General features: G+C 67.3%; 53 protein-coding genes. 22 read left to right on the top strand and 31 right to left on the bottom strand.

Annotated features, from left to right (window positions below; all coding sequences use genetic code 11):
- Window positions 1-124 precede the first annotated feature (124 nt).
- The 3 genes from D0901_RS14650 to D0901_RS14640 all read left to right on the top strand — a co-directional run bounded on the left by D0901_RS14650 (window position 125) and on the right by D0901_RS14640 (window position 3,287).
- Window positions 125-682 (top strand): TRAP transporter small permease subunit, encoded by a 558-nt coding sequence (locus D0901_RS14650; protein WP_129141050.1) that lies wholly within the window; start codon window positions 125-127, stop codon window positions 680-682.
- Complete coding sequence (locus D0901_RS14645) at window positions 682-2,088, top strand: TRAP transporter large permease (RefSeq protein ID WP_129141049.1); 1,407 nt, start codon at window positions 682-684, stop codon at window positions 2,086-2,088. Before D0901_RS14650 ends, D0901_RS14645 begins: the two co-directional genes overlap by 1 nt.
- A gap of 155 nt (window positions 2,089-2,243) precedes the next feature.
- A complete protein-coding gene (locus D0901_RS14640) occupies window positions 2,244-3,287 on the top strand; it encodes a TRAP transporter substrate-binding protein (protein WP_233440436.1) in 1,044 nt (347 codons plus the stop codon).
- Window positions 3,288-3,379: 92 nt separating this feature from the next.
- On the opposite strand, the gene nuoN is transcribed toward D0901_RS14640, so the two are convergent.
- The 14 genes from nuoN to D0901_RS14570 form a co-directional block, all read right to left on the bottom strand.
- Window positions 3,380-4,834, bottom strand: a complete 1,455-nt coding sequence (gene nuoN, locus D0901_RS14635; RefSeq protein WP_129141047.1) for an NADH-quinone oxidoreductase subunit NuoN — start codon at window positions 4,832-4,834, stop codon at window positions 3,380-3,382.
- Window positions 4,831-6,375: an NADH-quinone oxidoreductase subunit M gene (nuoM, locus tag D0901_RS14630; RefSeq protein WP_129141046.1), complete on the bottom strand. Its 1,545-nt coding sequence runs from the start codon at window positions 6,373-6,375 to the stop codon at window positions 4,831-4,833. The genes nuoN and nuoM overlap by 4 nt, the downstream gene beginning before the upstream one ends.
- 69 nt (window positions 6,376-6,444) lie before the next feature.
- The gene (nuoL, locus tag D0901_RS14625; protein WP_129141045.1) at window positions 6,445-8,304 is read right to left on the bottom strand and encodes an NADH-quinone oxidoreductase subunit L; all 1,860 of its coding nucleotides are present in this window, start codon (window positions 8,302-8,304) and stop codon (window positions 6,445-6,447) included.
- Between the two features lie 10 nt (window positions 8,305-8,314).
- Entirely contained in the window at window positions 8,315-8,623 is a 309-nt protein-coding gene (nuoK, locus tag D0901_RS14620; protein WP_129141044.1) for an NADH-quinone oxidoreductase subunit NuoK, read from the bottom strand.
- On the bottom strand, window positions 8,620-9,165 hold the full coding sequence (gene nuoJ, locus D0901_RS14615; RefSeq protein ID WP_129141043.1) for an NADH-quinone oxidoreductase subunit J: 546 nt from the start codon (window positions 9,163-9,165) through the stop codon (window positions 8,620-8,622). Before nuoJ ends, nuoK begins: the two co-directional genes overlap by 4 nt.
- Before the next feature lie 17 nt (window positions 9,166-9,182).
- Entirely contained in the window at window positions 9,183-9,722 is a 540-nt protein-coding gene (gene nuoI / locus D0901_RS14610) for an NADH-quinone oxidoreductase subunit NuoI (protein WP_129141042.1), read from the bottom strand.
- Between the two features lie 16 nt (window positions 9,723-9,738).
- Entirely contained in the window at window positions 9,739-10,719 is a 981-nt protein-coding gene (nuoH, locus tag D0901_RS14605) for an NADH-quinone oxidoreductase subunit NuoH (protein ID WP_129141041.1), read from the bottom strand.
- Window positions 10,716-13,517: an NADH-quinone oxidoreductase subunit NuoG gene (gene nuoG, locus D0901_RS14600; protein WP_129141040.1), complete on the bottom strand. Its 2,802-nt coding sequence runs from the start codon at window positions 13,515-13,517 to the stop codon at window positions 10,716-10,718. Before nuoG ends, nuoH begins: the two co-directional genes overlap by 4 nt.
- Before the next feature lie 32 nt (window positions 13,518-13,549).
- Window positions 13,550-14,908 (bottom strand): NADH-quinone oxidoreductase subunit NuoF, encoded by a 1,359-nt coding sequence (nuoF, locus tag D0901_RS14595; RefSeq protein ID WP_129141039.1) that lies wholly within the window; start codon window positions 14,906-14,908, stop codon window positions 13,550-13,552.
- Window positions 14,905-15,408 (bottom strand): NADH-quinone oxidoreductase subunit NuoE, encoded by a 504-nt coding sequence (gene nuoE, locus D0901_RS14590; RefSeq protein ID WP_129141038.1) that lies wholly within the window; start codon window positions 15,406-15,408, stop codon window positions 14,905-14,907. The genes nuoF and nuoE overlap by 4 nt, the downstream gene beginning before the upstream one ends.
- Before the next feature lie 2 nt (window positions 15,409-15,410).
- Window positions 15,411-17,195 (bottom strand): NADH-quinone oxidoreductase subunit C/D, encoded by a 1,785-nt coding sequence (nuoC, locus tag D0901_RS14585; protein WP_129141037.1) that lies wholly within the window; start codon window positions 17,193-17,195, stop codon window positions 15,411-15,413.
- 38 nt (window positions 17,196-17,233) lie between these two features.
- The gene (locus D0901_RS14580) at window positions 17,234-17,914 is read right to left on the bottom strand and encodes a NuoB/complex I 20 kDa subunit family protein (protein ID WP_129141036.1); all 681 of its coding nucleotides are present in this window, start codon (window positions 17,912-17,914) and stop codon (window positions 17,234-17,236) included.
- A 64-nt stretch (window positions 17,915-17,978) separates the two neighbouring features.
- Window positions 17,979-18,389, bottom strand: coding sequence for an NADH-quinone oxidoreductase subunit A (locus D0901_RS14575; RefSeq protein WP_129141035.1), 411 nt, complete (start codon window positions 18,387-18,389; stop codon window positions 17,979-17,981).
- A gap of 229 nt (window positions 18,390-18,618) precedes the next feature.
- Entirely contained in the window at window positions 18,619-19,047 is a 429-nt protein-coding gene (locus D0901_RS14570) for a YqaA family protein (protein WP_129141034.1), read from the bottom strand.
- A 63-nt stretch (window positions 19,048-19,110) separates the two neighbouring features.
- On the opposite strand from D0901_RS14570, the gene thiD reads away from it, so the two are divergent.
- The 3 genes from thiD (at window position 19,111) to dtd (ending at window position 21,449) form a co-directional block, all read left to right on the top strand.
- Window positions 19,111-19,923 carry a bifunctional hydroxymethylpyrimidine kinase/phosphomethylpyrimidine kinase gene (thiD, locus tag D0901_RS14565; protein WP_129141033.1) on the top strand — a complete coding sequence of 271 codons (813 nt, stop codon included), beginning with the start codon at window positions 19,111-19,113 and terminating at the stop codon, window positions 19,921-19,923.
- Window positions 19,924-20,093: 170 nt separating this feature from the next.
- Entirely contained in the window at window positions 20,094-20,939 is an 846-nt protein-coding gene (locus tag D0901_RS14560) for a universal stress protein (protein ID WP_129141032.1), read from the top strand.
- A 72-nt stretch (window positions 20,940-21,011) separates the two neighbouring features.
- Window positions 21,012-21,449, top strand: a complete 438-nt coding sequence (gene dtd, locus D0901_RS14555) for a D-aminoacyl-tRNA deacylase (protein ID WP_129141031.1) — start codon at window positions 21,012-21,014, stop codon at window positions 21,447-21,449.
- Between the two features lie 45 nt (window positions 21,450-21,494).
- Here the strand turns inward: dtd and D0901_RS14550 are convergent, their stop codons facing one another.
- Window positions 21,495-23,417: an ABC-F family ATP-binding cassette domain-containing protein gene (locus tag D0901_RS14550; RefSeq protein WP_129141030.1), complete on the bottom strand. Its 1,923-nt coding sequence runs from the start codon at window positions 23,415-23,417 to the stop codon at window positions 21,495-21,497.
- Between the two features lie 46 nt (window positions 23,418-23,463).
- On the opposite strand from D0901_RS14550, the gene D0901_RS14545 reads away from it, so the two are divergent.
- The 3 genes from D0901_RS14545 (at window position 23,464) to D0901_RS14535 (ending at window position 26,283) form a co-directional block, all read left to right on the top strand.
- On the top strand, window positions 23,464-24,012 hold the full coding sequence (locus D0901_RS14545) for a TIGR02444 family protein (protein WP_162500880.1): 549 nt from the start codon (window positions 23,464-23,466) through the stop codon (window positions 24,010-24,012).
- A gap of 319 nt (window positions 24,013-24,331) precedes the next feature.
- On the top strand, window positions 24,332-24,955 hold the full coding sequence (locus D0901_RS14540; protein WP_129141028.1) for a TRAP transporter small permease: 624 nt from the start codon (window positions 24,332-24,334) through the stop codon (window positions 24,953-24,955).
- Window positions 24,956-24,999: 44 nt separating this feature from the next.
- Entirely contained in the window at window positions 25,000-26,283 is a 1,284-nt protein-coding gene (locus D0901_RS14535; RefSeq protein WP_129141027.1) for a TRAP transporter large permease, read from the top strand.
- Window positions 26,284-26,662: 379 nt separating this feature from the next.
- On the opposite strand, the gene dctP is transcribed toward D0901_RS14535, so the two are convergent.
- The gene (gene dctP / locus D0901_RS14525; protein WP_325051847.1) at window positions 26,663-27,691 is read right to left on the bottom strand and encodes a TRAP transporter substrate-binding protein DctP; all 1,029 of its coding nucleotides are present in this window, start codon (window positions 27,689-27,691) and stop codon (window positions 26,663-26,665) included.
- Between the two features lie 196 nt (window positions 27,692-27,887).
- Between dctP and bamJ the strand changes: the two genes are divergently transcribed.
- Complete coding sequence (gene bamJ / locus D0901_RS14520; RefSeq protein WP_129141024.1) at window positions 27,888-28,661, top strand: BamJ family beta-barrel-assembly machinery protein; 774 nt, start codon at window positions 27,888-27,890, stop codon at window positions 28,659-28,661.
- Window positions 28,662-28,751: 90 nt separating this feature from the next.
- Here the strand turns inward: bamJ and D0901_RS14515 are convergent, their stop codons facing one another.
- On the bottom strand, window positions 28,752-29,252 hold the full coding sequence (locus tag D0901_RS14515) for a hypothetical protein (RefSeq protein WP_129141023.1): 501 nt from the start codon (window positions 29,250-29,252) through the stop codon (window positions 28,752-28,754).
- A 135-nt stretch (window positions 29,253-29,387) separates the two neighbouring features.
- Between D0901_RS14515 and D0901_RS14510 the strand changes: the two genes are divergently transcribed.
- A complete protein-coding gene (locus tag D0901_RS14510) occupies window positions 29,388-30,302 on the top strand; it encodes an AEC family transporter (protein WP_129141022.1) in 915 nt (304 codons plus the stop codon).
- A gap of 453 nt (window positions 30,303-30,755) precedes the next feature.
- Here the strand turns inward: D0901_RS14510 and trmB are convergent, their stop codons facing one another.
- From trmB to D0901_RS14490, 4 genes are all read right to left on the bottom strand, one after another.
- Window positions 30,756-31,514: a tRNA (guanosine(46)-N7)-methyltransferase TrmB gene (gene trmB, locus D0901_RS14505; protein ID WP_129141021.1), complete on the bottom strand. Its 759-nt coding sequence runs from the start codon at window positions 31,512-31,514 to the stop codon at window positions 30,756-30,758.
- 15 nt (window positions 31,515-31,529) lie between these two features.
- Entirely contained in the window at window positions 31,530-32,327 is a 798-nt protein-coding gene (locus D0901_RS14500) for a thiazole synthase (protein WP_129141020.1), read from the bottom strand.
- Between the two features lie 99 nt (window positions 32,328-32,426).
- The gene (gene thiS, locus D0901_RS14495; protein ID WP_129141019.1) at window positions 32,427-32,627 is read right to left on the bottom strand and encodes a sulfur carrier protein ThiS; all 201 of its coding nucleotides are present in this window, start codon (window positions 32,625-32,627) and stop codon (window positions 32,427-32,429) included.
- 81 nt (window positions 32,628-32,708) lie between these two features.
- Window positions 32,709-34,190 (bottom strand): alanine/glycine:cation symporter family protein, encoded by a 1,482-nt coding sequence (locus D0901_RS14490; protein ID WP_129141018.1) that lies wholly within the window; start codon window positions 34,188-34,190, stop codon window positions 32,709-32,711.
- 324 nt (window positions 34,191-34,514) lie between these two features.
- On the opposite strand from D0901_RS14490, the gene D0901_RS14485 reads away from it, so the two are divergent.
- Window positions 34,515-34,907 carry a DUF423 domain-containing protein gene (locus tag D0901_RS14485; protein ID WP_129141017.1) on the top strand — a complete coding sequence of 131 codons (393 nt, stop codon included), beginning with the start codon at window positions 34,515-34,517 and terminating at the stop codon, window positions 34,905-34,907.
- Window positions 34,908-34,926: 19 nt separating this feature from the next.
- Here the strand turns inward: D0901_RS14485 and D0901_RS14480 are convergent, their stop codons facing one another.
- Complete coding sequence (locus D0901_RS14480) at window positions 34,927-35,352, bottom strand: PaaI family thioesterase (RefSeq protein ID WP_129141016.1); 426 nt, start codon at window positions 35,350-35,352, stop codon at window positions 34,927-34,929.
- Between the two features lie 248 nt (window positions 35,353-35,600).
- The gene (locus D0901_RS14475; protein WP_129141015.1) at window positions 35,601-37,787 is read right to left on the bottom strand and encodes a malate synthase G; all 2,187 of its coding nucleotides are present in this window, start codon (window positions 37,785-37,787) and stop codon (window positions 35,601-35,603) included.
- A 466-nt stretch (window positions 37,788-38,253) separates the two neighbouring features.
- On the opposite strand from D0901_RS14475, the gene D0901_RS14470 reads away from it, so the two are divergent.
- The 3 genes from D0901_RS14470 (at window position 38,254) to D0901_RS14460 (ending at window position 40,922) form a co-directional block, all read left to right on the top strand.
- Window positions 38,254-39,234, top strand: a complete 981-nt coding sequence (locus tag D0901_RS14470) for an alpha/beta hydrolase (protein WP_129141014.1) — start codon at window positions 38,254-38,256, stop codon at window positions 39,232-39,234.
- Window positions 39,231-39,722: a hypothetical protein gene (locus tag D0901_RS14465; RefSeq protein ID WP_129141013.1), complete on the top strand. Its 492-nt coding sequence runs from the start codon at window positions 39,231-39,233 to the stop codon at window positions 39,720-39,722. Before D0901_RS14470 ends, D0901_RS14465 begins: the two co-directional genes overlap by 4 nt.
- Window positions 39,723-39,818: 96 nt before the next feature.
- A complete protein-coding gene (locus D0901_RS14460) occupies window positions 39,819-40,922 on the top strand; it encodes an aminotransferase class I/II-fold pyridoxal phosphate-dependent enzyme (RefSeq protein ID WP_129141012.1) in 1,104 nt (367 codons plus the stop codon).
- A 4-nt stretch (window positions 40,923-40,926) separates the two neighbouring features.
- On the opposite strand, the gene D0901_RS14455 is transcribed toward D0901_RS14460, so the two are convergent.
- From D0901_RS14455 to D0901_RS14445, 3 genes are all read right to left on the bottom strand, one after another.
- Window positions 40,927-41,979: a sodium:calcium antiporter gene (locus D0901_RS14455; protein ID WP_129141011.1), complete on the bottom strand. Its 1,053-nt coding sequence runs from the start codon at window positions 41,977-41,979 to the stop codon at window positions 40,927-40,929.
- 106 nt (window positions 41,980-42,085) lie between these two features.
- Window positions 42,086-43,609, bottom strand: coding sequence for a YifB family Mg chelatase-like AAA ATPase (locus D0901_RS14450; protein WP_129141010.1), 1,524 nt, complete (start codon window positions 43,607-43,609; stop codon window positions 42,086-42,088).
- A gap of 74 nt (window positions 43,610-43,683) precedes the next feature.
- Window positions 43,684-44,052, bottom strand: a complete 369-nt coding sequence (locus D0901_RS14445; protein ID WP_129141009.1) for an accessory factor UbiK family protein — start codon at window positions 44,050-44,052, stop codon at window positions 43,684-43,686.
- Window positions 44,053-44,311: 259 nt separating this feature from the next.
- On the opposite strand from D0901_RS14445, the gene D0901_RS14440 reads away from it, so the two are divergent.
- The 3 genes from D0901_RS14440 (at window position 44,312) to D0901_RS14430 (ending at window position 46,434) form a co-directional block, all read left to right on the top strand.
- Window positions 44,312-44,650: a P-II family nitrogen regulator gene (locus D0901_RS14440; RefSeq protein WP_129141008.1), complete on the top strand. Its 339-nt coding sequence runs from the start codon at window positions 44,312-44,314 to the stop codon at window positions 44,648-44,650.
- 24 nt (window positions 44,651-44,674) lie between these two features.
- On the top strand, window positions 44,675-45,928 hold the full coding sequence (locus D0901_RS14435; protein WP_129141007.1) for an ammonium transporter: 1,254 nt from the start codon (window positions 44,675-44,677) through the stop codon (window positions 45,926-45,928).
- A 167-nt stretch (window positions 45,929-46,095) separates the two neighbouring features.
- The gene (locus tag D0901_RS14430; RefSeq protein ID WP_129141006.1) at window positions 46,096-46,434 is read left to right on the top strand and encodes a P-II family nitrogen regulator; all 339 of its coding nucleotides are present in this window, start codon (window positions 46,096-46,098) and stop codon (window positions 46,432-46,434) included.
- Window positions 46,435-46,742: 308 nt separating this feature from the next.
- Here the strand turns inward: D0901_RS14430 and D0901_RS14425 are convergent, their stop codons facing one another.
- Complete coding sequence (locus D0901_RS14425) at window positions 46,743-47,519, bottom strand: ferredoxin--NADP reductase (protein ID WP_129141005.1); 777 nt, start codon at window positions 47,517-47,519, stop codon at window positions 46,743-46,745.
- A 149-nt stretch (window positions 47,520-47,668) separates the two neighbouring features.
- Between D0901_RS14425 and D0901_RS14420 the strand changes: the two genes are divergently transcribed.
- From D0901_RS14420 to D0901_RS14410, 3 genes are all read left to right on the top strand, one after another.
- Entirely contained in the window at window positions 47,669-48,595 is a 927-nt protein-coding gene (locus tag D0901_RS14420) for a LysR family transcriptional regulator (protein WP_129141004.1), read from the top strand.
- Between the two features lie 226 nt (window positions 48,596-48,821).
- Window positions 48,822-50,141, top strand: a complete 1,320-nt coding sequence (locus D0901_RS14415) for a sensor domain-containing diguanylate cyclase (protein ID WP_224418588.1) — start codon at window positions 48,822-48,824, stop codon at window positions 50,139-50,141.
- Between the two features lie 55 nt (window positions 50,142-50,196).
- On the top strand, window positions 50,197-51,969 hold the full coding sequence (locus D0901_RS14410) for a putative bifunctional diguanylate cyclase/phosphodiesterase (protein ID WP_129141003.1): 1,773 nt from the start codon (window positions 50,197-50,199) through the stop codon (window positions 51,967-51,969).
- 4 nt (window positions 51,970-51,973) lie between these two features.
- On the opposite strand, the gene D0901_RS14405 is transcribed toward D0901_RS14410, so the two are convergent.
- Window positions 51,974-52,912: a metallophosphoesterase gene (locus D0901_RS14405; protein WP_129141002.1), complete on the bottom strand. Its 939-nt coding sequence runs from the start codon at window positions 52,910-52,912 to the stop codon at window positions 51,974-51,976.
- A gap of 290 nt (window positions 52,913-53,202) precedes the next feature.
- Here D0901_RS14405 and D0901_RS14400 point away from each other — a divergent pair, with 290 nt between their 5' ends.
- The gene (locus tag D0901_RS14400) at window positions 53,203-53,532 is read left to right on the top strand and encodes a helix-turn-helix domain-containing protein (RefSeq protein ID WP_129141001.1); all 330 of its coding nucleotides are present in this window, start codon (window positions 53,203-53,205) and stop codon (window positions 53,530-53,532) included.
- A gap of 15 nt (window positions 53,533-53,547) precedes the next feature.
- Here D0901_RS14400 and D0901_RS14395 read toward each other — a convergent pair whose 3' ends face one another.
- The 3 genes from D0901_RS14395 to D0901_RS14385 are packed head-to-tail and all read right to left on the bottom strand — an operon-like array spanning window position 53,548 to window position 56,025.
- Window positions 53,548-54,609: a protein-glutamate methylesterase/protein-glutamine glutaminase gene (locus D0901_RS14395; RefSeq protein ID WP_129141000.1), complete on the bottom strand. Its 1,062-nt coding sequence runs from the start codon at window positions 54,607-54,609 to the stop codon at window positions 53,548-53,550.
- Window positions 54,610-54,625: 16 nt separating this feature from the next.
- Window positions 54,626-55,477 (bottom strand): CheR family methyltransferase, encoded by an 852-nt coding sequence (locus tag D0901_RS14390; protein WP_129140999.1) that lies wholly within the window; start codon window positions 55,475-55,477, stop codon window positions 54,626-54,628.
- Window positions 55,474-56,025 carry a chemotaxis protein CheW gene (locus tag D0901_RS14385; protein WP_129140998.1) on the bottom strand — a complete coding sequence of 184 codons (552 nt, stop codon included), beginning with the start codon at window positions 56,023-56,025 and terminating at the stop codon, window positions 55,474-55,476. The genes D0901_RS14390 and D0901_RS14385 overlap by 4 nt, the downstream gene beginning before the upstream one ends.
- Window positions 56,026-56,125: the final 100 nt, after the last annotated feature.

The following is a 56,125-nucleotide window of genomic DNA, read 5'->3' as shown; positions in this document are numbered from 1 at the left end:
CCCCGCCACACGGCAACCTGACGCCATTCCGGCGTGGCTTCGTCACGCGTCGCCGTTAAAGCCGGCGGCCGCCGTGACGATACGAAGAAAACTCGGCAACAACGCCACGTAAAGCGAGGGTTCCATGAATCGAGGTTCGCACCTGCCAGCCCCCCTGGCCTGGATCGACGCCATCACCGAACGGCTGGGCAAGGCGCTCGCCTGGCTGGTCATGGCGATGATGCTGATCCAGTTCCTGGTGGTCGTGCTGCGCTATGTCTTCAACTTCAACAGCATCCCCGTGCAGGAATCGGTGATGTACATGCACGCCGTGCTGTTCATGCTCGCCGCGTCCTTCACGCTCAAGCATGACGGCCACGTGCGCGTGGACATCTTCTATCGCAACTTCTCGCCACGAAAGCAGGCCTGGATCGACCTGCTCGGCACCCTGCTGCTGCTGATTCCCTTCATGAGTTTCGTGATCCTCACCAGCCTGGGTTACGTCGGCAAGTCCTGGTCGATCCTCGAGGGCTCGCCGGACACCGGCGGCATCCCCGCGGTCTTCCTGCTCAAGACGCTGATCCCGCTGTTCGCCGGGTTGATGATCGTCCAGGGCATCGCCGAGATCATCCGCAAGGCGCTGGTCATCGCCGGGCGCATCCCGCCGCAACCCGAGCACGACCATACCGAGGAGCGCGTCTGATGCTGGAGTTCATGCCGCTGGTGCTCTTCGCACTGATCTGCGCCGTGCTGATGCTCGGCTATCCGGTGGCGCTGACGCTCGCCGGTACCTCGCTGGCCTTCGCCGGCCTCGGGATGGGCCTCGAGTCGCTGGGTATCGATGCCAACTTCGATGCCAGTTTCCTGTCGGCCTTCCCCAACCGCCTCTACGGCATCATGACCAACCAGACGCTGCTGGCGGTACCGCTGTTCGTGCTGATGGGCGTGCTGCTGGAAAAGTCCAAGGTCGCCGAGACCCTGCTCGACGCCATGGCGCTGCTGTTCGGCTCGCTGCGCGGCGGGCTGGGCATATCGGTGACCATCGTCGGCATGCTGCTGGCCGCCTCGACCGGCATCGTCGGCGCCACCGTGGTGACCATGGGACTGTTGTCGCTGCCGACCATGCTCAAGCGCGGCTACAGCCAGTCGCTGGCCACCGGCACGATCTGCGCCACCGGCACCCTGGGCCAGATCATCCCGCCGTCGATCGCCCTGGTGCTGCTGGGCGACGTGCTTTCCTCGGCCTACCAGCAGGCCCAGCTGTCGATGGGTATCTGGAGCCCCAAGACCGTCTCGGTGGGCGATCTGTTCATCGGCGCCCTGGTGCCGGGGATGATCCTGGTGGTGCTGTACATCGCCTACGTGGCGTTCATCGCCTGGCTGAAACCCGAGTCCGCGCCGCCGGCCGATCGCCGCGAACTGATGGACGAACTCGGCCATCAGGGCGGGCTGACCACGCTGCTGCTCAAGGGGCTGGTGCCCCCGCTGGCGCTGATCGTCGCCGTGCTCGGTTCGATTCTCGGCGGCTTCGCCACGCCCACCGAGGCCTCGGCGGTCGGTGCCTTCGGCGCCCTGGTGCTGGCCATCGCCTACCGCAAGCTGGATCTCGCCACCCTCACCGACGTGGTGCGCTCGACCACCCACGTCACCACCATGGTGTTCCTGATCCTGATCGGTGCGGCGCTGTTCTCGCTGGTGTTCCGCGCCTACGGCGGCGAGGAGCTGGTCAAGGACCTGTTCGACCACATGCCCGGCGGCGTGGTCGGCGCGACGATCATCGTCATGCTGGTGATCTTCTTCCTGGGCTTCATCCTCGACTTCATCGAGATCACCTTCGTGGTGGTGCCCATCGTCGGGCCGGTACTGCTGGCCATGGGGCTCGACCCGGTGTGGCTGGGGATCATGATCGCCATCAACCTGCAGACCTCCTTCCTGACCCCGCCGTTCGGCTTCGCCCTGTTCTACCTGCGCGGCGTGGCGCCGGCGTCGGTGCCCACCACCGCCATCTATCGCGGAGTGGTGCCTTTCATCGTGCTGCAGCTCGCCATGCTCGTCGCCCTGTCCTTCATCCCCGAACTGGCCACCTGGTTGCCCGACCAGTTCAAGTAGGAGTCACGATTCATCGGTGTTTTCCGGACGGGCGACCCCCGTCCGCCACAAACCGCGCGCCCCCCGGCGCGCACGCAACAACAAAGGGGAACGACACCATGCAACGTAACGCGCTAGTCTCCGCCGTGGCCCTGGCGGCCGCCGTCACCGGGCTGATGAGCCTCACCGGTACCGCCCAGGCCCAGGACAGCTATCACTGGAAGATGGTCACCTCGTGGCCCAAGAACTTCCCCGGCGTGGGGCAGGGGCCGGAACGTCTCGCCAAGCTGGTCGACGAGATGTCCGACGGCCGCCTGACCATCGACGTCTACGGCGCCGGCCAGCTGGTGCCGGGCTTCGAGGTCTTCGACGCGGTTTCCGAGGGTACCGCCGAAATGGGCCACTCGGCCTCCTACTACTGGAAAGGCAAGGTGCCGGCGGCGCAGTTCTTCGCCGCGGTGCCGTTCGGCATGAATGCCCAGGAAATGAACGCCTGGTTGCAGTACGGCGGCGGCATGGATCTCTGGAACGAGGTCTACGAGCCGTTCGGCGTGGAGGTCATGGTCGCCGGCGCGTCCGGCGTGCAGATGGGCGGCTGGTACAACAAGGAGATCAATTCGGTCGCCGACCTCGAGGGCCTCAAGATGCGCATGCCGGGGCTCGGCGGCGAGGTGATGAACCGCATGGGCGTGGCGATCGTCAACATGCCCGGCGGCGAGATCTTCACCTCCCTGCAATCCGGCGCCATCGATGCCACCGAGTGGATCGGGCCCTACAACGACCTGGCCTTCGGCCTCTACCAGGCGGCGGATTACTACTACTATCCGGGCTGGCACGAGCCCACGGTGATGTTCGAGGCGATCGTCAATCAGCAGGCCATGGAATCGCTGCCCGCCGACCTGCAGGCGATCCTGCGCAGTGCCGTCGCCGACGTCAACCAGTCGGTGCTCGACGAGTACACCGCTCGCAACAACGACGCGCTCAAGACGCTGGTCGAGGAGCACGACGTGGTGCTCAAGCGTTTCCCGGACGACGTGCTCGCCAAGGCCAAGGAACTCTCGGCACAGGTGGTCTCGGAACTCGCCGCCTCCGATCCCATGGCCAAGAAGATCTACGACTCCTACAGCACCTTCCAGGACAAGGTGGAGAACTACCACGCGATTTCCGAACAGGCCTACTACAACGCCCGCAACCCCGAGGGCGACACCACGCAGGACTGACCGGCAACCACAAAACACCCCGCGCCCATGGGACGCGGGGTGTTTTGTTCAGGCTATCTCTCGCGGCACGCTTGCCACACCACCGGCGATACTCAGCCCACCCCGAGCATCGCCGAACTCATCACGCGCACCCAGTCGATCATCGGCGCCGGGTAGATCCCCAGCAGGATCACCAGCACCGCCGCGCCAAGCACCATCACGCCGCCGGCCTGGATCGCCCAGTTTTCGGGCGCATCGCGGCGCTGCATGCCGGCTTCCGCCAGGTACAGGGTGACCATCACGCGCAGGTAGTAGTAGAGCCCGATGGCGCTGCCGACGATCACCGCGCCGACCAGCCACCAGCGCCCCGCCTCGACGCCCAGGGCGATGATGTAGAACTTGCCGATGAAGCCGGCGGTGAAGGGAATGCCCGCCATCGACAGCATGGTGATCGTCAGCACCGCCGTCAGGTAGGGGCGCCGCCAGAACAGCCCACGGTAGTGGTGCAGCGCGGCAGCATCCTCACCGCTGTAGGGACTCGAGATCAGCGTGACCACCCCGAAGGCGCCCAGCGTGGTGAGCATGTAGGTGACCAGGTAGACCCCGGTCGCCTCGATGGACAGTCCTTCACCGATCACCAGCGCGGTGAGCAGATAGCCGAAGTGAGCGATCGATGAATAGCCCAGCAGGCGCTTGAGGTTGGACTGGGTCACCGCCAGCAGGTTGCCGACCAGCATGGTGACGACCGCCAGCACCGCCAGCACGCCGTGCAGCCAGTCGCTCTGGAAGGCCGGGGCGCTCATCACCAGACGCAACAGTACCGCGAACACCGCCACCTTGCTGGCCGAGGCCAGGAAGGTGGTCGCCGGCCCGGGGCCGCCCTCGTAGACGTCGGGCGTCCACAGGTGGAAAGGCACCACCGAGAGCTTGAAGCCCAGCCCCACGATCACCAGCGCCGCCCCCGCCAGGCCCCAGGCACCGATACCGCCGGCGGCGCTGTCGACCAGGCCGGCGATGTCCAGGTGGCCGGTCTCGGCGTAGAGCAGCGCCATGCCGAACAGCAGGAAGGTGGTCGCCGCCGCCGACAGCACCAGGTACTTGATCCCCGCCTCCAGCGAGCGGCGCGCCCGGTAGGTGTAGGCGAGCATCCCGTAGAGCGGCATCGAGACCAACTCCAGACCGAAGAACAGCGTCGCCAGATGGGTGCTCGCCGACAGCACCAGACCGCCCGCCGTGGAACACAGCAGCAGCAGGTAGAACTCCTCGCGCTGGTCGTCGAACTGCTCCAGGTAGGCGTGCGCCAGTGTCGCGCAGGCCAGCGCGGCGATCAGGATCAGCGCCGCGGCGAGGATCGCCAGACCGTCGATCGCCAGCATCGGCGTCTCGAGCGGGGCCAGTTGCCATACGCCAAACAACGAAAGCAACGCCAGGTTGAGCCCCACCACGGTGACGATGGCGCTTCCGGTGTGGTGACGCCGCCAGGCGATACCCAGCATCACCACGATGGCCGTGGCGCAGACCAGAATCAGCGGCGCAAGCGCCAGCAAATGCGTCGCGGTCAAGGTCATGGTGCCCCCGTCAGCAGAGTGGACGACTGTGATACCGCCGTGAACAGACGCTCGACTTCACCCATGGCCGCGCTGGTGGTGTCCAGCAGTGGCTGGGGATAGAGCCCGAAGAGCAGCACCAGCCCCAGCAGCGACAGCATCATCAGGTACTCGCGGCGGTCGAGATCGGCGAACAGCCCCTCTGCCTTCGGCGGGCCGAAATACACGCGCTGCATCAACAGCAGGGCATAGACCGCCGCCAGCAGGAAGCCGAAGCTGGCGATCGCCACGGTCCAGGGCGCCACCGGGAAGCTGCCGAACAGGATCAGGAACTCGCCGAGGAAGTTGGCGGTGCCCGGCATGCCCAGCGAGGCGGCGACGAAGCACAGCGAGAAACCGGGCAGGCTGCCCGTGCGCCCCCACAGGCCGCCCATCTCGCGCATGTCGCGGGTGAACAGGCGTTCGTAGAGCTGGCCGCTGAGAATGAACAGCCCGGCCGCCGAGAAGGCGTGCGCCACCATCATCAGCACCACGCCCTGCAGTGCCAATTCGGTACCGGCGTAGATGCCGATCAGCACGAAACCCATGTGGGCAATGCTGGTATAGGCGATCAGCCGCTTGACGTCCTGCTGACCGCAGGCCAGCACCGCGCCGTAGAAGATGCCGATCAACCCCAGGGTCATCGCCACCGGGGCGAACGCCTGGGATGCCTCGGGAAACAGCGGCAGCGCGAAGCGCAGCATGCCGTAGGCCGCGGTCTTGAGCAGGATCCCCGCCAGATCGACGCTGCCCGCGGTGGGCGCCTGGGCGTGGGCATCGGGCAGCCAGCCATGCACCGGCACCACCGGCAGCTTGACGGCGAAGGCGACGAAGAAGCCCAGCATCAGCCACATCGCCACGTTGTCGGACAGCGGCGTCTGCATCAGTGTCGCGTATTCGAAGGAATACTCGCCGGTGTTGGCGTGATGAGCGAACACCAGCCCCAGGATCGACACCAGCATCAACAGGCCGCTGGCCTGGGTGTAGATGAAGAACTTGGTGGCCGCGCGGATGCGGGTGCGCCCTTCCGAGCCGCTGTGCCCCCACAGCGCGATCAGGAAGTACATCGGCACCAGCATCATTTCCCAGAAGAAGAAGAACAGGAACAGGTCGATCGACAGGAAAACCCCGACCACGCCGCCGAGAATCCACAGCAGGTTGAGGTGGAAGAAGCCGACGCGCTTGACGATCTCGTTCCAGGAGCAGAGTACCGCCAGCATGCCCAGGAAGCCGGTCAGCGCGATCAGCACCAGCGACAGGCCGTCGAGCGCCAGATGGACGCTGATGCCGAAGCGCGGAATCCACGGCACCTGCCATTCCATCGACCAGCGCACCGCGTCGCTGGCGGTCCCGGCGCCGGGCAGGTGGTACTCGCCCTGGAACCACAGCCCCAGCGTGATCAGCAGCTCGATCAGCATGGTCGCCAGCGCGATCCAGCGCGGCGCCATGCCCCCGTAGCGTTCGCCCTGCCAGCACAGCAGGCCCCCGATGAAGGGGATCAGGATCAGCCAGAGCAGCGTCATAAGCGGAGCATTCCCTGTCGTTTAACCCTTGGCGGCAGACCGCCCGTTTGTCGTTTGCGTGTCATCGTCTCAGCCCCCCAGTACCAGCACGATCAGGATCAGCGTCGCCCCGGCGGCCATGGTGCCGGCGTAAAGGCGCAACTTGCCGGTCTGGGTCCGGCTCAGGCCACGATGCAGGCCCCAGGCAAGCCAGGCCGGCAGCAGCAGGATGCGATCGATGATGTCGCGCCGCAGCAGCCTCGTCAGGCCGCGATAGGGGCGCACGAACAGCCAGTCGTAGGCGATGTCGAAGCCCCAGGCCTGGTTCCAGAACCACCACAGGCGCGCTTCCCAGCCGCTCTGGACCCGCTCGGCGAGCCAGTCCCAGCGCTTGAAGAACAGCCACAGGGCGATCAGGATCCCGGCGACCGAGGTCGCCGAGGCGACGATGGCCACCACGGTATGGGCCATGCCGTGGTCGCCGGCGCCGGCCCCCTGCGGCAACACGCCTTCCAGCGGCGGATGGATCCAGGCGCCGAGGAAGGTCGCCAGCACCGACAGCACCACCAGCGGCAGACCATGCACCAGGCCGCGCCCCGGTTCGGCGTGGCGCGCATTGTCGCTCTTCATCTCGCCGTGGAAGGTGCCGATGATCAGCCGCAGGGTGTACAGCGAGGTCAGCAGGGCCCCCACCAGGCCGGCCAGCAGCAGCCCGTTGTCGCCGGCGGCCAGTTCCTGCCAGAGGATCTCGTCCTTGCTGTAGTAGCCGGCGGTCACCAGGGGCAGTGCCGACAGCGCCGCCCCGCCGACCACGAAACCGATGTAGGCCAGCGGCAATCGGCGCCACAGGCCGCCCAGCCGGCGCATGTCCTGCTCGTGATGGCAGCTGACGATCACCGACCCGGCGGACAGGAACAGCAGCGCCTTGAAGAAGGCGTGGGTCATCAGGTGGAAGATCGCCGCATGGTAGGCCCCGGCGCCCAGCGCCAGGAACATGTAGCCGATCTGGCTCATCGTCGAGTAGGCCAGCACGCGCTTGATGTCGGTCTGGGCCAGTGCGGCGAACCCGGCCATCAGCAGCGTCAGCGCCCCGATCACCCCGACCAGATAGAGCACGTTCGGCGCCAGCTCGAAGATGCCGTGCATCCGCGCGACCAGATAGACCCCGGCGGTGACCATGGTCGCCGCGTGGATCAGCGCCGAAACCGGAGTGGGGCCGGCCATGGCGTCGGCCAGCCAGGTGTGCAGCGGCAACTGGGCCGACTTGCCCAGCGCCCCGCCGAGAATCAGCAGCGCCGCCACCTGTGCCTGCCAGGCGCCCTCGCTCCAGACCTCCGGCGCCCTGGCGAGGAGCTCGACGATATTCAGCGTGCCCAGTTCCCGGAACATCATGAACAGCCCGATGGCCAGGAAGACGTCGCCCAGCCGGGTGATGATGAATGCCTTGAAGGCCGCCCAGCCGTTGGCCGCGGTCTCGTAGTAGTAGCCGATCAGCAGATAGCTGCACAGGCCGACGCCTTCCCAGCCCAGGTAGAGCAAGAGCATGTTGTCGCCGAGCACCAGCAGCATCATGCTGAACACGAACAGGTTCATGTAGGCGTAGAATCGCGTCACCCCGGCCTCGCCCTGCATGTACCAGGCGGCGAACAAGTGGATCAAGAACCCCACGCCGGTGATGATGCCGGTCATGGTCAGCGACAGGCCGTCGAGACGCAGGCCGATGGTGGGCTGGAAATCGCCGACCGCGACCCAGGTCCACAGCGTCATGTCGACCGCCTCGCGGCCACCGGCGAGGAACTGCCAGATGACCCAGGCCGCGACCAGCGCCGCCAGGCCCACGCTGGTCACCCCGACCACCGCGCCGGCCCGCGGGCTGAGACGCCCGCGCGACAGCGAGATGATCAGGGTTCCGGCGAGCGGAAACAGGAATGTCAGGGGCAACAACGACATCGGCAGGTCCTCATCCTTGCATGCGACTGGCCGCGTCCACGTCCAGCGTCTTGAAGCGGTGGTGGAGCTGGATCAACAGCGCCAGGCCGATGCTCGCCTCGGCCGCCGCCAGGGTGATCACCAGCAGGAACATCCCCTGCCCTTCGGGCTGCCCCCAGGCCGTGCCGGCGACGATGAACGCCAGTGCCGCCGAGTTGAGCATGATCTCCAGGCTCATCAGCACGAACACCATGTTGCGCCGGCAGATCAGGCCGGCGAGGCCCAGCGTGAAGAGAATGGCGGCCAGGATCAGACCGTGCTCCATGGGAATACCGCTCATGAGGCCTCCTTGCGGGCTCCGGATTCACGACTCACCGGCGGCTTGGCCGGTGCCGGCAGCCGCCCCACGTGGGACGCGGTGACCAGCGCCGCCAGCAGCAGCATGGCGGCCAGCTCGACGATCAGCAGCCAGGGGCCGAACAGCAGCGTGCCCACGGCCTTGGCGGTGAGCAGATCGCCCGTGATCCGCTGGCTGCCATCGCCGCTCCACAGCGTGGCGACCAGGGTCAGCAGCAGGATGCCGGACAGCACCGCCGGGCCCAGCCAGACCCGCGGCTTGAGCCAGGCCCGCTCCTGGGCGACCACCGCATCGCCCAGGTTGAGCATCATCACCACGAACACGAACAGCACCATGATCGCCCCGGCGTAGACGATCACCTCGAGCGCCCCGGCGAAGGGCGCCCCCAGCGAGAAGAACACCAGCGCCACGCTGATCAGCGAGACGATCAGATAGAGCAGCGCATGCACCGGATTGGTGTTGGTGATCACGCCCAGGGTCGCGAGTACCGCGACCAGTCCACTCAGATAGAAGGCGATTTCCATGTCGTTCGTTACCCCGGTCAGGGAAGCAGTGTCTTGACGTCGATCGGCTCGGCCTCGTTGCGGGCCTTGCCCTTGTCCTTGCCGGCGATCGCCAGCCCCGCCACCTTGTAGAAGTGGTAGTCGTGATCCTTGCCGGGCCCATCGATCAGCAGGTCCTGCTTCTCGTAGACGAGTTCCTGGCGGCGGTACTCGCCCAACTCGAAATCGGGGGTGAGCTGGATCGCCGAGGTCGGGCAGGCCTCCTCGCACATGCCGCAGAAGATGCAGCGCGAGAAGTTGATACGGAAGAACTCCGGATACCAGCGGCCGTCCTCCCGCTCGCTCTTCTGCAGCGAGATGCAGGCCACCGGGCAGGCCACCGCACACAGGTTGCAGGCCACGCAGCGCTCTTCGCCGTCGGGATCGCGGGTGAGCACGATGCGCCCGCGATAGCGCGGCGGCAGATACACCGACTCTTCGGGATAATTCAGCGTCTCCCGCTTGCGGAAACTGTGCATGAAGACCATGCCGATCGTGCGCAGCTGGGAAACGGTACCTTTGAGCACGTTCATCAACATCGCGGTCGCTCCTCGGTCACGACGGGTCGGCGAGCAGAATCACCGCCCCGGTCACCAGTAGATTGATCAGGGTCAGCGGCAGGCAGAACTTCCAGCCGAAGCTCATCACCCGGTCGTAGCGCGGTCGCGGCAGGGAAGCGCGCAGCAGCACGAAGAACACCAGGAAGGCGCCGGTCTTGAGCGCGAACCAGACGATCGGCGGCAGCCAGGGGCCGTGCCAGCCGCCGAAGAACAGCGTGACGATCAGCGCCGAGATCAGCACCATGCCGACGTATTCGCCGATGAAGAACATCCCGAACTTCATGCTCGAATACTCGATGTGGTAGCCGTCGGCGAGCTCCTGCTCGGCTTCGGGCTGGTCGAACGGGTGGCGGTGGGTCACCGCGATGCCGGCGATCAGGAAGGTGCAGAAGCCGAAGAACTGCGGGACCACGTACCACAAGCCCTCCTGGGCGTTGACGATCTCGCGCATGTTGAACGTCCCGGCCATCGCCACCACGCCCATCAGCGCCAGGCCCATGAACACTTCGTAGGAGAGGGTCTGCGCCGAGGCGCGCATGGCGCCGATCAGGGCGTACTTGTTGCCGCTCGACCAGCCGCCGAACAACACCGCGTAGACGTTGATGCCGGCCATGGCGAGAAAGAACAGCAGGCCGATGTTGAAGTCGGCCACGCCCCAGCCCGGAGTGATGGGGATGATGATGAACGACAGCAGCAGCGAGGCCATGGCGATCGCCGGCGCCAGCACGAACATCGGCCGGTCGGCGAACGGCGGGATCCAGTCCTCCTTGAAGAAGATCTTGATCATGTCGGCGATCAACTGCAGCGAGCCGAAGGGCCCCACCCGGTTGGGCCCGTAGCGGTCCTGCCACAGCCCCAGCAGGCGGCGCTCGACCACGGTCATCACCGCCCCCAGCAGTACCGCACCCAGCAGGATCACCACCGCCTGGATCATGGCGATCAGGCTGGCGGCGATCGTCGGCGACAACCAGCTCATGAGCGATCCCCCCGGTCGGCGTGCGAGTCGGCCCCTCCGGCGCGGGGTGGCGGCGCCTCCCCAGCGGCGCTACGTGCCGCTGCCGCCACGGCGAGCCGCGCCCGCCCCCCGGCGACCAGCGACGGGTCGAGCCCCGCCGGCACGCCGATCATCCCGGCCGGGAAGGCCGGATCGAGGCGCACCGGCACGGTCAGGCTGCCGGCATCGCTGGACATCTCGACCAGCGCGCCGTCGGCGCAGCCCAGCCGCCCGGCGTCATCGGCGGAGAGCGTCAGCGCGGTGGGCGCCGCGCGCTCGATGATCGGCGCGGCCCGCGACGAGGTCTCGTCGCCGCCGAACAGCCGCGGCAGCACCACCACCTGCCATTCGCCGTCACGGGGCCGGAAGCCCTCGGGGATCGCCGTGGCGTAGCGATAGTCGCCGGGGCGCGGCGCCAGCAGGCGCACGCCCGGGTCGCCGGCGCGCAGATGGCCGCCGACCTCGTCGGTGAACTTGTTCCAGGCCTGCGGCGAGTTCCACCCCGGCGCCCAGGCGAAGGCCACCTCCTCGCGCGGGCGGTCGTAGCCATTGTAGCCCTCCATCGAGAAGGTGAACGGCGAATCGGGGTCCTGGGGCGCGCGCGGCTCGCTGACGTCGATGTGCGCGCGCATCGCGGTACGCCCGCTGTAGCGGTGCGGCTCGCGAGCCAGCTTGAGGCCGCGGACGCGGTAATCGGCCCCCGGCGCGGCGCCGATGATGCCGGCCAGCTCGGGATAGCGGCGGGCACAGTCGTGGGTCACGGCATCCAGGGCGATGTCGCCGACATCGTGGCGCAGCACGTCGGCACGCAGCGCATGCAGCCAGCGCCAGCTCTCGCGGATGCGGGTTTCGGGGCGGATATAGGCCGGATCGAAGACCTGGAAGAAGCGCTGGGCGCGGCCCTCGAGACTGACCAGGGTGCCGTCGGCTTCGGTGAAGGCGGCCGCCGGCAGGCCCAGGTGGGCATGTTCCCAGGTCGCCGTGCGCTGATGATCGAGCACCACCACGGTCGCCGCGGCATCCAGGGCGCGATCGACACGCGGCCCGGGCAGGCGTCGGTGGAGATCGTTCTCGAGGATCACCACGGCATCGGCGCGCTCGCTGTCGAGCTCGTCGAGGGCCCATTCCAGCGGCTCGCCGCCCATCATCGCCAGACCGGTGCTGTTGGCCTCGCGGCGTACCAGCAGCAGGCTGCCGTGACAGGCACGCCGCGCCAGGGCCCGCGCCACGTTGCCGGCGGCCTGGAGAATCGCTTCCGAGCCCAGCGAACCGCCGCTGATCACCAGCGGGCGCTTGGCGGCCGTCAGCCGGGCCGCGATGTCGCGGGCCGCGGCGCGGGTGGCCTCGTCGAGATCCGCGACCGCCGGGGCGTCGGCGTCGATCTCGTGGGCCACGGCGAAGCCCAGCCGGGCGATGTCGTCCGGCGCCAGGGCCCAGTTGGCGGCACACACGTCGTCCAGCTCGGTGGTCGTCGGGTAGGCGATGAACACCGGATGATAGTCGTCCTGGCCGAGGGTGCGCACGGCGGCGTCGTTCCAGGCGGGGATGCTGCGCTCGGCGGCCAGCGACTCGCGCCGCGCATAGGCCGCCTGGCGTACCGCCAGGCCGATGCGCGCCGCGCTCTGGATCAGGTCCTCGCCGAGCACCAGTACCGCGTCGTGGTCCTCGACGTCACGGATCGTCGGCGTGGGCAGCCCGCAACTGCGGCCGAGCTCGTGCATCAGCGACAGGCAACGCTGCTCGGCGGCGACGATGCCGGTCGAGAAGTTGCCCTCGCCGACCAGTTCGCGCAGTTGGTGGTTGCTCTCCAGGCTGGCCCGCGGCGAGCCGATGCCGATCACCCGGCGGGCGCTGCGCAGGCGGTCGGCGCCGCGGTCCAGGGCGGCATCGACCTCGAGCGTGACCCGCCCTTCGTCGCGTTCGCTGCGCCATTCGGGCAGACGCGGGCGGTCATCGCGATTGACGTAGCCGTAGCCGAAGCGTCCGCGGTCGCAGAGGAAGTAGCGATTGACCTCGCCGTGGTAGCGGTTCTCGATGCGCCGGATGTCGCCGTAGCGCTCGCCGGGGCTGATGTTGCAGCCCACCGCGCACTGATGGCAGACACTCGGCGAGAACTGCAGGTCCCACTTGCGGGTGTAGCGCTCGGAGTGGGTCTGGTCGGTGAACACCCCGGTCGGGCACACCTCGGTCAGGTTGCCGGAGAAGGGGCTCTCCAGCACGCCGTCCTGATGGCGGCCGAAATAGACGTTGCTGTTGGCCCCGAAGGCCCCCAGATCGGTACCGCCGGCGTAGTCGCGATAGAAGCGCACGCAGCGGTAGCAGGTGATGCAGCGGTTCATCTCGTGGGCGATGAAGGGCCCCAGGTACTGGTTGCGGTGGGTCCGCTTGCGGAAGCGATAGCGCCGGCGGTCATGGCCGGTCATCACCGTCATGTCCTGGAGGTGGCAGTGGCCGCCCTCCTCGCACACCGGACAGTCGTGGGGGTGGTTGGTCATCAGCCACTCGATGACGCTGGCGCGGAACTCGCGGGCCTCGTCGTCGTCGATCGAGATCCAGGTGCCGTCGGATGCCGGCGTCATGCACGACATCACCAGCTTGCCCTGGGTATCGTCGGCGTCCTTGTACTGCTTGACCGCGCACTGGCGACAGGCGCCCACGCTGCCCATCGCCGGGTGCCAGCAGAAATAGGGGACATCGAGGCCCAGCGAGAGGCAGGCGTCGAGCAGGTTGTCCGCCCCGTCCACGTCGTAGCGCTGACCGTCCACGTGAATCGTCGCCATGCCTTACCTCGCCTCCTGATGAATGAAACGGCTCATACCTCGCCCACCGGAATCGGATCGGCATGGGCCACGCCCGTGGGGTGCGCGACGCCGCGCTCGAACTCCTCACGGAAGTACTTGAGGGCCGACTGCAGCGGCATCGCCGCCCCCGGGGCATGGGCGCAGAAGGTCTTGCCCGGGCCCAGGTCGTCGGCCAGCTTGTCGAGCATCTCGATGTCGCCGCGCTCGCCCTCGCCGGCCTCCAGCGCCTGGAGCAGCTTGACCGACCAGGGCAGGCCGTCGCGGCACGGCGTGCACCAGCCGCAGGATTCACGGGCGAAGAACTGCTCGAGGTTGCGCACCAGAGAGAGCACGCTCTGGTCCTCGTTGATCACCGTCAGCAGCCCCGTGCCCAGGCGGCTGCCCAGCTTGCCGATGGTGTCGAAATCGAGCGCCGAGTCGAGATGCTCGGGCAGCAGGAAGCCGGTACTGCCGCCGCCGGGCAGCCAGGTCTTGAGCGCCTTGCCGTCGCGCATGCCGCCGGCGCGTTCGAGCAGTTCGCTCGCCGGGGTGCCGATCGGCAGCTCCCACAGGCCGGTGCGCTCGACCTTGCCCGAGACACCGAACAGCTTGGTGCCGCCGTCGTTGCTCAGGTCGCCGGAGAGATCCTGGTACCACTTGGCACCGTGGTACATCACCCCGGGCGCGTTGCAGAAGGTCTCGACGTTGTTGACCACGGTGGGCTTGCCCCAGGCCCCGGACTGCCCGGGGAAGGGTGGCTTGGCCCGCGGGTTGGCGCGCTTGCCCTCCAGCGAGCTGATCAGCGCGGTCTCCTCGCCGCAGATGTAGCGGCCGGCCCCGGTATGCAGGGCGATGTCGAAGTCGAAGCCGCTGCCGGCGATGTCGTTGCCCAGCCAGCCGGCGGCCCGCGCCTCGTCGAGCGCCTGTTGCACGGCGCGGGCCGCCTCGACGTACTCGCCGCGCAGGAAGATGTAGCCGAAGCGCGAGTGGTTGGCGTAGGCACCGAGGATCATGCCCTCGATCAGCAGGTGCGGCTGCTGTTCGAGCAGCAGGCGATCCTTGAAGGTGCCGGGCTCCATCTCGTCGGCGTTGCAGACCAGGTAACCGCGCGGGATCCCCGGCCCCTTCATGGTCAGGCTCCACTTCATGCCCGCCGAGAAGCCGGCACCGCCGCGCCCGCGGACATTGGCCTCCTTCATGGTCGCGATGACGTCGTCGGCGGTGCGCTGGTTGAGGACCTCGCGAACCGCGGCATAGCCCTGCTTCTCGACGTATTCGTCGAGGCCCACCCGGGCCCCGTCCTCGCGCAGCCGCCAGGTCAGCGGATGCGTCTCGGCGCGGCGCTCGGCGGCGCTCTGGCGCAGCTGGCTGTGATATCGCCTCACGCTCATGCGTAGCCCTCCAGCAGGTCGGCCAGCTCGTCGGGAGCGACGGGGCCGTAGGTCTGGTCGTCGATCATCAGTGCCGGCCCGCGGTCGCAGGCCCCCAGGCAGCACACCGGCAGCAGCGTGAAGCGGCCGTCGGCGGTGGTCTGGCCGTAACCGATGCCGAGCCGCTCGGACAGGGCGTCGCGCAGCTGCTCGTAGTCGTTGAGAAAGCACGAGCTGCTGTCGCAGAGCAGGATGACGTGGCGCCCCACCGGCTGGCGGAAGATCAGGCTGTAGAAGGTCGCCACGCCCTCGACGTCGGCGGGGCCCACGCCCAGGACGTCGGCGATCGCCGGAATGGCGGCGTCGGGCACCCAGCCGTGCCGACGCTGGACGATCTTGAGCGCCTCGATGCAGGCCGCCTGGGGCTGCTCGTAGTGGTCGCGCTCGTGCTCGATGGCGCGGCGGTCCTCGGCCTCGAGGACGAAACCGTCGCTGGCGATTGTGCGTGCGGTGTCGGTCATGGTCAGCGGTCCACGTCGGCCATCACGAAATCGATACTCCCCAGGTGCGCGATCAGGTCGGGTACGAAGCCGCCGCGCATCACCGCCGGAATCTGCTGCAGATGCGGGAAGCTCGGCGTGCGGATGCGCGTGCGATAGCTCATGGTGTTGCCGTCACTGGTCAGGTAGTAGCTGTTGATGCCCTTGGTCGCCTCGGCCATCTGGAACGACTCGTTGGGCTTGAGCACCGGCCCCCACGACACCTGCAGGAAGTGGGTGATCAGCGTCTCGATGTGCTGCAGCATCTTCTCGCGCGGCGGCGGCGTGGTCAGTGGATGATCGGCCTTGTAATCGCCGGCGGGCATGTTGTCGACGCACTGGCGAATGATCCGCAGACTCTGGCGCATCTCCTCGATGCGCAGCTGGCCGCGGTCGAAGACGTCGCCGTTGCTGCCCAGCGGCACCTCGAAGTCGAAGTTCTCGTAGCCGCCGTAGGGGCGTTTCTTGCGCAGGTCGAAGTCGCAGCCGGTGGCCCGCAGGTTGGGCCCGGTGACCCCCCAGGCCAGCGCTTCGCGGGTGGTGAAGGCGGCGACGTGGCGGGTACGCTCGCGGACGATGGCGTTCTCCATCATCGCCCGCTCGTACTCGACCAGGCGCTTGGGCATCCAGTCGAGGAAGCCCTTGACCAGGGTGTCCCAGCCCTTGGGCAGGTCCATCGCCACCCCGCCGATGCGGAACCACGCCGGGTGCATGCGGAAGCCGGTGATCGCCTCGATCACCTCGTAGGCCTTCTGCCGATCGGTGAAGGTGAAGAACACCGGGGTCATCGCCCCCAGGTCCTGCAGGTAGGTGCCCAGGAACAGCAGGTGGCTGTTGATGCGGAACATCTCCGCCATCATGATGCGGATGGTCTTGACGCGGTCGGGCACCTCGATGCCGGCGAGTTTCTCCACCGCCAGCACGTAGGGGAAGTTGTTCATCACCCCGCCGGTATAGTCGATTCGGTCGGTGTAGGGGATGAAGCTGTGCCAGGACTGCCGCTCGCCCATCTTCTCGGCGCCACGGTGGTGGTAGCCGATGTCCGGCACGCAGTCGACGATCTCCTCGCCGTCGAGCTGCAGCACGATGCGAAACGCGCCGTGCGCCGAGGGGTGGTTGGGACCGAGGTTGAGGAACATGAACTCGGTGTCGGCGTTCTCGCGGCGCATGCCCCACTCCTCGGGCTTGAACTGCAGCGCCTTCTGCTCGACGTCCTGGCCTTCCACGGTGAGCGTGTAGGGATCGAACTCGGTGGCCCGGGCGCCGTGGTCCTTGCGCAGCGGATGGCCGTTCCAGGTCGGCGGCATGAGAATCCGGGTGAGGTGCGGATGGCCGGCGAAATCGATGCCGAACATGTCCCACACCTCGCGCTCGTACCAGTTGGCGTTGGGATAGCGCGAGACCACGCTGGGGAGCTTCAGATCGCTCTCGGCGAGCGCCACCTTGAGCATCACGTCGCGATTCCGCGAGATCGACATCAGGTGGTAGAAGACCGTGAAATCGGACGCCGGCAGGCCGCGGCGATTGGCGCGCAGGCGTTCGTCGATCGCCGAGAGATCGAAGAGCAGCTCGAACGGCTCGGGCATGTCGCGCAGGAAGCCGAGCGCCTCGGTGAGCGCCTCGCGAGCGATCCACAGCACCGGCATTCCGGTCAGCGTGGCCTGTTCGAGGATGGCGTGATCGCCGAAGCGCTGCTTGAGCGCGGCGACGACCGGATCGTCGGTGATCCCGGCGGCCGTGTGATCGGTTGTCGGTGTGTCAGCGCTCATGGACGTCGGCAGGCTCCTCGACTGAAAGTGGACACGGCTCAGATGCTGTCGGGCGTACGCAGTTCGGTGGCCTGGATACGCCGATCCCGGTGCTTCTCGCGCTGCGACGGCATCTCGGCGCGATAGACACCCTGGTCGCCGACCACCCAGGACAGCGGCCGGCGCTCCTCCTGGATCGAGTCCTGCAACAGCTGCAGACCCTGGAGGAAGGCTTCGGGGCGCGGCGGGCAGCCCGGCACGTAGACGTCCACCGGCAGGAACTTGTCGACACCCTGAACCACCGAATAGATGTCGTACATGCCGCCGGAATTGGCGCAGGAGCCCATCGAGATCACCCACTTGGGCTCGAGCATCTGGTCATAGAGTTGCTGGATGACCGGCGCCATCTTGATGAAGCAGGTGCCGGCGATGACCATGAAGTCGGCCTGACGCGGGGAGGCGCGAATCACCTCGGAGCCGAAACGGGCGACGTCGTGCGGCGCGGTGAAGGCGGTGGTCATCTCCACGTAACAGCACGACAGGCCGAAATTGTAGGGCCACAGGGAGTTCTTGCGCCCCCAGTTGACCGCCGAATTGAGCACCTCTTCCAGCTTGCCGGTGAAGACGTTGCGATGCACCTGCTGCTTCATCGGGTCTTCCTCGACCCGCTGCCGCTCTCCGAGCGGGTAACGCTCGTCCGCTGCCACAGCATCTTCGGCACGCGTCAGGGTATAAGGCATGCGACTCCTCCAGCGAACTCTAGTCGTCTGTTGTCATGGGGCCCGGGCCCCGACCGGTTGGGTGTCAGGCCCCCGGCTCGCGCATCTTGCGCTTCGGCGCCCATTCCAGGGCACCGACCCGGCTGTCGTAGACCAGGCCGGCCAGCAGGATGAAGATGAACACCGCTGCGCCGATGAAGCCGGCCCAGCCCACCTCGCGGACCGACACGGCCCAGGCGAACAGGAACACGGCCTCGATATCGAAGATCACGAACAGCATCGCGACCAGGTAGAACTTGACGGAAAAACGTTGGCGTGCACTGCCGGCGCCGATCACGCCGGATTCGAAAGGCAGGGATTTGCTACGCCCCTTGCTGCGCCCGCCCAGCAGAGCGGCAGCGCCGATCATGAACGCGCAGAGACCGACGACGGCGATGACGAAGAGCCCCACGGCCCAATGCTGCGCGATGATCGAAGTGGCGTCGTGCTGGTTCATACACTCCCTCGTTCAAACCCTATCACGGAACGAACGCGAATCCGTGGCCGCCTGCGACGACAACGACCCTCACCGGACGCGCTCGAACAGTATACGTTAAGCATAGGAGATCATTAGAGAATTGTCAGAGACAAGCCGTACTTTTGGAGTAGCGTGACTAAGTGAGAATCGTTTACCGCAGTGCAGCAAGCGACCGCTCACCCGCCAGACCCTGAGGACCATGTCCGCCTCAGCACATCACGCTTAGCCAACGCTCGGCCAGCCACAGCACCACGGCATAGCGCAATCCCTTGGCAACCCCGATCAGCAGCGCGGCACGCCAGACGGACAGACGCATCACCCCGGCGGCGACCGTCAGGGCATCGCCGACCAGCGGCACCCAGGACAGCAGCAGGCTCCAGGCGCCCGCCCGGGCGTACCACGCCTCGCCGCGGGCCAGCGCCCGGGGCCCCGCTGGGAACCAGCGACGGTTCTCGAAGTGACGGGCATAGCGCCCCAGCGCGACGTTGATCAACCCGCCCAGGGTGTTGCCCAGCGTCGCCACCAGCCACAACGCGGCGGCCGGCTGTCCCGCGCACCACTGCCGTGCCAGCCAGACCTCGGAGCCGCCCGGCAGCAACGTGGCGCTGGCCAGCGCCACCAGAAACAGGCTCAGCATGGCCGGACCGCCGCCCCATGGGCTAGGCTATAGCCCCCCACAGCGCATGAAATGGGTTCGTCGATGTCCGAGACTCCCCGTATCGCCAATGTCCTGACCATCGCCGGCTCCGATCCGTCGGGCGGGGCCGGCATTCAGGCCGATCTCAAGACCTTCTCGGCCCAGGGTACCTATGGCACCAGCGTGATCACCGCGCTCACCGCCCAGAATACCCGGGGAGTGGCGGGCGTTCATCCGGTGCCGGTGGACTTCATCGCCGCTCAGCTCGATACCCTGTTCGACGATGTCGCGATCGATGCCGTGAAGATCGGCATGGTCGCCAGCCGCGAGGTCGCCGAGACGATTCGCGAGCGGCTCGAACGCCGCCGCCCGCGCTGGATCATGCTCGATCCGGTGATGGTCGCCAAGAGCGGCGATCTGCTGGTCGACGATGCCGGCATTCGGGCCGTGCGCGACGTGCTGGTGCCGCTCGCCGATCTGATCACTCCCAACCTGCCCGAGGCCGCGGTGCTGCTGGATAGCCCCGCCGTCGACTCGCCGCAAGCGATGGAAGCCCTGCTGCCGGCCCTCCAGGCGCTGGGGGCACCGCACGTGCTGCTCAAGGGCGGGCACCTCGAGGGCGAGCGCTGCCCGGACCTGCTGAGTTCGCCGGAAGGCGCCAGCTGGCTGGAGGCCGAGCGGGTCGCCACGCCCAACCTGCACGGTACCGGCTGCTCGCTGTCATCGGCCATCGCCGCCCGGCTGGCCCGTGGCGATAGCCTGGTGGGCGCCGTCCAGCACGCCAAGGTCTGGCTCAGCCAGGCACTGCACGAGAGCCACCGTCTGTCGGTGGGGCGAGGGTGTGGGCCGGTCCACCATTTCCACGCCTGGTGGTAGGGCGCCCACCGTCTGCAGATAGGGCCACGACGGGTGAGTGGCCGGCGTCGATAACGGGTTTCCCTTGCAGGGGCGCGCCCCGCGCACCATGCTGGAAGCACGCCGCTCGTTCACCCCGGCGGGACGACCTGCCGGCCATCGCAGGAACGCTCTCGTGGAGGATGCCGACCATGCCCCAGACGCTGCTGTTCGCCTGTGACCTGTCCGCCGAGAACCGCGCCGGCTTCGCCCGGGCGATCCGCATGGCCGTGGAGGGCGGCGCCCGGCTCGACGTCCTTCACGTGCTCGACCCGTACCTGCCGCACCGGGCACTGCACGATCTCGAAAGCGCCGTGGTCGACGAGATGGAACGCACGCTGACCGACCTGCGCGAGGACTATGCCCTGGCCGCACCCGAGACGCTGATCCAGACGGTCGCCGGCGCGCCCTATGCCGAGATCATTCGCGAGGCCCACGAGCGCGAGGCCGATCTGATACTGCTCGGTGCCCACCGCAAGCGCGGCCAGCCGGAGCTGGTCAGCGGCACCACCCTGGCCCGGGTAATGCGCAGCGCGCCCTGCCCGGTCTTCACGATCAGCCATCCCGCCAACCAGGAGTGGCACGACATCCTGGTGCCCATCGACTTCTCGCTGCCCTGCCGGCACACCCTGCGCGAGGTCATCACCCGCTTCCCGGAGGCCCGCCTGACCCTGCTGCACGCCTGGTGCATTCCCGGCGAAAGCGAGCTGGCCTCGAACGGTGACTACGCCCGCTGGCGCGACCGCGAGGTGAGGCGCTTGAGAAGCCGGCTCGAAGAAGAGGTCGAGCGGTTGATGAGCGAGGTGGGCGAGGTACCCGAGCTCGAACTGGTCCTCGAACAGGGCGAGCCGCTGGAGGTGCTGATGGGCCGCCTGCGGCGCCAGCCGCCCGACCTGCTGGCGCTGAGCAGCCAGTCCCGCGTCGGCCGTCAGAGCGCGTTGACCGAGCGGCTGCTGGCCGAGCCTCACTGCGACCTGATGGTCTGCCGGGCCTGGTGACCACCCGCGCTTGCGTCAGGCCGGCACCTGGGGCAGCGTAGCGCTCTGCCACCCCCCGACCACGAGGCGAGCATGCGGGCACTCATCCAGCGCGTCAGCCGCGCCAGCGTCACCGTCGACGACCGCACGGTGGGCGCCATCGACCAGGGTCTGCTGGCGCTGATCGGCGTCGAGCGCGACGACGACGAGGACAAGGCCGACCGGCTACTTCACAAGCTGCTTCACTACCGGGTCTTCGCCGACGACACCGGGCGCATGAACCGTAACCTGCAGCAGGCCGGCGGCGGGCTGCTGCTGGTCTCGCAGTTCACCCTGGCCGCCGATACCCGCAAGGGGCTGCGTCCCGGCTTCTCGAGCGCCGCCCCGCCGGCCGAGGGCGACCGGCTGTTCCACTACCTGCTCGGCGCCGCCCGCGAGGCCTGGCCGCAGGTCGCCAGCGGCGAGTTCGGCGCCAACATGCAGGTCAGCCTGATCAACGACGGCCCGGTGACCTTCCTGCTGGAAACCTGACCCGCGCCCCTCTCCACGCCGGACCGGGGCCGGCGTGGTTCCACGTCAGGCGCCTTCCGAGACCAGCTCATTCTCGAGTTGCTCGAGGGCTTCCTCGGCCTCGAGCCAGGCCTCCTCGAGCGATTCGACCTCGCCCTTGAGTTCGCCCTGGCGGGCCAGCAGATCGGTGAGTTCGGCCTTGCGGGCGGCGTCGGTATAGAGGTCGGGATCGCCCAGTGCCTCTTCCAGCGTCACCAGCCGCGACTGGGCCTCGGTCATGCGCTTCTCGGCCCGGTCGCGCTGACGCTTGAGCGGGCGCAGCTTCTCGCGCAGCGCGGCGGCGGCGCGGCGGGCCGCCTTGCGGTCGGCCGGCGGCGCCTCGCCGTCCGATGCATCGCCCTGCGCCTCGCGGCGGGCTTCCTCGAGGCGGTTCTTGAGCCACACCCGATAGTCATCGAGGTCACCGTCGAACGGCGCCACCGTGCCATCGGCGACCCGCCAGAACTCGTCCACCGTGGCCCGCAGCAGGTGACGGTCGTGGGAGACCACGATCACCGTGCCCTCGAAACTGGCCAGCGCCTCGGTGAGCGCCTCGCGCATTTCCAGGTCGAGGTGGTTGGTGGGCTCGTCGAGCAGCAGCAGGTTGGGCTTCTGCCAGGCGACCAGGGCCAGCGCCAGCCGCGCCTTCTCGCCGCCGGAGAAACGCGCCACCTCGCCGAACACGTCGTCGCCGCGAAAGCCGAAACCGCCCAGGAAGTTGCGGATCGCCTGTTCGCTGGCCGTCGGCGAGAGCCGCTGCACGTGCAGGAACGGCGTTGCCTTGAGATCGAGCCCCTCGAGCTGGTGCTGGGCAAAATAGCCGATCGCCAGATGCTCGCCGGGGACGCGCTGGCCGGCGAGCAGCGGCAGTGCGCCGGTCAGCGACTTGATCAGCGTCGACTTGCCGGCGCCGTTGGGGCCCAGCAGGCCGATGCGCTGCCCCGGCAGCAGCGTCAGCTTGACGTCGCGCAGCAGCGGCGTGGCGTAGCCCAGCTGGGCGTCGTCGAGGACCAACAAGGGATGCGAGGTCTTGTCGGCGGACGGCAGGGTGAAGTGGAACGGCGAATCGACGTGGGCGACGGCGATGGTCTCCATGCGTTCGAGCATCTTCAGCCGGCTCTGGGCCTGGCGCGCCTTGGTGGCCTTGGCGCGAAAGCGCGCCACGAAGCGCTCGATCTCCTCGCGCCGCGCCTGCTGCTTGGCCGCCTCGGCCTGCTGCTGGGCGAGTTTCTCGGCCCGGGTACGTTCGAAGGTGGTGTAGTTGCCGCTGTACAGCGTCAACCGGCGCTGATCGACGTGGATGATCTGATCGCAGACCGCATCGAGGAAGTCGCGGTCGTGGGAGATCAACAACAGGGTGCCGGGGTAACGCGCCAACCACTGTTCGAGCCACAGCAGCGCATCGAGATCGAGGTGGTTGGTGGGCTCGTCGAGCAGCAGCAGATCGGAGGGCATGAACAGCGTCTGGGCCAGGTTGACGCGCATCCGCCAGCCGCCGGAGAACGCCGACAGCGGCCGGTCGAGATCGGCCTGGGTGAAGCCCAGCCCGACCAGCAGCCGCGCCGCCCGCGACGGCGCGCTGTAGCCGTCGAGCGCCTCGAGCCGGCCGTGCAGCTCGGCTTCGCGGTGCGCCTCGCCGCTGTCACGCGCCGCGTCGAGCGCCGCCTGGGTGGCGCGCAGCTCGTGGTCACCGTCGAGCACGTAGTCGAGAATCGAGCGTTCGAGGGACTCGACCTCCTGGGCCATGTGGGCGATACGCAGGCCACCGGAAAGGCTGACCTCGCCCCGGTCGGGACCCAGTTCGCCGAGCAGCAGCTTGAACAGACTCGACTTGCCGGTGCCGTTGGCGCCGACGATGCCGGCCTTCTGACCATGGTGCAGCGTCAGCTCCGCCTCCTCGAAGAGCGGTTGCTTGCCGCGTTGCAGGGCCAGTTGGCGCAGTGCGATCATGCCTTTCTCCCTTCGACTCAGTCTGCATCATAAGGACGCGCGGATCATGGCCGCCCATTCTACCCGATCCCCCTTCGCCTTGACCGCCCCGGATGCGCTGTGGCGCTATGCCTGCGACCGTTACGCCGACCCCGATGTGGCCGCCGCCTGCCTCGCGCTGCAGGACCGCGCCGATGCCGACGTCTGCGAACTGCTGTGGCTGGGTTGGCTGTACCACCTCGGCCTGGCGGCGGATGCCGATGTCGGCGAGGCGCTGGCCCCGGTGCGCGATCACCAGGCGCGCACGACCCGCCCGTTGCGGGCCCGGCGCCGCGCCCTCAAGCCCCTGGCGCGCCCCGGCTCGCCGCTGGCCGAGTGGCGGGAGCAGCTCAAGCGCGACGAGCTCCAGGCCGAGCGCGAGGCCCTGGAAGGCTTGCAGGCACTGACCCGACGGGGCGACGGCATACGCCGCCGAGGTCCCGCCGACGGGGACCTGTACACCACGCTCCTGCGCCATCTCGGCCACCTCGATCCTCGACTGACATGCCCGTTGCGCGCGCTGGCCCAAGGCCTGGCAACCACGAAACCGGCGGGCCGCGAACCGCATGGCGAGTAGCACTGACGCGGCAAAGCTTGTAAGTTCAAGGAGACATGCTGCGCCTTCGCCCGGCGGCAACGCCGTCGTCGAGCTCAGGGCGAGATCCGTCATGTCGGTGGGCGTCACTCGGGTGAGGCGGTCGTCAGCAAAAAACGCGGGGAGATCGCCCGCGCGGGTTTTCCGGATTCCCGCCACACTTCGCCTGGGGGAGCCGGCATCGCGACGGGTAGCCCGTCAATGCCGCATGGGCGGGGCGCAGACATTCTCAGGAACGACGGCGGCCCGAGGTCTGCCGTCGGCGGCTCGCCATCCCTGACACAACAAGGAAAGCTGCGACATGACCCAACCATCCACCTCCTCCGGCGATAGCGCGAAGCGCCCGCGCGGCCTGATGCGCGCCCTGGGCGTTCTCGACCGCGGACTGGGCGTCATCGAACGCATCATCGTGGCCGGCAGCGTCCTGATCATGGCCGCCCTGATGAGCGCCCACGTGGTCGGCAACATCCTCTTCGGCAGCGGTATCGCCGGCACCTACGAAGTCACCGAGATGCTGATCGTGGTGATCACCTTCGTCGGTGTCGGCTACGCCGCCCGCCACGCCCGCCACATCAGCATGTCGGCCATCTACGACCAGCTCAGCGGCCGCCTGCGCAAGGCCTTGCTGATTCTCATCTGTCTCGGCACCGCCGTGCTGATGTTCTACTTCGCCTACAAGTCCGTCGAGTACGTCGTCACCCTCTACGGACGCGGGCGGACCAGTGCCTCGCTGCACGTCCCCATGTGGATCGTTTATCTCTCCCTGCCCATCGGCTTCGTGCTCGCCGGCACTCAGTACCTGCTGACCGCCGCGCGAAACCTCGTGAGCGAGGATATCTACCGCTCGTTCAACGAGAAGGAGAGCTACGCCGAGGTCCCCGACGAGGAAGCGCCTCAGAACGGGGACGCGTCGCGCGATGCGTGAGCCCCACACAAGCCCCGAACAATGACAGACGCGAGGACTTTTGCATGCTGACTTGGCTAGGCGTGATCATGCTCGTGCTCTTGCTGCTGGGATTCCCGATGATGGTCCCGCTCGCCGCAGGCACGCTTTTCATGATGTTCACCGGCATGACGTTCTTCGGCCCCGATCAGGCCGTCAGTTGGATGATCAACGGCGTGGGCAGTTGGGTGCTGGCGGCGGTGCCCATGTTCATCTTCGCCGCCGACATCCTCACCAAGGGCCACACGGCCAACCGACTGCTGGACGTCGTCGATGCCTTCACCCGACACGTCCGCGGCGGCCTGCCGATCACCACTGCCGCCTCCTGCGCCCTGTTCGGGGCGGTCTCGGGCTCGACCCAGGCGACGGTGGTGGCGATGGGCGGACCCATGCGCCCGCGGCTGCTGGCCAAGGGCTACAGCGACGACTTCAGCCTGGGGCTGATCATCAACGCCAGCGACATCGCGCTGCTGATTCCGCCGAGCATCGGCTTCATCGTCTACGGCGTGGTCATGAAGACCTCGATCGGCGATCTGTTCCTCGCCGGCATTCTGCCCGGCCTGCTGATCCTGGCGATGTTCGCCCTGTACTGTTACATCTATTCGCGCATCAAGGGCATCGAGGCGGAGCCCCGGGCCTCCTGGAGCGAACGCCTGCGCGCCATCCGCCGGGTGATACTGCCGATGGGCTTTCCGGTGCTGGTGGTCGGCGGTATCTACGGCGGCTTCTTCAGCGCCGTCGAGGCCTCCGCCGTGGCGGTGGCCTACGCCCTGATCCTGGAAGTCGTCATCTACCGCCAGGTCTCGATCCGCGACCTCGGCAGCCTGGCCCTGTCCACCGGCATGATCACCGCGGTGGTGTTCATCCTGGTCGCCATCGGCGCGGCCTTCTCCCAGACCCTGGGCACGGCCGGCGTGCCGGAGAAGATCCTCGGCCCGATCATCGACGGCATCGGCGACAACCAGTTCCTGGCGCTGCTGCTGATTGCCGCCGCCTTCTTCATCGGCTGCATGTTCGTCGACCCGATCGTGGTCATCCTGATCCTGGTGCCGATCTTCAAGCCGCTCGTGCAATCCACCGGCCTGGATCCGGTACACGTCGGCGTGATCGTCACCCTCCAGGCGGCCATCGGTTCGGCCACGCCGCCGTTCGGCTGCGACATCTTCACGGCCATCGCCGTGTTCCGCCGCCCCTACATGGACGTGATCCGCGGTACCCCGCCGTTCATCTTCATCCTGATGATGGCGACCCTGGTGCTCATCCTGTTCCCGGAGATCTCCCTGCTGCTGCCCTCGCTGGGCGGCGACTGACCCCGTCGTTCCCGACCCTCAGGCCCGGCCTCGCGCCGGGCCTTTTTCATCATCGCTTGCTGCCCGGCAGGCTTTTGCCAACACGGTTTGGCTCGTACCGGGAGGCGTGGGAGCAAGTCGATTCGCCATGTATCGGCCTCGGGGCTCCGCCATCGGGAATAAATTCCCTCCCACTAGTCTCTCGATCGTGGCTCGTGGCTCGTGGCTCGTGGCTCGTGGCTCGTGGCTCGTGGCTCGTGGCTCGTGGCTCGTGGCTCGTGGCTCGTGGCTCGTGGCTCAGGAGCCAGACACGCAAACGCCCGGAAGAGTGGCTTCCGGGCGTCGAATCGGCGACGGAATCGCCGGGCCGGCACATGACCGGCCGGGGTATGGCGGTGTATCAGGAGCCCTGGTCGCTGCCGGCTCCGGCCTTGTCGATCTGGTCGAGGACGATGTCCAGCGCTTCCTTGCCGCGCTCGCCGACCATGTCGACGTAGACCTGACGAATCGGCTTGGCCAGTTCGCGGAACTGCTCGCGCTCCTCGTCATTCAGGTGAATGATGTTGATATCACTCTTTTCCTTGATGGTGTCGAGACGCTCGGAATTGAACTGCGTCTGGATGTCATGGCCCTTCTGGACCATTTCGCCCAGCGTGGCGTCGAGCGCCTTGCGCTGGTCGTCGGACAGGCCTTCGTACCAGTCCTCGTTGGCCATGAGATTGGCCACGAACTGCGACTGATCGGCGAAGATCATGTAGTCCTGGACCTCGTAGAAGCCCATGTTCTCGTGGGCGAACACCGGCTGGATGTTGCCCTCGGCCTGGCCCTGTTGCAGCGCGCTGTAGAGCTCGCCGTAGGCGATGGTGATCGGCGACGCGCCGTAGGCCTCGTAGGTCTTGCGCAGCAGGCTGTTATCCATGACGCGGATCTGCAGCCCCTGCATGTCCGCCGGCGTGCGGATCTCCTTGTTGGCGGTCCACACCTGATACCCCTCGGGCAGGGCACCCAGCGGTACCAGACCACGCTCGCGGAACGACTGCTGCCAGGCATCGCTCTTGAGGAAGGCGTCGGAGTTGAGGATCTTCGCCGTCTCGAGCTGGTCGTTGGGCATGACGAAGTTGAGGCTCATCAACTGGCTCTCGGGCACCGTGCCGCCGAGAAAGCCGGAACCGAAGCCGATCTGGATCGCCCCGTTCTGGACGGCGTCGTACAGCGCCGAGTAGTTCGAGCCCCAGGAGCCGTACGGAAGCAACTGGACGGTGACGTCGCCGTCGGTCTTCTCCTCGATCAGCTTCTTGAACTCTTCGGCATAGCCGTACTGGACACTGCCCTCGGTCTCCTCGAGGCCGAAGCGCCAGGTATCGGCGAAGGCCGAAGAGGCGACCCCCACCATGCCCAGAGCGGTAACGCCGATGACGATATTGCGCATTTGCATCTCGTTCCCCTTTTTGTCGATGTAAATCCAGAAAAGAGCAAAGGCTTTGCGATGTCAAGTTGGCGGCCAAATGACCCGGGATGCGGAACATAATCCACCCTGTTAGAGTCCCATGAGACGGTTTGGCGCCTTCATGCTCGCCAGCCGACCAATGACATCGCTTGCCGAATCGAGAATCCGAGGAGATTTCATGAAGACACGGGTGACCGCCGTTGCCTTGACGCTGCTGGCCACGGCCCCGCTGGCGTTGGCCGCACCGCAGAGCGACCAGGAAAAACTCAGTTACAGCATCGGCGTAACGCTCGGCCAAAGCCTGTCCCAGGACATCAAGGATCTGGACATCGACAGCTTCACGCAGGCCATCGAGGACGTCTATGCCGGCGACGACCTGCAGTTGAGCAAGGAGGAGATGACCCAGGCGCTGACCCAGTTCCAGCAGCAGAAGATGGCCGAGCGCAAGGCCGAGGCCAAGAAGCTCGCCGATGCGAACAAGGCCGAGAGCGAGAAGTTCCTCGCCGAGAATGCCAAGAAGGATGGCGTCAAGGTGACCGACTCCGGGCTGCAGTACAAGGTGCTCGAGTCCGGTGACGGCGCCTCGCCGGACGACAACGACCAGGTCAAGGTCAACTACGAGGGCAAGCTGATCGACGGCACCGTCTTCGACAGCTCCTACAAGCGTGGCGAGCCGGTCGAGTTCCAGGTGGACCAGGTCATCCCCGGCTGGCAGGAAGCCCTGAAGAAGATGCACGTCGGCGATACCTGGATGATCTACCTGCCCTCCGACCTGGCCTACGGTCCGGCCGGCACCGGCGGCCCGATCGGCCCCAATCAGGCGCTGACCTTCAAGGTCGAACTGCTCGACGTCACCAAGCAGGACGACGACGCCTCGGCGAATGCCGACGACAAGGCTGCCGCCCAGCAGGAAGGCACCGCCGACGCCAAGAGCGACGAGAAGCAGGGCTGAGTCCTGCCCCCTCAGCGGGGCCGGTAGTCTCCCGGCCCTAGCGACGGCCTCCGGTGCCTCCGGAGGCCGTGTTTACCGCCCGCCGATGCGTCACGGCACCCGGCGGTGCACGTCGACGTCGAACCAGCTGCCCACACGCCCCTCGTCGGTACTCACGATCACCTCCACCCGCCACGGCGTGATCGCCTCGCCGCCGCTGCTCAACAGGCCGCGGCCGTGATAATGACCCGCCCCCCGCCTTTCGAGCACGTAACGGTTCAGCCCCAGGTTCATGTTGCGGCCGATGAATTCCACCACCACCCGACGAGCGTCGATGCCGTCGAGCCGAACGTCGATCGGCAGTGTCTCGAGCGGCACGATGGCCCCGCCCAGCGACAGGGTGAGACCGCCCCCACCGCCCAGGCCGGCGTGACAGCTGCCGTGATGCAGGTCGCACGGCATGTCCGGCGGATACCAGGTGACCTCCTCGCTGCCCCCGCGGGTGTAATAGCTGATCAGGTAGCCCACCGCCACGATCATGGTCAGCAGGGTGATCACGATCAGTAGCTTGAGCAGGGGTGAGCGCGCGTTGTCATCGTCTTGGTGGTGCATGGGTTGCGTGGCGGGCCTCGTCGACAGGCGTCGGAATCGCGGTAAGCTTATCAGTTTGTCCGCGATCGTGACTCGCGTAAGGTTATCGAATCCCGTCGCCTCACGGCGTGTCATAGCCTGACAAGGAGAGTCGTCATGTCCGGCGTCCAGGACGCTCTGGGTCCCCTCTTCCTGCTGATTCTGCTGGGCGCCGTGCTCGGCTGGCGTCGCCTGCCCTCGGCGGACTTCTGGCCGGTCATGGAGCGGCTGATCTACTTCCTGCTGTTTCCCGCCATGCTGGTCGCCACCCTGGCCACCGCCGATGTCTCGCAGGTTCCCGTGGTCCGGGTGGCCATTGCCCTGCTGGGCGGCATCGGCGGCTTTTCTGCGCTGCTGTGGCTGTTCAAGAAGCACCTGGCGCTGGCGGCGCCGGCATTCACCTCGGTGTTCCAGGGGGCGCTACGCTTCAACACCTACGTAGGCGTCGCCGGCGCGGCGGCGCTGCACGGGCAGGCCGGCGCCACCGTGGCCGCCGTGGCGGTCGCGCTGATGGTACCCACGATCAACGTGCTGTGCGTGGCGAGCTTCATCGCCGCCGGCACCCTGGGCCCGTCCAGCCTGTCGAAGAGCCTCGCCGCGCTGACCCGCAATCCGCTGATCCTCGCCTGCCTCGCCGGCATCGCGCTCAACCTCAGCGGCATCGGCCTGCCCGGCTGGAGCGAGCGCGCCGTCGGCCTGCTGGGCCGTGCCGCCCTGCCGCTGGGGCTGGTCGCCGTGGGCGTGGCGCTACGCCCGCACGCCCTGCTGCGCATCGATCGCGGCGTGTGGGCCGCCAACACCATCAAGCTGGTGCTGATGCCGGCCCTGGTTCTCGCCCTGGCGACCCTCACGGGGCTCGATCCGGTGAGCCGGGACGTGGCCCTGCTCTTCGCCGCCCTGCCCACCGCCACCTCGGCCTACATCCTCGCCCGGCAGCTGGGTGGCGATGCCGAGCTGATGGCGGCGCTGATCACCGGCCAGACCCTGCTGGCGATGCTCAGTCTGCCGCTGTGGCTGAGCCTGACGGGCTGACACGGGCTTTGTTGAAAATGTTTCTCGTTCTCCTTGACAGATAAAATGAGAATCATTACTTTTATCCGTGTGGTGCTCGCCAGGCATCACACGACCATCGCAGCGAATGTCAGGTTCCTGCCATGGTTATCTCCTCATCAGCTAGTCACGGTCTTGCGGCGACTCCTCGAGTCGCCGCCTTCTTTTTGTGTCCATGCAACCGCTTTCTCGACGAACCGACGAGCGAGTGCAAAAAAGCCTCGCGAAAGATTTGACATCTCAAATGCTAATGATTACTGTTTAAACACGATGCTCGTCAGACATCGTGGCCTAAGCAGGAAGTCAGGTTCCCGCTTATGGTTTCTCCTCATCAAGCTAGTCACGGTCCTTACGGCGACTCCTCGGAGTCGCCGCTTTTCTGTCGGGCGGGAAAACAGGCGGCGGTACGGGCATCCCCGGGGCAAGACGAGGCGCTCAGCCCTCGACGCGTTCGTAGATCAGATCCCAGACGCCATGGCCGAGCTTCTCGCCACGGGTCTCGAACTTGGTCAGCGGACGGAAGGCGGGACGCGGCACGTAGTGGCCTTCGGGCGCCGTGTTGCGCAGCCCCGGCGCCTCGCTCAGCACCTCGGCCATGTGCTCGGCATAGGCCTCCCAGTCGGTGGCCATGTGCAGCCAGCCGCCGGGCCTGAGGCGCGAGCGCACCAGCGCGACGAACGCCGGCTGGACGATGCGCCGCTTGTGATGCTTCTTCTTGGGCCAGGGGTCGGGGAAGAACAGCTGCACCCCTTCGAGGCTGGCCTCGGGCAGGCACTGGCTCAGCACCTCGAGGGCATCCTCGCGGTACACGCGCAGGTTGGTGAGCCCGCGCTTGTCGGCCTCGTCGAGCAGCTTGCCGACACCGGGCGCATGCACCTCGACACCGATGAAGTCGGTCTCGGGATGACGTTCGGCCTGCTCGATCAGCGAGGCACCCATGCCGAAGCCGATCTCCACCACGCACGGCGCGCGGCGCCCGAACAGGGCCTCGAGATCCTGGCGCCCGTCGGCCACGCGCAGCCCCAGCCGCGGCCAGACCTCCTCGAGGCCGCGGGTCTGGGCGGCGGTCATGCGCCCGGCACGCAGCACGTAGCTCTTCACGCCGCGGCGCGGCCGTTCGTTGCTCTCTGGCGACGCCGCGGTCTCGGAAGAGGCGGCCTTGGGGGTATCGGCGGTCAAGCGATCGTCACTCATGTCGCGGAATTTCGGTCAGTCGGTGATACGGCCCTGGGTCGGGGACGACGCCTCGGCGTAGGCACGCCGCGGCATGCGCTCGGCGAGGAACGCCTCGCGTCCGGCCTCGATCGCCTTGCGCATGGCGCCGGCCATCACCACCGGGTGGCGGGCATGGGCGATCGCCGAGTTCATCAGCACCCCGGCGCAGCCCATCTCCATCGCCAGCGCGGCGTCGGAAGCGGTGCCGATACCGGCATCGACCAGCACCGGGACCTCGGCATTCTCGAGGATCACCCGCAGGCTGGCCGGGTTGAGCAGGCCGTGGCCGGAGCCGATCAGCGACCCCAGCGGCATCACCGCGCTGCAGCCGAGGGTCTCGAGCTCCTTGGCGACGATCGGGTCGTCGCTGGTATAGACCATCACGTCGAAGCCGTCACGGACCAGCTCATCGGCGGCCTTGAGCGTCTCGACCACGTTGGGATAGAGGGTCTTGTCGTCGCCGAGCACCTCGAGCTTGACCAGGTTGTGGCCGTCGAGCAGCTCGCGCGCCAGCTTGCAGGTCCGCACCGCATCCCTGGCGGTGTAGCAGCCCGCGGTATTGGGCAGCAGGGTGTAACGCTCGGGGGAGACGGCATCGAGCAGATTGGGCGCGTCGGCGTTCTGCCCCAGATTGGTGCGACGCACGGCGAAGGTGACGATCTCGGCACCGCTGGCCGCCACCGCGGCGGCGGTTTCGTCGAGATCGCGGTACTTGCCGGTGCCGACCAGCAGCCGCGAGGTGAATTCGCGGCCGGCGACGCACCACGGTTGATCCAGATGACGATCGGTCATGACAACTCCTGGGCCCCGCCCGAGGCGGCGATGGCCGACGGGCAGGCGCTACGGGATGGTGAAGGGGGCGACGGGCCCCGGTGACGAAAGACGGCCGACTCAGCCGCCGCCGATGGCGTGCACGACTTCGACCCGGTCGCCCTCGGTCAGGCGGGTCGCGGCATGCTGGCTGCGCGGCACGATCTCCTCGTTGACTTCCACCGCGATGCGCCGCCCGGCCAGGCCCAGCGTCGTCACCAGATCGCTGATGGTCGGCTGGCCGTCGAGATCACGCCGTTCCCCATTGAGCTGAATCTGCATGGCTACCCCCGCGTTCGTGGGTCGAAAAAGCAAAAGGCCCGTCGGGGTCGACGGGCCGTCATTTTAACGCCAAATCCTCACTCAGACATCCTTGGGCGGCCAGACGTCGGCGTCGACCTGGTCGGGGCGCTTGAGCACCTTGGGATCGAACACCGGCTCGCTGACGCCCTCCTTGCGCTGTCGCTCGTAGTCCTTGAGCACGCGAATGGCGATCGGCGACATGATCAGGATGGCGATCAGGTTGGTGGTGGCCATCAGCCCCATCGCCAGATCGGCGAAGTGCCAGACGAACTCGAGCTTGGCCAGCGCGCCGATCATGGTCATCGCCAACACGACCCAGCGCAGCACGTGTACCGCCTTCTTGGCATGTCCGCGAAACAGGTACTCGATGTTCACCGCCGAGAACGAGAAGTTGGCGATGATCGAGGTGAAGGCGAACAGCAGGATGGCGATGGCGATGAAGATCTCGCCGAACGCGCCGAGGTGGTCGACCATGGCATCCTGGGTGAGCTTGATGCCCTCGATCGACTGGCCGGCGGACTCGCTGAGCAGCGTTTCATAGACGCCGGAAAGCAGGATGGCCACCGCCGTGCAGCTGCAGATCACCAGGGTATCGACGAACACCCCGAACGACTGTACCAGCCCCTGGGCGGCGGGATGCTTGACCGTGGCCTGAGCCGCGGCGTTGGGCGCCGAGCCCATGCCCGCCTCGTTGGAGAACAGCCCACGCTTGATGCCGTTCTCCATCGCCGCCTTGATGGCGTAACCGGCCGCCCCGCCGACCGCCGGGCCGAAGCCGAAGGCGCTCTTGACGATCAAGGCCAGCATCGCCGGCACCTCGGAGATGTTGGCAAACAGGATCCACAAGGCGACCAGCAGATAGGCGATCGCCATGAACGGCACGATCAACTCGGCGGTGCGTGCCACCGACTTGAGCCCGCCGAAGATCACCACCGCCACCACGCAGACCAGCACCACGCCGGTCAGCCAGGTCGGAATGCCGAAGGCGCCGTTCATGCCCTGGGCGATGGTATTGGACTGCGCGGCATTGAAGGCCAGGCCGTAGGCGATCAGCAGGAATACCGCGAACAGCGCCCCCAGCCAGCGCGCGTTCAGGCAGCGCTCGATGTAATAGGCCGGCCCGCCACGGAACACGCCGTCCTCGTTGCGATGCTTGTAGGTCTGGGCAAGGGTGGATTCGACGAAGGCGGTGGCAAAGCCCACCAGCGCGGTGATCCACATCCAGAAGATCGCCCCGGGGCCGCCCACCCACAGGGCGATCGCCACCCCGGCCAGGTTGCCGGTGCCGACGCGCGCCGCCAGCGAGGTGGCGAAGGCCTGGAACCCACTGACCCCCTCGCCGGCCCCGCGGGCGGAAACGGTGACCTTGGCCATGTGGCCGAACAGGCGAAACTGCATGCCGCGGGTCATCACCGTGAACAGCACCCCGGCCCCCAGCAGCAGGTAGACGAGGATATAGCTCCAGATGAAGTCACTGACCGGGGTCATGACGGCATATAGGCCATCGCGCAAGGGCGCGATGAGCGAGACGAGGGATTCCATGGCATCATTCTCCTGAGCGTTCTAAGCCTTGTTTTCTTGGTACCACCGGTAGCCGGCGTGTCGTCAGGGAGCCCGGCGGCGGGCCGCATCATAGCGACCGGCGCCGGATAACGAAACATGAACGCCAACAGCGGGTTATTGCGTCCTTATTCAGGCAGCGCTGAATAAATTGGCGAGCGGTGTAAAGCACGAGGCGTACGGCGCACAGGAACCGGAGCCTATGGGGTATAGGTGAGGATTCCGCGCACCGCACAACGACGTGATTGGCCCGCGCAGCCATTTATGCAGTGCTTCCCAAGCGTAGTCATTCAGGAGTCTCTTAACATGCCGCATCGAGCCAGTTGGGTCGCGGTCGCGCTGAGCGGTTTCATCATGGTGGCGGCCGGCGCCTTCGCCGCGCACGGCCTGCAGGGACGGATCCCGCCAAGACTGTTCGACGTCTTCGAGACGGGCGTTCGCTATCAGGCCTGGCACACCCTGGCGATGCTCGCGGTGCTGGTATGGCGGTCACGACAACCGCTGCGCGGTCAGGCCGTGACGCTGAGTCTCTGGGGGACGGGAATCGTGCTGTTCTCCGGGTCGCTGTATCTGCTGGCGCTCACCGGGACGCCGCGCCTGGGGCTGATCACCCCGTTCGGCGGGCTGCTGTTGATGACCGGCTGGCTGGCGCTGGCGGTGAGTGCCTGGCGGTCCCGGCCGGCCGGGACCGCCGGCTGAGCGCCGTGACGAGAGTCGCTCAGTCGTCGTCCTCGTCGCGGTCCGGGAGCACGTACGTCGCGGTGACGATCGCCACCGGCTCGTCGTCGCCGGCCGAGAACAGTTCGACCTCGCCGACCGCCAGACGACGGCCCAGCTTGATCAGTCGGGCGTTGGCGATCAGGTCGCGATCGCCGCGGGCGCGACGCAGGAAATGGCAGTTGATGTCGCTGGTGACCGCCATCGCCTCGGGACCGATCTGGGCGAGGATCGCCACGTAGAGGCAGACATCGGCCAGCGCCATCATGCTCGGCCCGGAGACGCAGGCCCCGGGACGCAGGTGTTCGTCCTCGATGGCCAGGCTCATGGTCGCGCGCATCTCGTCGACCCCCTCGATGGTGCCCTGACGGAAGGGAAAGACCTCGTCGAGAAACTCCTCGATGGCGGCAGCGGTCATCACGGTCATGGGGGGATCTCCTGGCGCTGGGCTCGGCGTGTCACTGCGCCCAAGATAGCGCAACGCAATCCGGCCGCACAGAGCGCGAGCCACGAGCATCAGACTAGCCCAAAGCCAGGGTTACCCCACGGGAAGCGCTGGATAAATCGCCGAGCGGGGCGTAGCGCAAGGCGCACAACACGCAGGAACCGGAGCCTATACGTCATAGGTGAGGATTCCGAGTATTGTGCAACGCCGCGCTACCCCCGCGCAGGCATTTAGGCAGTGCGTTCCTTGGCCTTGTGCACCGCCCGCCAATGATGCAGCAACGGCTCGGTGTAGCCCGCCGGCTGTTCGCGGCCCTTGAAGATCAGGTCCGAGGCGGCCTGGAAGGCGCTGGAGTCGGCCAGGTGCGACGTCATCGGCGTGTAGTCCGGATCGTGCGCGTTCTGGTCGTCGACGACTTTCGCCATGCGCGCGAGCGTCTCCTTGACCTGGGCCTCGCTGATCACGCCGTGATACAGCCAGTTGGCGATGTGCTGGCTGGAGATGCGCAGCGTGGCGCGGTCTTCCATCAGCCCCACGTCGTGGATGTCGGGGACCTTGGAACAGCCCACGCCGTGCTCGACCCAGCGCACCACGTAGCCGAGGATGCCCTGGCAGTTGTTGTCGAGCTCCTGCTGGATCTCMTCGGCCGACCAGTCCGGGCGCTCGACCACCGGCACGCTGAGCAGGTCGTCGAGGTAGTCGGTGGCCGGGCGCGATTCCAGCGTCTGCTGCACGGCGGCGACGTCGACCTGRTGRTAGTGCAGGGCGTGGAGCACCGCGGCGGTGGGCGAGGGCACCCAGGCGGTGTTGGCGCCGGCCTTGGGGTGGCCGATCTTCTGCTCGAGCATGGCGGCCATCAGGTCGGGCATCGCCCACATGCCCTTGCCGATCTGGGCGCGGCCGCGCAGGCCGCACTGCAGSCCGACCTGGACGTTGTTGGCCTCGTAGGCCTGGATCCAGGGGGCGCTCTTCATGTCGCCCTTGCGGCGCATCGGGCCGGCYTCCATGGCGGTGTGCATCTCGTCGCCGGTGCGGTCGAGGAAGCCGGTGTTGATGAACACCACCCGCGAGGCGGCYTCATGRATGCAGGCCTTGAGGTTGACGCTGGTGCGCCGCTCCTCGTCCATGATGCCCATCTTGAGGGTGTCGCGCGCCAGGCCCAGCACGTCCTCGATGCGCGTGAACAGGGTGTTGGCGAAGGCGACTTCCGCCGGCCCGTGCATCTTGGGCTTGACGATGTACACCGAGCCGGTGCGGCTGTTGCGCGGCTGATCSTCGCCCTTSTTGAGGTCGTGGATGGCGATCAGGSCGGTRAGCACGCCGTCGAGCAGGCCTTCGGGGATCTCGTTGCCGTCGCCGTCGAGCACCGCGGGGGTGGTCATCAGGTGGCCGACGTTGCGCACGAACAGCAGCGARCGCCCGGGCAGGCGCAGGCTGCCGCCGTCGGGGGCGGTGTAGTCGCGATCCGGGTTGAGCCGGCGGGTGACGGTCTTGTCGCCCTTGGCGAAGGAYTCGGCGAGATCGCCTTTCATCAGCCCCAGCCAGTTGCGGTAGACGCCGACCTTGTCCTCGGCGTCGACGGCGGCCACCGAGTCCTCGCAGTCCATGATGGTGGTCACCGCGGCCTCGACGAGCAGGTCCTTGACGTGGGCCGGGTCGGTCTGGCCGATGGGGTGRCCGGCGTCGATCTGGATCTCCAGGTGCAGGCCGTGATGGGCGAGCAGCACCGCCTCGGGGGCGGCGGCGTCGCCGCGGTAGCCGACCAGCTGGTCGGGGCGCGCCAGGCCGGTCTCGCGGCCGGTGCCGCGGCTGATGACCAGCTTGCCGTCGCGGATCGCGTAGCCGGTGGCCTCGCGATGGTAGCCCTCGGCGAGCGGGGCGGCCTCGTCGAGCACCTCGCGGGCATAGGCGATGACCTTCTCGCCGCGCTTGGGGTTGTAGGCGGTGCCCTTCTCGGCGCCGTCGGTCTCGGGGATCACGTCGCTGCCGTAGAGGGCGTCGTAGAGGCTGCCCCAGCGGGCGTTGGCGGCGTTGAGCGCGTAGCGGGCGTTGTTGACCGGCACCACCAGCTGCGGACCGGCCTGCACGGCGATCTCGGCGTCGACGTCGGTGGTGGTGACGCGCACCTCGCCCGGGTCGGCGGCGAGATAGCCCTGTTCGCGCAGGAACGCCTGGTAGGCAGCCGGGTCGCGCACCGCGCCGGGCTGGGCCTTATGCCAGGCGTCGAGTTCGCCCTGCAGGCGCTCGCGCTCGGCGAGCAGGTCGCGGTTGGTCGGCGCGAGGTCATGGACCAGGGCATCGACGCCGGCCCAGAAGGCCTCGGGGTCGACGCCGGTGCCGGGCAGGGCCTCGTCGGTGATGAAGCGGTCGAGGTCGGCGGCCACCTTGAGGCGGTGACGGGTGATGCGGTCGGTCATGGAAAGGGGTCCTCTTGCTGCGCTGACATCGGCACTCACGGGCCGGTCGGGAATTCGTTATGGCAAGTCCGTTTATGGAAACCTCTTCCATATGCTAACCGATTCGCGGCCGGCTGTGATGCCCTGGTCGACTAAGGATTGACCCGCCGATCGCCGTCGAGCGGGTAGCGTGACAATCGGCGCGGCGCGTGGTCCTACACTCAGGAGTGGACGAGCGATCACGGGTTAGGGAAACACTGCACAAATGCCTGCACGGGCGAATCGCTGCGTTGCGCGGTGCTGGAACGCCAGCCCGGTCGGAATCCTCACATATACCCCATATGCTGCGGTTCCTGTGCGCCGGGCGCCTTGCGGCGTGGCGACGCCCGCTTCATCCCGCTCGCCTATTTGTTCAGCGCTTCCTTAGCGACAGGAGCCGCGCGCTCGTTCACAATCGGAAAGCATGGACGCGCAGATGGGAGACTCGATGACCGACTTTGCCCCGTTACAGGCATTGGGGCCGCTGGCGCCGGTGGATGACGTCCGGACACGCGCCCTGGCGGCGTACCTCGACCACTACCGACTGGCGCCGTTGCTCACCGACGCGATCGGCCTCTACGCCGGCTTCGTCGATGCCGACGACTACCGCCTCTGGGCCCAGGTCTGGAGCCCCGAGCGCCCGCGCGGCACGGCCTTCGTGGTCCATGGCTACTTCGATCATCTGGGACTCTATCGTCACCTGCTCGAACGGCTGCTTCAGCAGGGTTGGCGGGTAGTGCTCTGGGACCTGCCGGGGCACGGCCTGTCGAGCGGCGCGCGCGCCACCATCGACGATTTCGAGGAGTACGGCGCCTGCCTGCAGGCCCTGCAGCGGCACCTCGCCAGCCGGGACCTGGCACCGGGCCCCTGGGTGGGAATCGGCCAGAGCACCGGAGCGGCGATTCTCGCCACCGATGCACTGGGGCGCGGGACGACGGCGCCCTGGGAGGCCCTGGTGCTGCTCGCCCCGCTGGTGCGCCCCTGGGGCTGGCCCCAGTCGAGCTGGTTGCACCGGCTGGCCAGTCCGTTCATCGACTCGATTCCGCGCCGTTATCAGCCCAATTCCAACGACGCCGACTTCGCCGCCTTCCTGCGCGACCGCGACCCGCTGCAACCCGACCGGCTGACGCTCACCTGGGTCACGGCGATGCGCCGCTGGATGGCGCACATGCTGGCCCTGCCGGCCAGCGAGCTGCCGGTGTTGATCCTGCAGGGCGAGCAGGACCTGACCGTCGACTGGACGTGGAACCTGGAGGTCCTGACCCGCAAGTTCCCGCGTGCCGAGGTGCATCGCCATCCCGAGGCGCGTCATCACCTGGTCAACGAGACCGAAGTGATCCGCGAGACGCTGTTTCGCGAGCTGGACACCTTCCTCGAGGGCTTCGCCGCCGTTCCCGCCCACCGCCATCACCCCTCGGTGACGCCATGAACCGACTGTTCGGCCTGACCGGCCTGTGTCTGATCCTGTTACTGGCCGGCTGTGCCGGCGATCCGCCGCACCCGAAGACCCCGCGTCAGGCGCTCTACGGCCTGGGCAACCGCGCCGCCGAGGCGACCATGGCGGCCCCCAACTGGCAGGTGCCGATCGACGAACGCGTGCTGCTGCTCGCGCCGCCCGACATCGACACCGGCCTGCCGTTCGACACCGAGCAGTTCCGCGAGACCCTGACCCGTGCCCTGCTCGCGCAGCACGGCGGCCCCCAGGTCCTCAACTGGACGCCCGATCAGGCCACCAATGCGATCCCCGAGAATCAGTGGCTGCTCAAGAGCCGGCTGATCGCCGAAGGGCCGGCCCTGGCACTCTCCGACCGCCGCCTGCTGCCCTACCGGCTGGAACTCGACCTGCGCCGCCCCGGCGATACCCAGCCGCGCTGGCAATATCGGATCGATGGTGCCCTGGATGCCTCGGCGCTCTGAGCCCAACGGCCGGGCACGGGAGTTTTGCTCCGCCAAGCGCCCGGCGCCACAATGACCGCCCGAGTCCCAGCCCCAGGATGCGTTCAAGGAGCCGCCATGTCCCGCTACGCCCGCCATCTCTATCGCGAGGGCCCCGATAACCCGTTTCCCGGTCTCAAGGCGCTGGAACGCCGCCTGGGCCGCGGCATCCCCCACCGGCTGGGCTCCAACGAGGGCCTGGACATGCCGCACCGCGCGCTGACGGCGCGCTTCGGCGAGGCGGTGGCGGAGCTTGCCCGGGGCTATGGCGACGCCGAGGCGATGGGCGTGCGCGAACGCCTCTCCGCGGCGCTGGGCACTCCGCTGGCGTCGCTGCTCGTCGACGCCGGGGCCGACAGCCTGCTCGCCCTGGTGCTGCGCGCCACGACCGCGCCCGGCGAGCCGGTCGTCACCAGCGCCGGAACCTACCCCACCTTTCGTTATTTCGCCGAGGGCCAGGGGGCGAGCGTGGCCGAGGTCGCCTACCGCGAGGGCCCCGGCATGCTCGCCCCGGACCTCGACGCCCTGGCCGCCAGGGCCCATGACGAACGCGCCCGGCTGGTGTATCTGGCCAACCCCGACAATCCCGGCGGTCACCTCCACGACGACGACGCGGTGCTGGCCCTGCGCGACGCCCTGCCGGCCGCTTGCACATTGCTGCTCGACGAGGCCTATCACGACTTCCGCGCCGACGCCGACTCGCCCGAGGCGGGCGCCGTCTGGCCCGGAGTGGTCCGCGTGCGCACCTTCTCCAAGGCGCACGGCCTGGCGGGGTTGCGCATCGGTTACGCGATCGCCGAGCCCGAGACGCTGGCCATGCTGCACAAGGTGCGCATTCACTACGCCGTCTCCTCGCTGGCCCTGGCCGCGGCGGAAACCGTGCTCGACCACCCCGGGGAGACCCGCGAACACGTCGCCGCGGTGATCGACCGCCGCGAGCGCCTGGCGGCCCGGCTGCGCGAATGCGGCGCCGATATGCCACCCAGCGCCACCAACTTCGTCACGGTGCGGCTGGCCGATGGCGAGACCGCGGCCCGAGTCCACCGCCACCTACTCGAGGCGGGCAGCCTGGTGCACCGCCCCGCCCACCCGGCGCTGGGTCACGTGCTGCGCATCAGCACCCTGGAGGATGCCCTGGTGCCGGGGCGCCTGGCCGCCCTGACGGCGGCCCTCGACGGCTGATCGCTCAGCCGTTCTTAGTCGTCCCGCCCAGCAGCAGCATCATCACGCCGCCGAGATAGCAGGCGATCACCGCCACGCTCTCGAAGCCGATCCGCCCCGGCCCCTGCTCCTGACGGCGGATCAGGCCCAGCATCAGGACCCCGGTCATCAACAGCGACAGGGCGATCCACAGGGCCACGTCGTCGGGCACGGCGTGATAGATCGAGCCCTGCCGGTAGGCGATATCGGAGGCGGCGGCGAACAGCGTATCGAAGGCGTTGCCGCCGATGATCCCGGCCACCGCCAGCGTCAGCGCGCCACGCCGCACGGCGGCGATGGAGGTCACCAGCTCGGGCAGCGAGGTGGCCACCGAGGTCAGCAGCACCCCCACCGCCGCCTGGCTGAGCCCGGTTTCCGTGCTGATCACGGTGGCACTGCGCTCGAGCAGCCAGCCGCTCACCCCCAGCGTCACCGCCATGGCCGCGAAGGACAGCCAGAGGGTCCGCAGCGAGCGCTGCAGCGCCTGCTGGTCGGGCTCGTCGAGGCGCGTCTCATGCGTCCGCGCCGGGCGCCACATCGGATTGACCTGGGCGCGCTGCACCAGCTTGAGGCCGAACAGATAGCCGATGAACAGCAGCGGCGTGATGGGGTGCACCTGCCACAGCGTCCACTCCGGGGAGAAGCGCCCGACCAGCAATAGCCCCAGCAGGCACACCAGCAGCCCGCACTGCATCAGGTTGCCGATCGACGCCGCGGCATGTTCGAGGTTCGCGCGCCGATGCGCCACGTCGGCGAGCGTCAGGAACAGCGTCTGCACGGCGATCCCGCCGAGGGCGTTGCTCATCGCCAGTTCCGGCTGGTCGGCCAGCGCCGCCGACACCGACAGCACGATACCCGACAACGAGGTGGCCATGCCCAGCAGCACCGCCCCGGCGATCGCTTCGCCGAGGCCGGTACGGTCGGCCAGGTCGTCGACGATATGGGTCAACCGGGTGCCGACCACGCCGATGACCAGCGAGCAGGCGACGAACAGGCCGATGCTGACGGCGAGCGGCTGGGACTCGAGAAATGCGATCATCGTCCACCCCGCGTCGGCGGGCAGCGCCGTGGCAACGGATGGACGGGACAAAAGGACAGCTTCATTCAGGCCTCCCTGGCCAAAAGATGCGGGATCGACGGGGTGTCTACACGGGCGACTGCTCGGGGCCGCCGCGCAGGCGATCGAGCTGACGGTAACCGATGGCCTCCATCAGTTGGCCGCGCCCGGGGCGCGCTTCGCCGGCCAGATCGGCCAGCGTCAGTGCGACGCGCAGTACCCGGTGGTAGGCGCGCGCCGAGAGCTTCAGCCGCGTCAGCACGTCGGCCAGCCAGGCCCGCTCGGCGTCCGGCAGCGCGCAGGCGGTCTCGAGTTCGGGGCCCGGCAGTTGCGCGTTGAGGTGACCGCGCTGGCGCTGGCGTTCGCGGGCGGCGAGCACCCGCTGGCGCACCACGGCGGAACTCTCGCCGCGCGTGTTGGCGGTGAGTTGATCGGGCGGCAGCGCCGGGACCTCGACCTGCAGGTCGATACGGTCGAGCAGCGGGCCCGAGAGACGTGCCTGATAGCGTTGGACCTGAGCCGGTGTACACACGCAGGCCTGACGCGGATCGCCGAGGTGCCCGCAAGGACACGGATTCATGGCGGCAACGAGCTGGAAGCGCGCCGGGAAACGTCGCTGGTGGCTGGCCCGGGCGATGTGGATCTGCCCGGACTCCAGCGGCTCGCGCATTACCTCGAGCACGCTGCGATCGAACTGCGGCAGTTCATCGAGAAACAGCACGCCCTGGTGGGCCAGCGAGATCTCGCCGGGCCGCGGTCGCGAGCCGCCCCCGACCAGCGCCACCCCGCTGGCGGTGTGGTGCGGCGAGCGGAATGGCCGCCGGCCCCATTCGTCGAGCAGGTCCATGCCGCACACCGAACGGATCGCCGCGACCTCCAGCGCCTCGTCCGGCGACAGCGGCGGCAGGATGCCGGGCAGGCGGCTGGCCAGCATGGTCTTGCCGGTCCCCGGCGGACCGGCGAACAGCAGGTTGTGTCCGCCGGCCGCGGCCACCTCGAGGGCGCGCCGGGCCTGGTGCTGGCCGCGCACGTCGGCGAGATCGGCGCTCGGCGTCTCGGGCAGGGGCGGCGGTGAGGCCCGGTGCGCCGCGAGCGGTGCCTGGTCGAGCAGATGCGCCACCACCGCCCCCAGGTGCGCCGCCGGCCAGACTGTCAGCTCACCGGCCAGCGCCGCCTCGTCGGCATTGGTCTCGGGCAGCAACAGCCCGCGCCCCGCGGCCTTGGCCGCCAGCGCCGCCGGCAGGACGCCGGTCACCGGGCGCAACCGCCCATCGAGGGCCAGTTCCCCCAGGCATTCCAGGCCGTCCAGCGCCGCGACGGGAATCTGCTCGGAGGCCACCAGAATGCCCAAGGCGATCGGCAGGTCGAAGCGCCCGCCCTCCTTGGGCAGGTCGGCGGGCGCCATGTTGACGGTGATCCGCCGTGTGGTGGGGAAGTCGAAGCCGGCATTGAGCAGCGCGCTGCGCACCCGCTCGCGGCTCTCGCGCACTGCCGTCTCCGGCAGGCCCACCAGGGTCAGCCCCGGCAGGCCGTTGGAGAGATGCACCTCGACCAGCACTTCCGGGGCCTCCAGCCCCAGGCCGGCCCGCGTCCTGATGATGGCTAATGCCATGCCCCCTCCTCGCCCGACGACGTTGCAGACAAGGCCCAGTGATACAGATCGTTACGGCGACTGCAAGTCGATACTCAGCGCTCGGCGGTGTCGTCCGTGTCGTCGCGAGGCGGCTGGGGCGCCGCGTCCTCGGCCTCCGGCGCCGGCGGAGCCGCGGTGTCGGCGGCCACCGCCGCGGGGGAGGCCGGCACACTGCTGTCGGCATCCAGCGAGGCCTCGAGGGTGGCGACCTGCTTCTCCAGGGCCTCGACCCGGGCCCGGGTGCGCTGCAGCACGTCCATCAGGATGTCGAAGTCCTCACGGGTCACCAGCTCCATGCGATCGAAGGCGCCGCGCATCACGTTGTGCACGTTGCGCTGGATCTCCTCGGGTGCATGGGAGGCGTCCTGGAGCCGTTCGCCGAGCTGCTGGGCGAGGCGGCTGATACGGTCGTTGCTGATCATCGTACTCTCCATGACTGGCCTTGAATGGTATCGAGTGCAGCATACGCAACGCGCCCGCGTCACGCATGCCCCATTCTGGCGCAAGGCGCCAAGCGGCGAGCACCATCACGGTGCGCTGCAGTGCAGCATGCACGCCCGTCGTTGCGCTCGACTGTCACGCCGACCTCCCTAGTCCTCTGTTTTTCAAAAAAAACCCGGTGGGTGGCATGGCTTGCGCTATGGAGTCATCAGGCGCAAGCCGACAACGGGAGACTTAGGGATGAAACTCATCACCGCCATTATAAAACCATTCAAGCTCGACGATGTCCGGGAGGCGCTGGCCGACAATGGCGTCCAGGGCATCACCGTCACCGAGGTCAAGGGATTCGGACGCCAGAAGGGTCATACGGAGCTCTACCGCGGCGCCGAGTACGTCGTGGACTTCCTGCCCAAGGTGAAGATCGAGATCGCTGTCGACGACGACCGTGTCGAGAGCGTGCTGGAGGCCGTGAGCAAGGCCGCCAACAGCGGCAAGATCGGCGACGGCAAGCTGTTCGTCACACCGCTCGACGACGTCATCCGGATTCGTACCGGGGAACGCGGGGCCGACGCCGTTTGAACGGCGCGGGATAGGAGATAAACAATGAATGATCAAGTCGTGGAATTGTCCTACGCGCTCGACACCTTCTACTTCCTGGTGATGGGTGCCTTGGTAATGTGGATGGCGGCCGGTTTCGCCATGCTCGAAGCGGGGCTGGTGCGCGCCAAGAACACCACCGAGATCCTCACCAAGAACATCGTGCTGTACGCCATCGCCTGTACCATGTACCTGCTGATCGGCTACCACATCATGTACTCCAGCGACAGCGGCGGCTTCCTGCCGAACCTGGGCTTCTTGCTGGGTGCCGAGAACAGCGCCGACGACGTGCTCGGCAGTGGCGGCGACGTCTACTATTCGGCACGCTCCGACTTCTTCTTCCAGGTGGTGTTCGTCGCCACCGCGATGTCGATCGTCTCCGGCGCCGTGGCCGAGCGCATGAAACTCTGGGCCTTCATGCTCTTCGCCGTGGTCATGACCGGCTTCATCTATCCGATCCAGGGCTACTGGAAATGGGGTGGCGGCTTCCTCGACGCGGCCGGTTTCCAGGACTTCGCGGGGTCGGGCGTGGTGCACCTGTGCGGTGCCACGGCAGCACTGGCGGGCGTCCTGCTGCTCGGCGCACGCAAGGGCAAGTACGGCAAGAACGGCGCGATCTACGCCATCCCGGGCTCCAACCTGCCGCTGGCCACGCTGGGTACCTTCATCCTGTGGCTGGGCTGGTTCGGCTTCAACGGCGGCTCCGAGCTGATGGTCTCCAACGTCGGCGAGGCCAACGCGGTCGCCCAGGTCTTCGTCAACACCAATGCCGCGGCCGCCGGAGGCGTGATCGCCGCGATCATCCTGGCCAAGATCTGGTTCCGCAAGGCCGACCTGACCATGGCCCTGAACGGCGCCCTGGCCGGCCTGGTCGCCATCACCGCCGAGCCGCTGGCCCCCAGCGCCCTGGGCGCCACCCTGATTGGCGCGGTCGGCGGGCTGCTGGTGGTCGCGGCCATCGTCACCCTCGACAAGCTCAAGATCGACGATCCGGTGGGTGCCATCTCCGTGCACGGCGTGGTCGGTATCTGGGGTCTGATCGCGGTGCCCTTCTCCAACGGCGACGCCAGCTTCGGCGCACAGTTGCTGGGCATCGTCTCGATCTTCGTCTGGACCTTCGTCGCCAGCCTGGTCGTCTGGGGCATCATCAAGGCGGTCATGGGCCTGCGGGTCAGCGAAGAGGAAGAGTACGAAGGGGTCGATCTGGCCGAGTGCGGCATGGAGGCCTACCCCGAATTTACCGTCAGCGGCAACAAGTAAGACCGCCGACGAACCGAGTGAGCTGGCGTGCTCCCCTGACCCCCTTCGGGGGGTCTTTTTTATTCCCTCAGCGAGCGGTGTATGCTTTACGGCAAGGCATCGACGCAATACGGGGCCGCGCCGGGCGGCGCGGCGAACCCGAACCCTAAGAGGCGAGGAGTATGACGATGAAACTGGTGACTGCCATCATCAAGCCGTTCAAGCTGGACGATGTCCGTGAGTCGCTCTCCGAGATCGGCGTGCAGGGCATTACCGTGACCGAGGTCAAGGGCTTCGGTCGCCAGAAGGGCCATACCGAGCTCTACCGCGGCGCCGAATACGTCGTCGACTTCCTGCCCAAGGTCAAGCTCGAGGTCGCCGTCGACGACAGCATGACCGACCAGGTCATCGAAGCGATCACCAGTGTCTCGAACACCGGCAAGATCGGCGACGGCAAGATCTTCGTCTCGCCGCTGGAGCAGGTGATCCGGATTCGCACCGGCGAGACCGGCAAGGACGCGGTCTAAAGCTGTAAGCTGTAAGCTGTAAGCTGTAAGCTGTAATCTGTAAGCAAAACAGTTTGATATCAGCTAGTTATAGAAAACCCCGCCGATGTATTTTACCGACGGGGTTTTCTTATAGCTTAAGGCTTAGGGAAGCGCTGAATAAATCGGCGAGCGGCGCAAAGCACGAGGCGTACGGAGCACAGGATCCGGAGCCTATGGGGCATAGGTGAGGAATCCGACCGGGCTGGCGTTCCAGCACCGCACAACGAAGTGATTGGCCCGCGCAGCCATTTATGCAGTGTTTCCTTAGAGCTTACAGCTATCCTTGCTTACTTCTCGACGAAGGCGCGTTCGATCACGTAGTCCCCCGGCTCGCCCATGCGCGGCGAGATCTTGAAGCCGACATCGTCGAGCAAGGCGCTGGTCTCGTCGAGCATCGCCGGGCTGCCGCAGATCATCGCCCGATCCTGCTTGGGGTCGAGCGGCGGCAAGCCGGTATCCTCGAACAGCTTGCCGCTGCGAATGTGATCGGTCAGGCGGCCCGTGGTGTGGAAATCCTCGCGGGTCACCGTCGGGTAGTAGACCAGCTTCTCGCTGATCTCGTCGCCGAGATACTCGTGCGCCGGCAGGTCTTGGCTGATGAAGTCGGCGTAGGCGAGTTCACTGACGTTGCGCACGCCGTGGATCAGCACGACCTTCTCGAAGCGCTCGTAGACTTCGGGGTCCTGGATCAGGCTCATGAACGGCGCCAGGCCGGTCCCGGTGGACAGCATGTAGAGGTTGCGCCCCGGCAGCAGGTCGTCGGTGACCAGAGTCCCGGTGGGCTTGCGGCTGACCATGATCTGGTCGCCGACCTCGAGATGCTGCAACCGCGAGGTCAACGGGCCGTCGGGCACCTTGATGCTGAAGAACTCGAGGTGGTCCTCGTAGTTGGGGCTGGCGATCGAGTAGGCACGCACCAGCGGCTTGCCCTCCACCTCCAGGCCGATCATCACGAACTGGCCGTTCTTGAAGCGCAGGCTGCGCTCGCGGGTGGTGCGGAAACTGAACAGCGTGTCGTTCCAGTGGTGGACGCTCAGCACTTCTTCCAGGGCAAACTTGCTCATGGGGGCCTCCAAGGATATTCCATTAGCGCATAAAGGCGCGCCAAGTTTCTTTGAAGGTATTCTAAGACGCCCTCGAATATCTGTTAAATGGGTTGTCTGGATAACGGTTATCGATAACATTGATATCGAATGCCTGTCGGAACCCCCTCATGCGCTATACCCTGCGCCAGCTCGAAGTCTTCGTCGCCGTCGCCCAGCATCAGAGCGTGTCGCGCGCCGCCCGCGAGCTGGCCCTCTCGCAGTCGGCGGCGAGCACCGCGCTGGCCGAGCTGGAGCGCCAGTTCGACTGCCGGCTGCTCGACCGCATCGGCAAGCGCCTCAAGCTCAATGCCCTGGGCTTCCAGTTGCTGCCCAAGGCAGTGGCCCTGCTCGATCGCGGCGAGGAGATCGAAGAGCTGCTGCGCGGCCAGCGCGGGATCGGCTCCCTCGACGTCGGCGCCACCCTGACCATCGGCAACTACCTGGCAACATTGCTGATCAGCGACTTCATGCAGCGCCATCCGGGCAGCCGGGTACGCCTGCACGTGCGCAACACCGCCTCGATCGTCGAGCGCATCGTCCACCACGAGCTGGACCTGGGGCTGATCGAGGGCGACTGCCAGCACGAGGACGTGGTGATTCAGCCCTGGGTCGAGGACGAACTGACGGTGTTCTGCGCACCGCACCACCCGCTGGCCAGCGCCGGCGAGGTGGGACTCGACCAGTTGCTGCGCGAGTCGTGGATCATGCGCGAACAGGGCTCGGGCACCCGCCTGACGCTGGAACAGGCCACCCGCCATCGCCGCGGGCGCTTCAACATTTTGCTCGAGCTGGAGCACACCGAGGGCATCAAGCGCGCCGTGGAGTCGGGGCTGGGCATCGGCTGCGTCTCGAACCTGGCGCTGCGCGACGCCTTTCGTCGTGGCAGCCTGGTGCCGCTCGCCACGCCGCAGCTCGACCTCAAGCGTCAGTTCGCCTTCATCTGGCACCGCCACAAGTATCTGAGTACCGGCATGCGTGAATTCCTGCGCTTGTGTCAGCAGATGACCGAGGGCATTCAACGCAGCGATCAGATCGAGCTGCCCAGCGTGCCCTAGTCTCTCCACCGTCCGTGTAGCGACCTTGACGCCAGGCAAGCCTGGGCGGATCCGCCGCACCTGTGCGGTACAGCGGCGTTTACTTTTAGAATATTATGAATACATACAGTTACAAAAACACACCATGAGAGACCTCTGCCCGGATCATGGCCGCGACTCGCCGCCAGGGCCGGGAACCGGGCCCGCCCCTGGCGCAGACGGCCCCGTTGAAGAAACGGAGATCATCGTGTACGACGAGACATCCCTGTCCGGCATGAAAAGTCCATCCGACGACCCACAGGCGATCACCGCCCGGCACCTGCGCGAGCAGCTCGATCAGGTCGTCACCGCTCTGGAACAAAGCCCCGCGGCTACCGCGATCACCGACGCGCACGGCATCATAACCTTCGTTAATCGACGCTTCGAGGCCGTGACCGGCTATTCGCGCGACGAGTCGATCGGGCAGGCCCTGACGGCGCTGTCCGACGGCAACAGCGAACGGCCCACCCTCGCCGCCGGACACGAGTGGCGCCGGGAAGGACTCAGCCGGCGCAAGAACGGCGAGCCGTACTGGTCAGCGGAGACCATCGCACCGGTGCGCGATGCCTCGGGTACGACCCTTTACTACGTCGTGGTCAAGGAAGACATCAGCGAACGCAAACGCCAGGAGACCCAGCTCCGACTGATGGCCATCGTCTTCGAGACCGGCCAGGCGGCCCTGATCACCGACGCCGAGATGCGCATCGAACGCGTCAATCAGGCCTTCACCGATATTACCGGTTATGCCGCCGAGGACGTGCTGGGGCAAACGCCCCGACTGTTCAAGTCCGATCGTCACGACCGCACCTTCTACACCGACCTGTGGCGAACGCTGCTGGCCACCGGCCACTGGCAGGGCGAAATCTGGAATCGCAACAAGGCCGGCGAGATCTACCCGGTCTGGCAGGCAATCACCGCCGTTCCCGACGCCGACGGGCGTATCCGGCATTATGTCTCGGTCTTCCACGACATCAGCGAACGCAAGACCCTCGAGCGGGAACTCGAGGCGCAGGCCAGCCACGATCACCTGACCGGCCTCGACAACCGCCGCGCCTTCGATGCCGCGCTGGCCCGCGAGATCACTGCCGCCAGGCGGCAAGACTCGCCACTTCACCTGCTGGTCTTCGACATCGATCACTTCAAGACGATCAACGACACCCGTGGGCACGAAACCGGCGACCGACTGCTTTGCGAACTGGGCAAAACCGTGCGTCAATGCCTGCGTCAGAAAGACCGACTCGCGCGCTGGGGCGGCGACGAGTTCACCATCCTGTTACCGGACACGGCGCGGGACGGCGCGCAACGGCTCGCCGAGCGCGTTCGCGCGCAGATTGCCGCCAGCGATTTCTCGGGTATATCGATCACCGTGAGTCTGGGACTGACAGCGCTTCTCGCCGATGACGACGCCGGACGGCTGTTCGCCCGTGCCGACGAGGCGCTCTATCGCGCCAAGCGCGACGGACGCAACCGCCTGGTCATCCTCGACGCGCCACCGCCAGGGGCCGCGCCGGAACCAGGCCATGAATGATCCGAAAGGTTGCGGGACAATACCCGTCTCCGATTCCAAGCCAGGAACTCCCTGAATGCGCAAGACCTCATCCGGCCCCGAACGGCCGGCACATGCCGCGCCGGCCGTGACGTCCGACGCCAGCGACGCGCGCCCCGCGTCGCGGGTCTTCGAACAGGCCAACCAGGCGATGCTGATCACCGACCCCGAGGGCCGGATCACCGACGTCAACCCGGCGCTGCTGCGGCTCACCGGGTTCACCCGCGAGGCCCTGCTCGGCCAGGCCTCCGACGAGCTGATCGTGACCCTCAAGAACGCCCCCGGCAGCGGCGCTTCGCTCTCCCAGGGCCAGGATCACGGCTTCGGCGAAGTGACCTACCGCAACCGTCAGGGACGTATCTATCCCGCCCTGCTGTCGGTCAGCCGCGTGCGCGGCGATCAGGGCCACCTTTCCCATCATGTGCTGGCGCTGTCCGACCTGACCCTGCTCAGCAGTCATTCCCAGCACGCCAGCCGGGAGGTCTACTTCGATGCCCTCACCGGACTGCCCAATCATCACCTGCTGACGCGGCTGATCCACGAGTCGATGCAGCACTCGCGACGCAGCGGCCAGCCGGTGACGCTGTGCGCCCTGGACATCGATCACTTCAAGGCGATCAACGACCGCCTCGGCCACGCTACCGGCGACATCCTGCTCACCCTGTTCGCCCGGCGCCTGAGCAGTCTGCTCCAAGGCGACGACGTGCTCTCGCGGCTCGGTGGCGACGAGTTCGCCCTGCTGCTGCATCGGCCGGCCGATGACGGTTACTTCGACACCCTGCTGGCGGCGATTCGCCAGCCGCTGTGGATCGACGGGCATCGCCTGCAGATCACCGCCAGCCTGGGCATCACCTTCTACCCCAGCGACGACGTCGAGGACGATCTGCTGCTGCGCCATGCCACCCAGGCGATGTACCGCGCCAAGCAGAGCGGCCGCGACGGCTATCACCATTTCGACCCCCGCCATGACCGCAAGCAGCAGATCCGCCAGGCCCGCCGCCAGCGTTTCGAGCAGGCGCTGCGCCAGGGGGAGTTGACGCTGTATTACCAGCCGCAGGTCAACATGGCCGACGGCCGGGTGGTCGGCGCCGAGGCGCTGATCCGCTGGCAGCATCCCGACAGGGGCCTGCTGCTGCCGGGCAGCTTCCTACCGTTGATCGAGGGCACGCCGCTAGAGATCGAAACGGGCGAATGGGTCATCGAGCAGGCCCTGAGTCAACTGCAACGCTGGCGTGACGACGGGATCATGCTGCCCGTGCACATCAACATCAGCCCCACCCACCTGCTCACGACGGATTTCATCGAGCGCCTCGTTGCCCGGCTCGCCCGCTATCCCGACGTCCCCGCCGGCCATCTCAAGCTGGAAGTGCTGGAAACCGCCGCCATGCACGACACTCAGGCCGCGCTCAGCGCCATCTCTGAGTGTCAGCGCCTGGGCATCGACATCGCCATGGACGACTTCGGCACCGGCTTCTCGTCGCTGACCTATCTGCGCCAGTTGCCGGTCGACCTGATCAAGATCGACCAGAGCTTCGTGCGCGGCATGCTCGACGACCCCGACGACATGGCGATCGTCGAGAGCGTGATCTACATGGCACAGCGCTTCGGTCGGCCGATGCTCGCCGAAGGCGTGGAGACCCTCGACCACGCCCAGGCCTTGCTGCATCGCGGCTGCCAACTGGCACAGGGTTTCGGTATCGGCCGGCCGATGCCCGCCGAACGTCTCGCCACCTGGCTGACCCACTGGCCCTCGCGCAGCGGCTGGAGCCGCCTGGGTGAGACGCTGCAGGAGCCAACGGACTCGAAGTGAGCGATTACTCACAAACCCAGACGAAACGCACCCTTTCCAGTTCGCGTTCGCCGTCCCAGCGGTAGGCGCACAGCTTGCGACCGCCGACGGCGTCGCCGCGCGCGGCGATGCTGTAGTCGAGGCAGGCGATATGATCGGTCAGCGGCGCCGGCTCGCCGCTCAGCCAGTAGTGGCCGACGAACAGCGGTTTCTCGGCGTCGTAGCCGGGCAGGATATCCGCCGGCAGCGGCTCGTGGGGGATGGCGGCGATCGCCTCCGGCGGCACCAGCGCCAGCTGACGGTAGGTCACGCTCTCCAGATCCCACCATCGGGCACGCACCCGCCGTCGCGGGTTGCCGTCCTTGTCGGAGAATTCACTGCCCGCCGGCAGCACGACCTCCAGGCCCTTGATCAGGGTCTCCAGCGCCTCAAACCCCGGCTCGCCCTCTCGCGACAGGGCCGGCCAGGCCGCCGGACGAATGCGCCGTTCGGCATCGAGATAGGGGGCGATGGCGGTGAGCGACGCGGGGTCCCAGCAGGCATGGATCACCCGCAATCCCGGCAGATCGAGATACAGCGGCAGGCTTCGGAACCAGTCGATCCAGGCGTGATGCCGCGCCGACCCCTCGCCGACCTGATCGAGAAACGCCTGGTGCTGACCGCGATTGCGCGCACTGTGGCGTCGCAGCGGCACGCCCGGCGTCGCCGGGTCCTCGCTGGCCCAGGCCACGGCGTTGTATTCGTGGTTGCCCATCACCGCCAGCCCCTGCCCCGCATCGATCATGCCGCGGGCGATGCGCAGCGTTTCGAGCTGCTCGGGGCCGCGGTCGATGAAGTCGCCGAGGAAGATCACCCGGCGCGAGGGATGCCGCCAGACACCGTCGTGCTCGGCGTAGCCGAGTCGGGTCAGCAGTCGCTTGAGCGGTGTCGCGTAACCGTGGATATCGCCGATCAGGTCGTACATGAGGCTCCTCGTGAGATAGCGATCGATCTTGTCAGTCTCTCACGTCGGCGCGACGTGGCCCGCCATTCGTCGACGTCGACCCGGCGACAATCCCTGTTTTCGATCCCCGGGCGGACACGGAACCTTCATCGGACAAGCATTGTCAGCCGATGTAAACTGCCCTATAAATAAGCGTTCGCTATCCAAACCCCGCCTGCCATGATGCCCGCGACCGCACGCCATGAACGAAGAGACCGAGCCGCGCCCCTGCCGTGCCATGAACCACGCCCTGGCTGCAGTGATCTACTGATATGCCACGCATAGCATTGGGCAAGGCGATACGCAGCGTACGCAAGGCACACAGATTGACCCTGGCGGATGTCGCGGAGCGGACCGGCTCGCATGTCGGCAACCTGTCCCGCCTCGAACGCGGGCTCGCCCAGCCCAGCCTGGATCTCCTCTACCGCCTTTCCCGGGCGCTGGAATGCCCGCTCTCCGAACTCTTCATCCTCGCCAGCAGCGATCCCGGGGATGCTCAGCTCATCGAACTCAGCGCGATCTATCGAACGCTCAACGAAAGCGAGCGCAAGATCCTGCTCGATTTCGCCCGCCTGATCCCCAATCACGAGTCCATCCGGTAATCGCCGACGACGGCGTCAGCCCCTCAGCACCTCGAGGATCCCGGCGGTCATCTGCGCAAGCGCCAGTTGCCGCGTGACCGCACCGCGCAGGTAGGCTTCGCGGGGCATGCCGTAGACCACGCTGCTGGCCTCGTCCTGGCCCAGGGTGGCGGCGCCGGCCCGGTGCATCTCCAGCAGGCCCTCGGCGCCGTCGTCGCCCATGCCGGTGAGGATCACGCCGATCGCATTGCTGCCGGCGTAGCGCGCCGTGGAGCGAAACAGCACATCGACCGACGGTCGGTGGCGACTGACCAGCGGGCCGTCACGCAGTTCCACGTAATAGCGGGCCCCGCTGCGCTTGACCAGCATGTGGCGGTTGCCCGGCGCGATCAGCGCATGGCCGCGTAACAGCGAATCCCCATCTTCGGCCTCCTTGACGTTGATCCGGCAGAGCTGGTCCAGGCGGTTGGCGAACGAGCGCGTGAACCCCTCCGGCATGTGCTGGACGATGGCGATGGCCGGGCAGTTGGCCGGCATCGCCTGCAGCACTTCACGGATCGCCTCGGTGCCGCCGGTCGAGGCGCCGATGGCCACGATCGTCTCCGTGGTCCGGGCCATCGCCGCGTGCCCCGACGCCGGCAGAATGGCATCGGCAGTGTAGCGGGGTTCGGACGTCGACTTGAAGGCGGGCAGCTTGCGAACCCGCGCCTGGGCCGCGGCCCTGACCGCATCGACGATGCGCGTGCGGGACTCCTCGAAGAAGCGACGGGTGCCGAGGGTGGGCTTGGTGATGATGTCCACCGCGCCGGCTTCGAGCGCGCGGATCTGGGTTTCCGAGCCCGCTCCCACCAGCGACGAGCAGATCACCACGGGGATCGGATGCTGGGCCATCAGCTTGCGCAGGAAGGTCACCCCGTCCATGCGCGGCATCTCCACGTCCAGCGTGATCACGTCCGGCTTGCAGTGGCGCAGCTTGTCCACCGCCACGTAGGGATCGGATGCCGTTGCCACCACCGCGATGTCCGGCGCCGCGTCGAGAATCTCCGACAGGCTTTGTCGAACCAGGGCGGAGTCATCCACTACCAGTACCTTGATCATCCCAGTCTTCCGCCCTTCAGGTCAGTTTGCGATATACCGTGGGCACGACCGGCTCGAAGCCCTCGCGCGCGCCGCCGAGACTCTCCGAGTGGCCGATGAACAACAGCCCGCCGGGCTGCAGGGCGTCGCGCAGCCCGGCGATCACCCGCTGGCGATCGGCGTCGCCGAAGTAGATCATCACGTTGCGACAGAAGATCACGTCGTGACGCGGCTTGCCGGGGTATTGGCCGGTAATCAGATTGAACGTCGAGAAACGCACCACCGAGCGCAGTTCGGGGCCCATCTTGATGACCCCGCGCTGCGGATCGCGGCTGCGCAGGAAGTAGCGCCGCCGGTAGACCTCGGCGACCGGCTCGATGCGCGGCGCGGGGTAACAGGCCCGGCGCGCCGTCTCGAGCACCGACGGCGCGATATCGGTGGCCTCGATACGAAAATCGAAGCCCGTGAGCTCGGCCTGCAGCTCGCGCAGCACGATCGCCAGCGTGTAGGGCTCCTCGCCGGTCGAGCAGGCCGCGCTCCAGACCGACAGGGGGCGCGCCCAGCCGATCTCACGTCGCGGCGCGAGGACATGCCGCACATGATCCGCCAGCGCCTGAAAATGCGCGGGCTCGCGAAAGAAGTCGGTCTTGTTGGTGGTGAGGGCGTCCACCAGCCACAGCGGCTCGGCCGCCTGCGCCCCCGCCGGCGACAACGCGAAGTCCAGATAGCCCTGGAGCGTGGCCTGGCCGATGGCGCGCTGGCGCTTGCGCAGGCGCACCTCGATCAGGTGGCGCTTTTGCGTCGGCAGGCGGATCCCCGCCTGGCGTTCGACGAAATGCGCCACCCGCCGATGATCGGCGGGTGACAACCCCTCGTCGCCACCGTTCATGGGTCGCCCGCCGCCTCGGCACTCATGGCCGTCGAACGCGCCTCCCAACCATCGCCGTCCCGCTCGAGTACCGCTTGCAGCTCCGCCGAGGCAAAGATCCGCGAGAGACTCAGCAGGACCACGAAGCCCGCCTCCTGACGGACGATGCCCTGGATGAAGTCGCTGTCGATGCGTGTGCCGATCCGCGGCGGCGCACTGACCTCGTCCGGATCGATCTCGACCACTTCCTGGACACGATCGGCCAGCACGCCGAGCAGCGTCCTCTCGCCGTCGATGTCCACATGCAGGATGATGATGCAAGTGTCCACCGTCGGCTCGGCCCGCTGCATGGCGAAGTGACGGCGCAGATCGACCACCGGTATCACCTTGCCGCGCAGGTTGATCACGCCCAGCATGAAGTCGGGGGTGCGGGGTACCGGCGTCACCGCCCGGTACTCGATCACCTCCTGGATGTCGTGGATCTCCACGCCGAACCCTTCATCGTCGAGCACGAAGGTCAGGACCTGGAAACCACCCGCGGCCGGCGACATGTCGTTACGCGTTTCCATGGCACACCTCAGTAGCGGACGAAGCCATCGTCGCCGTCCAGGTCGATCGACACGCCGTCCCCGGCCAGGGCCGGCTGCCGGGCCGCCGACGGGCCGCCGA

Source organism: Modicisalibacter coralii, assembly GCF_004117855.1.
Taxonomy (GTDB): domain Bacteria; phylum Pseudomonadota; class Gammaproteobacteria; order Pseudomonadales; family Halomonadaceae; genus Modicisalibacter; species Modicisalibacter coralii.
Note: the sequence above shows the minus strand (reverse complement) of the source record. Positions and strands in the feature narration are given on the sequence as shown.

Coding starts and splice junctions, on each gene's coding strand:
- D0901_RS14650 (WP_129141050.1), top strand. CDS start 125: ATGAATCGAGGTTCGCACCTGCCAGCCCCCCTGGCCTGGATCGACGCC.
- D0901_RS14645 (WP_129141049.1), top strand. CDS start 682: ATGCTGGAGTTCATGCCGCTGGTGCTCTTCGCACTGATCTGCGCCGTG.
- D0901_RS14640 (WP_233440436.1), top strand. CDS start 2,244: ATGAGCCTCACCGGTACCGCCCAGGCCCAGGACAGCTATCACTGGAAG.
- nuoN (WP_129141047.1), bottom strand. CDS start 4,834: ATGACCTTGACCGCGACGCATTTGCTGGCGCTTGCGCCGCTGATTCTG.
- nuoM (WP_129141046.1), bottom strand. CDS start 6,375: ATGACGCTGCTCTGGCTGATCCTGATCCCCTTCATCGGGGGCCTGCTG.
- nuoL (WP_129141045.1), bottom strand. CDS start 8,304: ATGTCGTTGTTGCCCCTGACATTCCTGTTTCCGCTCGCCGGAACCCTG.
- nuoK (WP_129141044.1), bottom strand. CDS start 8,623: ATGAGCGGTATTCCCATGGAGCACGGTCTGATCCTGGCCGCCATTCTC.
- nuoJ (WP_129141043.1), bottom strand. CDS start 9,165: ATGGAAATCGCCTTCTATCTGAGTGGACTGGTCGCGGTACTCGCGACC.
- nuoI (WP_129141042.1), bottom strand. CDS start 9,722: ATGTTGATGAACGTGCTCAAAGGTACCGTTTCCCAGCTGCGCACGATC.
- nuoH (WP_129141041.1), bottom strand. CDS start 10,719: ATGAGCTGGTTGTCGCCGACGATCGCCGCCAGCCTGATCGCCATGATC.
- nuoG (WP_129141040.1), bottom strand. CDS start 13,517: ATGGCGACGATTCACGTGGACGGTCAGCGCTACGACGTGGACGGGGCG.
- nuoF (WP_129141039.1), bottom strand. CDS start 14,908: ATGAGCGTGAGGCGATATCACAGCCAGCTGCGCCAGAGCGCCGCCGAG.
- nuoE (WP_129141038.1), bottom strand. CDS start 15,408: ATGACCGACACCGCACGCACAATCGCCAGCGACGGTTTCGTCCTCGAG.
- nuoC (WP_129141037.1), bottom strand. CDS start 17,195: ATGAGCGCTGACACACCGACAACCGATCACACGGCCGCCGGGATCACC.
- D0901_RS14580 (WP_129141036.1), bottom strand. CDS start 17,914: ATGCCTTATACCCTGACGCGTGCCGAAGATGCTGTGGCAGCGGACGAG.
- D0901_RS14575 (WP_129141035.1), bottom strand. CDS start 18,389: ATGAACCAGCACGACGCCACTTCGATCATCGCGCAGCATTGGGCCGTG.
- D0901_RS14570 (WP_129141034.1), bottom strand. CDS start 19,047: ATGCTGAGCCTGTTTCTGGTGGCGCTGGCCAGCGCCACGTTGCTGCCG.
- thiD (WP_129141033.1), top strand. CDS start 19,111: ATGTCCGAGACTCCCCGTATCGCCAATGTCCTGACCATCGCCGGCTCC.
- D0901_RS14560 (WP_129141032.1), top strand. CDS start 20,094: ATGCCCCAGACGCTGCTGTTCGCCTGTGACCTGTCCGCCGAGAACCGC.
- dtd (WP_129141031.1), top strand. CDS start 21,012: ATGCGGGCACTCATCCAGCGCGTCAGCCGCGCCAGCGTCACCGTCGAC.
- D0901_RS14550 (WP_129141030.1), bottom strand. CDS start 23,417: ATGATCGCACTGCGCCAACTGGCCCTGCAACGCGGCAAGCAACCGCTC.
- D0901_RS14545 (WP_162500880.1), top strand. CDS start 23,464: ATGGCCGCCCATTCTACCCGATCCCCCTTCGCCTTGACCGCCCCGGAT.
- D0901_RS14540 (WP_129141028.1), top strand. CDS start 24,332: ATGACCCAACCATCCACCTCCTCCGGCGATAGCGCGAAGCGCCCGCGC.
- D0901_RS14535 (WP_129141027.1), top strand. CDS start 25,000: ATGCTGACTTGGCTAGGCGTGATCATGCTCGTGCTCTTGCTGCTGGGA.
- dctP (WP_325051847.1), bottom strand. CDS start 27,691: ATGCGCAATATCGTCATCGGCGTTACCGCTCTGGGCATGGTGGGGGTC.
- bamJ (WP_129141024.1), top strand. CDS start 27,888: ATGAAGACACGGGTGACCGCCGTTGCCTTGACGCTGCTGGCCACGGCC.
- D0901_RS14515 (WP_129141023.1), bottom strand. CDS start 29,252: ATGCACCACCAAGACGATGACAACGCGCGCTCACCCCTGCTCAAGCTA.
- D0901_RS14510 (WP_129141022.1), top strand. CDS start 29,388: ATGTCCGGCGTCCAGGACGCTCTGGGTCCCCTCTTCCTGCTGATTCTG.
- trmB (WP_129141021.1), bottom strand. CDS start 31,514: ATGAGTGACGATCGCTTGACCGCCGATACCCCCAAGGCCGCCTCTTCC.
- D0901_RS14500 (WP_129141020.1), bottom strand. CDS start 32,327: ATGACCGATCGTCATCTGGATCAACCGTGGTGCGTCGCCGGCCGCGAA.
- thiS (WP_129141019.1), bottom strand. CDS start 32,627: ATGCAGATTCAGCTCAATGGGGAACGGCGTGATCTCGACGGCCAGCCG.
- D0901_RS14490 (WP_129141018.1), bottom strand. CDS start 34,190: ATGGAATCCCTCGTCTCGCTCATCGCGCCCTTGCGCGATGGCCTATAT.
- D0901_RS14485 (WP_129141017.1), top strand. CDS start 34,515: ATGCCGCATCGAGCCAGTTGGGTCGCGGTCGCGCTGAGCGGTTTCATC.
- D0901_RS14480 (WP_129141016.1), bottom strand. CDS start 35,352: ATGACCGTGATGACCGCTGCCGCCATCGAGGAGTTTCTCGACGAGGTC.
- D0901_RS14470 (WP_129141014.1), top strand. CDS start 38,254: ATGACCGACTTTGCCCCGTTACAGGCATTGGGGCCGCTGGCGCCGGTG.
- D0901_RS14465 (WP_129141013.1), top strand. CDS start 39,231: ATGAACCGACTGTTCGGCCTGACCGGCCTGTGTCTGATCCTGTTACTG.
- D0901_RS14460 (WP_129141012.1), top strand. CDS start 39,819: ATGTCCCGCTACGCCCGCCATCTCTATCGCGAGGGCCCCGATAACCCG.
- D0901_RS14455 (WP_129141011.1), bottom strand. CDS start 41,979: ATGATCGCATTTCTCGAGTCCCAGCCGCTCGCCGTCAGCATCGGCCTG.
- D0901_RS14450 (WP_129141010.1), bottom strand. CDS start 43,609: ATGGCATTAGCCATCATCAGGACGCGGGCCGGCCTGGGGCTGGAGGCC.
- D0901_RS14445 (WP_129141009.1), bottom strand. CDS start 44,052: ATGATCAGCAACGACCGTATCAGCCGCCTCGCCCAGCAGCTCGGCGAA.
- D0901_RS14440 (WP_129141008.1), top strand. CDS start 44,312: ATGAAACTCATCACCGCCATTATAAAACCATTCAAGCTCGACGATGTC.
- D0901_RS14435 (WP_129141007.1), top strand. CDS start 44,675: ATGAATGATCAAGTCGTGGAATTGTCCTACGCGCTCGACACCTTCTAC.
- D0901_RS14430 (WP_129141006.1), top strand. CDS start 46,096: ATGAAACTGGTGACTGCCATCATCAAGCCGTTCAAGCTGGACGATGTC.
- D0901_RS14425 (WP_129141005.1), bottom strand. CDS start 47,519: ATGAGCAAGTTTGCCCTGGAAGAAGTGCTGAGCGTCCACCACTGGAAC.
- D0901_RS14420 (WP_129141004.1), top strand. CDS start 47,669: ATGCGCTATACCCTGCGCCAGCTCGAAGTCTTCGTCGCCGTCGCCCAG.
- D0901_RS14410 (WP_129141003.1), top strand. CDS start 50,197: ATGCGCAAGACCTCATCCGGCCCCGAACGGCCGGCACATGCCGCGCCG.
- D0901_RS14405 (WP_129141002.1), bottom strand. CDS start 52,912: ATGTACGACCTGATCGGCGATATCCACGGTTACGCGACACCGCTCAAG.
- D0901_RS14400 (WP_129141001.1), top strand. CDS start 53,203: ATGCCACGCATAGCATTGGGCAAGGCGATACGCAGCGTACGCAAGGCA.
- D0901_RS14395 (WP_129141000.1), bottom strand. CDS start 54,609: ATGATCAAGGTACTGGTAGTGGATGACTCCGCCCTGGTTCGACAAAGC.
- D0901_RS14390 (WP_129140999.1), bottom strand. CDS start 55,477: ATGAACGGTGGCGACGAGGGGTTGTCACCCGCCGATCATCGGCGGGTG.
- D0901_RS14385 (WP_129140998.1), bottom strand. CDS start 56,025: ATGGAAACGCGTAACGACATGTCGCCGGCCGCGGGTGGTTTCCAGGTC.